Below are 56515 nucleotides of genomic sequence, written 5' to 3' on the forward strand. Positions count from 1 at the left end.
CGATGACAACATTCCCGGCAACAGCTACGCGTACTACATGCAGATGACCAAGCCCTGGATCATGTCCAAGGGCGCCATGATCGCCTACTACGGGCAGATGCAGTTCCAGGCCCTCATCCAGGGCATGCAGACCTCGATGATGCAGCAACTCGCAGGCACCATCAGCGCACCGCTGTACATGGGCGACTTCATCATTGCCCAGGGACAGGGCACGCTCATCATCGGCGACCGTGGATACGACATCAACTCCTACGACCTCGAAGACGGCAACCTGACGGTGCGTGCCGCGAACCTCCTGGCATTCGAGCCGGGACTGCAGCTCAACCAGTCGATCGTCCCCGGATACCTCACGCTCATCGGAAGCGGTAAGTTCCTGGCGTCGTCGAATGGACCGGTCATGTTCGCCGAACCACCGCTTCGCGTCGACCCCGAAGCCCTTGTCGGATGGGCCGACTGCCCCTCCCCCAGTCATCATTACGACCAGAGCTGGGTGACCGGATTCATGGCCGCGGGCGCGGCCATGATGGGTGCGGCCAGTGGAGAAGAGCAGCAGTTCGACTTCACCGGATCCGGCACGGTCCTGATCCAGTCCAGCGAGAAGGTCATCAACGACCACAATCTGGTGCGCAGCCTGGAAAGTCAGATCCCGGGCCTGTCGTCGGTCGGGCTCACGCGGCTCAACCAGAAGATCCAGTCACAAATGGCGCAGCAGCAACAAAGTTACTGAGTCCGGGCAATATTCGGGTACATCCGGTGGACGGTCGGACTACAGCAGGTAGAGCAGTGTGAGTCCGGCCGCACACGCGGCCACAGAGAGAATCAACGAACCGGCGGCGTAGACCATTGCCGCACCACGTCGCTCTTGTTGGATCAGTTGAACGGTCTCGACACTCGCGGTACTGAATGTGGTGTAACCACCGCAGAATCCGGTACCGATGATGGCTTGCAATTCGGTGGCGCCCGCGTGATACATCACAGATCCGGCCACCGCGCCGATGATCAGGGAGCCGGTCACGTTGATGACACCGGTGCCCCACGGGAACGTCACCGAGATCCTGCGCTTGGCCTCCGAATCGATGACAAACCGGAGGACGGCACCCAGTGCCCCTGCCAGCGCCACCCAGAAGATCATCGGTGCCGCACCGATCTACCGTGAACCGCTGCTGCCGCCGATATCCCGGCCCAGGCCATCAGGCCTCCCACGACAACAGTCGTCGCCATATATCCCACCGCCGTACCGAGATTGCCGTCACGAAAGAGCAGCGTCGACTCCAGGGAAAACGCGCTGTAGGTCGTGAAGGTGCCACAGAATCCGGTCCCCAGGAACAACCGCGCGCGCTGACGCCACCCGATATCGGAGCCCATGCGAACCAGCGCCTCCAGCACCACGCCCAACACGAAGGCTCCGACCAGGTTGATCAGAAATGTGGTCCAGGGCCACCCGGATGGTTCAAAGGGGTAGGCCTTCTCCAGGAGATAGCGGGCTCCGGTACCCAACAGGCCGCCGACGAAGATCGGGACCAGCGCACTCAGGCGCAGATGCAACGGGCGGTCGGACATCTGTACGAATCTACTGCCCGCAAGCGGTACAGGCGATTTCACACGCAAAAGCCCCCCGCGGCCGGGGGGATGGCCGTGGGGGGCTTTACGCCAGGCGATGCGGGCTGCGCATCACCTGCGGTCTCGGGTCAGGCGACCTGCGCCTGCCACATCCAGTGCAGCTGCTCGAGCCGCGCAGCAAAGCCGATCAGCAGATCCTGGGTGACCGGATCAGCCTTTTCGGTGGCCTCGATACGGGACCGCAGTCCGTCGACAACGGTCTTGATGTTGGCGACGATCTCCTTCACCACATCGACGTCCTTGGTCCAGCCATCGCCGAAACCCTTGGTGCCTGCCGTCTTTGCCACGGTCTCAGCCCGACCGTCCGGGCTGACACCGATCGCGGTGGCACGCTCTGCCGCGGCGTCGGTGAAGTCACGCGCAGCCGCGACCAGTTCATCCAGTTCGAGGTGAACCGAACGGAACTGCTGGCCGACGACGTTCCAATGCGCCTGCTTGGCGATCAGCGACAGGTCGATCATGTCGACAACGGTCTCCTGCAGCGCCTTACCTGCCACAGCCTGCTGGTCTTTGCTCAGTGTGCTGGTGATGGGATTGGTCATTCCGCTACCTCCTGTGCGCGCAAAAATGCGATTGAGTCTGTTGGGTTCAACCCTGGCCGACAGACGCCTATTCCCCGTTTCGGACGCCCTCTTCGACCCGCTTGCCCAGGTCTGCATCCACGTTCTTCCAGTACTCGAACACACGCGAGAGAACCGGCTCCCGAACGCCACCGAGCACGTGTCCAACGATGTTGCCCACCAGTCGTTCCCGGGCCTCATCGTCGAGCACCTCGCGATACAGGATTCCCGCCTGCGTGAAGTCACCGTCTTCGGCATGTTCGATGTAGCCGGCACGAATTGCCCGCCCATCGAACTCCCACAGCCCTTCGTCGCCGGCCGCTTCTGGATCGGCATGCGGTCCGCCGAACGAATTCGGTGCATACACAGGGGTGTTCGGGTCACTGAAGGTGTAGGCCATCGCGCCTTCCTTCGAGTACGTGTTGACCGTGGCGGCCTTCGCCGCGTTCACCGGCAGTTGCGCAAAATTGGTCCCGATGCGGTGCCGATGGGCGTCGGCGTAGCTGAAGACCCGGCCGAGCAGCATCTTGTCGGGCGAAAAGCCGATTCCCGGAACCACATTCGACGGCCCGAACGACGCCAGCTCGATCTCGGAGAAGAAGTTCTCCGGATTCCGGTTCAGCGTCCACTTGCCGACCTCGATCAGCGGGTAGTCCTTCTGCGACCAGACCTTGGTCAGGTCAAACGGATTGAACCGGTATGCCTCGGCCTCTGCGACCGGCATGACCTGGACCTTCATCGTCCACGTCGGGAACTCGCCACGCTCGATGGCCTCATAGAGATCCTGGCGGTGGTAGTCGGGATCGGTACCGGCAAGTGTGTCGGCTTCGGCCTGGGTCAGGAACTCGATCCCCTGATCGGTCTTGAAGTGGTACTTCACCCAGAAGCGCTCACCTGCGGCGTTCACCCACTGGTAGGTGTGCGAACCGAAGCCGTCCATGTTCCGCCAGCTCTTCGGGATGCCCCGGTCACCCATCAGCCAGGTCACCTGATGCGCAGTCTCCGGACGCAGCGTCCAGAAGTCCCACTGCATGTTGTGGTCACGCAAACCCGAACCGGGCAAGCGCTTTTGACTGCGGATGAAGTCAGGGAACTTGATGGGGTCCTTGATGAAGAAGATCGGCGTGTTGTTGCCGACGAGGTCGTAGTTGCCGTCCTCGGTGTAGAACTTCATCGCGAAGCCGCGGGGGTCGCGCCAGGTGTCAGGGCTGCCCTGCTCGCCGGCCACCGTTGAGAAGCGGACCAGCGATTCGGTCTTCTTGCCCGGCTGCAGGAACTTGGCCTTGGTGTACTTCGACACGTCTCCGGTGATCGTCAATTCGCCAAATGCGCCGCCGCCCTTGGCATGTACAACCCGCTCCGGGACCCGCTCGCGGTTGAACTGGGCGAGCTTCTCGATCAGGTAGTGATCGTGGAGCAGGATCGGCCCCTGGGTTCCTGCGGTCAGCGACTCGTTGTCGCTCGACACCGGGATCCCAGCGTTGGTGGTGGTCCGTGGGGTCATTTATTTACCTCCTGTTGAGTTCGCGCCGAGCGCTGCTCAATGCGTATTGAAAGGTGTTGCACTTCAAGAAGATATAAAGATACTGGCGCCGACCCCAATGGCCGGCGGCAGAGCTTCGGGGATCTAACCCTGCTCAGGCTTCACCTGGCATTGCGAGCAAAGTCCCCAGAACGTCACTTCGGCCTCGTCGATCATGAAGCCGTGATCGACATTTGGCTGCAGGCAGGGTGCCATGCCCACCACACAATCGACGTCACGGACCTCGCCGCAACTCCGACACACGAGGTGATGATGGTTGTCGCCGGTCCGACTCTCGTACCGAACGGAAGACCCGGCCGGTTCGATGCGGCGCAACAGTCCCCGCTCCGAGCAGACCCGCAGGACGTCGTACACGGTCTGCGTGGACACGCCCCCGAGCTGCTCGCGGACGCGGGCAGCAACGAAGTCGGCCGTGGAATGCGGATGGGTCTCCAGCAAGCCGAGAACAGCCAGGCGTGGCGCTGTCACCCGAAGACCCACCGCACGCAGCTGCTGCTGCGGGTCGCTGGGAGGCTGCTGGAAACTCATGAGACCGACCATACCGCCTTTTCTGGAATGAGTCCAGATAATACTTGGAATCTTTCCAGAAAACTCGAAATGGCAGGTAGCCGCCCTGATCGTGGCCATGAGGGTGATTGGAAGAACGGTAAACGGGGAACAACTCCGTGGTGACCACCTCATCGAACGACCCCATCGAAAACCCACCGAGCGAGACAGAAGACCGCGGGCAACCGGACAGCATCGTCTCGCTGACCGATGCCAGACGGCCGGATGGGCCCCGCCCGATCGCCCGCGCATTGCTGGCAGTCGAGAATGTGAAAGCAGTCGACGGACCGGCCAACGCACTTGCCGGCCTCCTGCACACCAAGTTTCCTCCGGCAGCCCTGACATTCCTGCGCGGGCAGTGGCTGGGGCATCCGCTTCATCCCATCCTCGTGACCGTCCCCATCGGGGCCTGGATGGCCGTGCCGCTGCTCGATGCGACAGGCCAACGCGCCGCCGCCCAGCGTCTGGTCGCATTCGGGCTCATGGCCGCAGTTCCCGCCGGCGTCACCGGCCTCGTCGAATACACCACGCTCGACACACCTCAACGCCGTGTCGCGGTATTCCACATGGCGACGAACACGATCGGCATCGCCTGCTTCGCCCGATCCTGGCGAAAGCGTCGGCGTGGGAACGCAGTACGCGGATCGATCTGGTCGCTGGCAGGACTTGCCGTCTCCGGTGTCTCGGGTGCGCTGGGTGGACATCTCTCGTACGCCCAGAGCGCAGGGGTGTTGCGGGAACGGTAGGGCGAACGACCACCCCTGGCAATCAGCGCAGAAGTGCTTCGCCCGAATCGGACTGGACAGACGCACCGACGAGTTTCTCGAGCATTCGCGTCAACTTGGCGGCATCTCTGTCACCGACGGAATCCGAGAACTCCTTGATTGTGGGTTCGGTCAAGCTGTTCCAGTCGGCGAGGGCAGCGGTGCCCCGAGCCGACACGAGGATCAAAACCTTCCGTCGGTCGTTCGCGTCCGCGCGGCGCAATACCAGGTTGGACGACACGAGCTTGTCGATGATCTTGGTCAACGTCGGAGCAGGCATACCCACGTGATCTGCGATGGCAGTCATCGGCGAACCGGCGGTATCGGCAACAAAGTTCAGGATCCGCCATTGATCCACGGTCGAACCGCACTGTGCAAGGGCAACTTCGAGCCGCCGGGCCAACTCACGTTCGGCGAGCGTCAGCAAGCGGAAGAACCCCAGGGTTCCACCGGTTCCGCCCAGGGATGACTCCGCCATGCATAGAGACTCTAGACCAGTTCATTCGAAACGCCGATGTAGCAATCAGCGCCTACAGTGCACTCGTGAACATTGGCGATGCGAGCCACCCCACCCCTATCCAGGAGGAGCGGCTCCATCTGATCGCGCGTCGCGAGGGTGTGCTCAACATTGCATTGGTGATCCCGTTACAGGGACCGGCGGGGCTGTTCGGCCCGTCCTGTGAGGCGTGCGCCCAACTCGCGGTGGAGGAGGCCAACGCCACCGACGGGGTGATGGGCCGTGAAGTTCGACTGATCGCTGTCGACGGCGGCCAGGCACCGCGCCGTGTCGCCGATGAGGTCGGCGCCTTGATCAACGCTTCGGCCATCGACGCCGTCACCGGGTGGCACATCTCTGCCGTCAGGGAGGTGCTCGCACCGCGGATCGGGGCACGCATTCCCTATGTTTACACCGCACTCTATGAAGGCGGCGAGCACCGGCCCGGCGTATTCCTGACCGGGGAAACTCCGGATCGCCAGCTCTGGCCTTCCTTGCGATGGTTCGACCGCAACGCCGGCATCCGACGTTGGGCCATCGTGGGCAACGACTACATCTGGCCCCGAATGTCATCACGATCGGCCACCAAGTTCCTACGGGCCGAGGGTGGCATCGTCTGCGACGAGATGTTTGTTCCGCTGGGAACCACCGAGTTCGGGTCGGTACTCCGTCGACTCGAGAGCAGCGGGTGCGAAGGGGTCCTGATGCTGCTGATCGGCGACGACGCGGTTGCGTTCAACCGACAGTTCGCGGCCGCGGGATTCGACCGAGACCTGATCCGCTTCAGCTCGCTGATAGACGAGAATGTCCTACTCGCTTCCGGTCCCGAGAACTCCCGCGGACTGATGACCGCCGCAGGATTTTTCGACGATCTGTCCACCGCTTCGAGCCTGGACTTCTCTGCCCAGTACTTCCATCGCTTCGGGTCTGGCGCACCGGTGCTCAACAGTCTCGGCGAATCGTGTTACGAAGGCATCCGATTGATCGTCGAACTCATGAGACGGTCCGGATCGACCCAGGTGAACCCGATGCGCGCGATCGCGGAGGGACTGACCTACGAAAGTCCCCGTGGCAAGGTGGAGATCCGTGACGGACATCTGAACCATTCCGTGTTCCTGGCTGCCGCAGACGGACTACAGTGGGATGTCTTGCACGAGTTGCAATCCTGACGTCCCGGGAGTCCCGTTCGTCACCTCGCCCAATGGGTTAACCGATCATTTACACAAAGACCCACTATTGTCACGTTCACTTTGAAATAGTTTCTATAGAAAGTATTTCAAGAGAAAGTGAATCCGTTGGCGACCTACACCTACCGCTGCCCCGAGTGCGGGGAGTTCGATCTAGCACTCCCAATAGGCTCTGCGAACCGAACCACCGAGTGCCTCACGTGCTGCCAGACGTCCACGCGCGTCTACTCCGGGCCGGCACTCCACGGGAGTGCGTCACCGCTGCGCCTGGTTCGCGAACTCAGCGAAGCCAGCTCCTCCGAACCCACCATCACCCGTCACGTCCCGGAAGCCGCACGCGCCCGGCCGGCCGGGACCACAAACCCCCGCCACGCCCTCCTTCCACGCCCCTGACCAACCCCGGTCGTACCGAGCAACATCCCACGAATCAGGAGAATCACGTGCCCGAAGTCCTCTTCGATGTCGACCAGGCCAAACTCATGAAAGATCAAATGGTGCCAGGCCATAACCGCTGGCACCCCGACATCCCGGCCGTCGCGACCGTCCGGCCTGGTGCAGAGTTCCGCCTCGAGTGCCGCGACTGGACCGACAATCAGATCGGCAACAACGATTCGGCCGATGACGTCCGCGATGTCGACCTGAGCAAGGTCCACATGCTCAGCGGTCCGATCGCGGTCGAAGGCGCTGAGCCGGGCGACCTCCTCGTGGTCGACATCCTCGACATCGGACCTGTGCCACAGGCTGCGGGTCCCGGATCGGGTGAAGGATGGGGCTACACAGGCGTCTTCGCGAAGAAGAACGGCGGCGGCTTTCTGACCGACCACTATCCGGATGCCCTCAAGGCGGTGTGGGATTTCCACGGCCAGAAGGCGACATCCCGACACATACCTGGTGTCGAATACACGGGTATCACCCATCCCGGACTATTCGGCACCGCACCATCGGCAAAGATGCTATCGCGCTGGAATATCCGCGAACAGGCCTTGATCGACACCGACCCTCACCGGGTGCCGGCGCTGGCGCTGCCACCCCTGGCGAAGAACGCGGTCACCGGACTGGCCACCGGAGAGGTTGCCACCCGAATTGCAGAGGAGGGCGCGCGGACCGTTCCCCCACGCGAAAACGGCGGCAACCAGGACATCAAGAACTTCAGTCGCGGTTCACGGGTGTTCTATCCGGTCCACGTAGAGGGTGCCTTGTTCTCGGGCGGCGACCTCCACTTCAGTCAGGGCGACGGTGAGATCACATTCTGTGGCGCCGTGGAGATGGGTGGGTTCGTCGATGTACGGGTCGATCTGATCAAGGGCGGCATGGAGACCTACGGGGTGACCACCAACCCGATCTTCCTGCCCGGCAACGTCGAACCGCGTTACAGCGAGTTCCTCTCCTTTGTCGGAATCTCGGTTGACCATGAAACCGACACCAACTATTACCTCGACAGCACCCTGGCATATCGCAATGCATGCCTCAACGCCATCGAGTACCTCAAGAAGTTCGGATACACCGGTGAGCAGGCATATCTGCTCCTCGGTTCTGCACCGATCGAGGGGCGTCTGAGCGGCGTCGTCGACACCCCCAACTCGTGCTGCACGCTCTACCTGCCGACCGCCATCTTCGATTTCGAAATCAGGCCGTCGGCGGCCGGGCCAGTGAGTGTAGACAGGGGTCAATGCGCGACGAGTTCCGCTGCCATGTAACCGTTTTCAACAACCCATCCAACCTTCCAAGCAGAGAGAACCAATGATGAGCGAAACCGAAGTGCACATCTTCGAACTCGGAGATTTCACCACCCAGCACGGCGCCACCCTGCGTGGCGCACAACTGGCGTACACCACCTACGGTGAGCTCAACGCCGACAAGTCGAATGCCATCGTCTATCCGACGTGGTACTCCGGCCGACACTGGGACAACGAGTGGTTGCTCGGCCCAGGCCGTGCGCTCGACCCTGCGAACTACTTCATCATCATCCCGAATATGATCGGCAACGGCCTCTCGACGTCCCCGAGCAACACCGAGGGGGCCTATGCCGGACCACGGTTCCCCGACATCACCTTCTACGATCAGGTCCGTGCTCAGCACGCGCTCGTCACCGAGCAGTTCGGTATCGAGAAACTCGCGCTGGTCACCGGGTGGTCGATGGGTGCGGGACAGACCTACCAGTGGGGCGTGAGTTATCCCGAGATGGTCGAACGCATCGCACCGTTCTGTGGATCCCCGCGGACGGCCCCCCATAACCAGGTATTCCTCGACAGTATCGCCGCCGCACTGAAGGCGGACGCCAAGTTTGCGAACGGATGGTACGGCGATGACCTTCCGATCGTCGGACTCCGTGCGTTCGCGAGAGTCTATGCGGGGTGGGGTTTCTCGCAGGCGTTCTATTGGCACAAAGAGTACGAGAAACTCGGCTACACGTCACTGGAAGACTTCGTGGTCGGCTTCTGGGAGGGCTTCTTCCTCGATGGACGTGACCCGAACAACCTGTTGACGATGATCTGGACTTGGCGCAACGGAGATGTCGGTCTCACACCCGGATTCAACGGTGACACCGAGGCGGCGCTTGGGTCCATCCGGGCGACGTCCATCGTTATCCCCGCCGAAAAGGATCTCTACTTCCCGCCGGAGGACGAGGCCTGGGCCGTGAGTCACATGAGCAATGTGGAACTCCGCATCATGCCCGGGATCTGGGGTCACTTCGCCGGTGGTGGCAAGAATCCCGAAGACATCGATTTCATCGATGCCGCACTCCTTGAGTTGCTCGCCAAACCGGGTGGCCTGAGCTGACTTTCATCCATCGGTCGGGTGGGTTTTCCCGAACCCACCCGACTGTCTCGGTCACACCCACTCCACCTCTATGTCAGGACCTCCATGAAATTCACACTCCCCCATGAGATCAGCGCATCGATAGTGGCTTTTGCGACGGTCTTTCTCACGATGAGTCCGCTATTCATGCCCACCTGGGCCATCTTCATCACCTGGGCGGGGATCTTTCTGCTCGGCGGTCCGTCGCGTGAGAACGCGACGAAGATGGTCATCGCCACCACGGCGGGCACCGCGTTCGGCGTTGTCGCCCTCTACGTGAACAACACCATCAGCCCACATATCGGTGGCGGGACATTCGGTAAGACACTTGCGCTCGCCATCATCATCTTCGTGGTGAACGCATCGCTACTCACGCTCGGACGCCTTCCGCTCTTCAGCCTGATTCCAGGCATGTTCTTCGGATTCGCGTCGGTGACCGCAACCTACCTCGGCGGTTTCGGCTTCGACGCCGGAAATCTGGGTGCTGCTGCCGTCAGCTCCGCCGCGATGAGCGCGCTCGGTCCGCTCGCGGCATACCTCGGTGTGCGACTCATGAATGTGAAAGCCACACGTCTCGACGCTGCCGAACCCAGCCCGGCGACCTGACGATCTCGGTTCCCGTCACCCGCTGCCGGCTCCCGGGTGGCGGGATGTCGGGCCGCTGATCCGGACATTGATCTGAAGTCGGACATCGCCACCAACGGTGTCGGTGAGCACCTAAGCTGGAAACATCCGACTGGGCTGGGAGGCCACTATGTCGAACTTCTCACTGCGTGCTGCAGTACGTCTGATTGCGAGCGCCGCCCTGATCACGGCGACGATATCCGTGATGGGAGCCCCGGCGGCACAAGCCGCAGCGACCTGTCCAGGTGCCGGGCAAGCGCCGGTACTGGTCGCCCGGGTCCCCGGTGCCGCGCTCGAGGGTCTCACCGTCGATCCCGCCGGTCGCCTCTACACCACAGATCTGATCAGCGGCCGCCTGTTCCGGATCGATCGCCCCGGAGCCGGTGCCGTACCGGTGGCGACCGTCCCCAACGGCGGCGGCGGAGCCCTGGCCTGGACCCCGGACGGCACGCTTCTGGTCGGCTATGGCGCCGACGTACGGGTTCTCGTCGGCGATGTGGTGCGCGCCGCCTCCATCGCGAAGTTCTCGCCGTCCACCGGACAATTGACCCCGTTTGTCACCGGGCTGAGCGCGGCGAACGGGTTGGCGGTGGCGGGCAACGGGACCATCTACGCCACCAACGATTTCGGCGCACTGGTCGGACGGGTGTTCCCCAACGGGGCCGTGCAGCCGGATTGGGCCAACCTGCCGAGCGCCAACGGCGCGGTACTCGGCAACAATGACGGATACCTCTACGTCTCACGCACATTCGTCAATCCGGGTGTCAGCCGGATCCCGGTCAACAACCCCGGCGCACCACAGTCTCTGGTCACATTCGGTGGCGGCGACGTGATCGCGGCGGCCGATGGTCTGACGCTGGACTCCCAGAACCGGCCGATCGTCCCCACCGACATCAGTGGCGAGATCTTGCGGGTCGACGGACCGAACAGGTTCTGCGCCCTGGCATCCGGACTACCGGCGTCGAGCGTGGTCTCCTACGGCCGCAGCGACTCCGGGTTCTCGAAAGGACGTCTGTTCCGAGCCGGCTTCGACGGCAACATCTATGAGATCCCCGGTGCCTTCGATCCGAACGCGACCACCGCAGCACCGTAGCCAGTAGCCCGGTTGGGCACGGTCAATGGAGTTGTTGGTCGATGGCGGCTCGGGCTGATTCCAGCAGAGACGTTCGGTCCGGAACAACGATGCGCGGGGCCGATGGGCGATCGATCACGGGTGCATCGGGTGCCTGGTCCGCGGCGGTGTGCAGCAACATCGCGCATCGGTGGTCGCCGAGTTCGTCGAGCAGGTCGGCGAGATTGCGCAACGCGGCCCAGAGGTGCGTCCAATTGCCGGTGCCCGCAAAATAATCGATCACGTCGCGGTATCCATCAAGTGCTTCTCGAATGCGACCGCTGCGCGACCGCACGGTCAGCAACCCGACGGTGGCCACGCCGATCAGGAACGTGGCACCGGTGGTCCTGGCCAGTTCGATCGCGCGGACATAGTGCCCTTCGGCGATCAGGCCGTTGCCTGCGAAGTTCTCGATCTCGCCGCTCACATACTCGTTCCACGCAATCATCGAGGGGAAGTTCGCGCCGGCCCTGCCTCGACTGATGAAGGTCCGGGCCGCCTCGATGTCTCCTGAATAAGTCGCGGCCAGCGCCGCGACCCCCAGCGGCTCAGCGGGCCGCGGCGTCACCTTTTCCGCGGCCAGGCAGTATTCCAGAACCTCCGGGTAGTCGCCGCGGGCCAGGGCCGTCACGGACAGGGTGGCCAGGCACGTCCAGGTGTCGGATGGGTGTGTGGCACAGTCCAGCCCGATGCGCGAAAGCGACTCGGCGCGTGTGTGATCCCCGCTGTGGTACGCCGCCTCCGCCGCCACGCCGAATGTGAACGCCGCACCCGGGTGCGCGAGCAGGTCGACGTCTGCGGCCAATTCCTGAGCCCACCCGCGCAACTCGATGAGGTCGCGATACGAGATCGCGTCGAAGAGTGAGTTGATCATCGATACCGCCGCGTCCATCGACCCGCGACTCCGGGCCAGTCGCCACGCGGCACGCAAATTGCCCAACTCGCGGCGCAGATCCGCATCCGCTTCGGGTTCGCGATCGGTCATCATGGCCGCACCGATGTCGTGAGACCGTTCGATTGCCCAGTCCAGCAACAACTCCTCGGCCGACTCCTTCTCGTTCGCAGCGACCAGCCGATCACTGCCAAAGGTACGAATCGTCTCCAGGATTCGGTATCGGGCGGTGCCTCCGGAGACGTCGACGATGATCATCGACGCATCGACCAGCCGAGCCAGTATCGCACCGGGGTCGCCGGGTATGTCCAGGTCAGCCGAGAGTCGTTCCGCTGCCGTCAGATCGATGCCGTCGGCGAAGACTGTCAGGTGCCGGAACAGTTGTCGTTCATCGGGATCCAGCAGGTCATACGACCACTCGATCGTCGAGCGCAGAGTGCGATGCCGGAGGTCTCCGGTCGGGCGTCCACCACCGAGCAAGTCCAGCGAGCGGTCCAGCCGGTCACGCAGGTCCGTCAGCGTAAAGGTCGACAATCGTCCCGCGGCCAACTCGATGGCCAGTGGTATCCCGTCGAGTCGGCTGACGATCTCACCGACGGTGTCCAGTTGCAGGGCTGTCGGTGCAAGATCCGGGCGGACACGGCGACCGCGATCGAAGAACAACTCCACCGACGGCGCCATCGAACCGTCACGATCCCCGGAAGGCAGGGGCAAGGGCAGCAGGCGCCACGCGAGTTCTGTTGGAAGTCCCAATGATTCACGGGACGTCGCGAAGATCGTCAGCCGCGGGCAGGCATCGAGGAGGCTGACGATCACGTCGCGAGCCGCGTCGAGCAGGTGTTCACAGTTGTCCACCAACACCATCTGCTCGCGGTCGCCGAGCACTGCGGCACATGCACTGACCACATCACCTCGAATCACGTTGACGTTCAACGCCGCCGCCAGCGCATGCGGTACGGCTGCAGGGTCGGTCAGCGGCGCAAGCAGCAGGACCGTCACCTCCGATGCACTGCGAGCGATCTCCATCGCGATACTCGTCTTCCCCACACCCCCGGGACCGACCAGTGTGACAAGCCGTTCCTTTTTGAGCAGTTCCCGCAACTCGGCCACCTGCTGATCACGGCCGATCAGTCGCGTCCGCAGCAATCGGGGACTCGCCGACATCACGGCGGACGGTCCCGTGGCGCCACCGGCGATCTCACGTTCGAGCGTCGACAACGCCGGGGACGGATCCAGACCCATCTCGTCGGCCAACCGGGCCCGGAATCGTCGTCCGACCGACAGTGCCTCCGACGACTCGCCGGTCGCCGCCAGGACTCGCATCGCCAGCAACACCGCAGGCTCCCGCAGCGGGTCGGTTGCCAGCCAGGACGTGGCCAGTCCTACGGTCTGGCCCGCGACTCCGGCTTCGATCGCGCAGTGGATCAGGGTGTCGGTCACCTCACGGTGCAACTGCCGACATTCCTCGACCGCGACTGCGATATCCGTGATGTCGGTCAGGTCGGCGAGCAGTGGTCCACGCCAGAGTTCGTCTGCCTTCCGCAGCAGATCCAGAGCCGTGGCCGGGTCACGATCCAATCGACTTCTGGCCTGCGACAACAACTGCCGCGCCTGCAAGAAATCCAGCTCCTCCGGTGACAGATCGAGGCGATAGCCGGCAGCGATCGCCTGTAGTCGCGCCGACGCCGGACCGAGATGTCCCCGTAGGCGCGAAATATGCGCCTGGAGCGCCGATCGTCCCGACGCCGGTGCCTCCGATGCCCACAACGCGTCCACCAACTGACCAACCGGCACCGTCCTACCCGCCGCAAACGCGAGCATCGCGAGAACCGCCCGGCGTTTCGGACCTTTCACATCCACAGCGACGCCATCGACAACGAGTCGGAGCGGCCCGAGGACCTCCACCCGGACCGGCGGCGACAGCGCAACGTCAACCATCGCCCACCTCCTGTCAGCGCCGTGCCTGCCGATGTCAGCGACGTGTCTGCCACTGCATCGACGCTGTTCAGTGTGACCGGTTGGACCGGTTCACCGCATCAGTTACTCACTTGAAGGAGCAGTCAGATGGATGAAAACAAGGTCATGGAGTTCCTCGGCCGGGTCGTCACCGACATGGGCGCCGCCGGTGCCGCCGGTTCGATCGCCGTCGGCAACCGTCTCGGCCTCTACCGCGCTCTGGCGCAGGGGCCGGCCACACCGGAGGCATTCGCACAGCGAACCGATTGCGATGAGCGGTACCTGACGGAGTGGTTACGGGGGCAGGCCGCGGGCGGATACGTGTCATATGAGTCGTCCACCGGAGAGTTCTCGTTGACCGACGAACAGGCGTTCGCTCTGGCCGACCCGAACGGCCCGAATGTGTCGGCAGCGTTCGTGGGCATCCTCGGCTACCTGCGATCGGAACCCGCGATCACCGAGGCATTCCGTACGGGCACCGGCGTCGGCTGGCACGAACACGACCACAGCGTGTTCACCGGCACCGACGCCTTCTATCGTCCCGGTTATGCCGCCGAGCTGATCCCGAATTGGATTCCCGCCCTCGACGGGGTGGAAGCGAAACTCAGTGCGGGAGCATCGATCGCCGATATCGGTTGCGGTCTCGGTTCGTCATCGGTCTTGATGGCGCAGTCATTTCCGCACAGCATATTCGTCGGTGTGGACTACCACGACGAGTCCATCGATCTCGCGCGCAAGCACGCCGCCAATGCCGGGGTCGGAGATCGTGCCACGTTTGAAGTCGGTACGGCACAAGCATTTTCGGGTCACGACTACGACCTGATCACCATGTTCGACTGCCTGCACGACATGGGCGATCCACTTGGTGCGGCCCGGCAGGTTCGCAAGGCCATCGCAGCCGACGGCACGTGGCTCCTGGTCGAACCAGCCACGGCCGAGAAGGTCGAGGACACATTCAATCCGGTTGGGCGCCTTTACTACAGCGGATCGACGTTCCTCTGCGTCCCCAACGCCCTGTCCCAGTCGGGTGGCTACGCACTCGGCGCGCAGGCACCCGAATCGGCACTACGTCAGATCGTGGACGAGGCCGGATTCACCAGGTTCCGGTTGGCCGCGCAGACCGCGTTCAACAACGTCTACGAAATCCGTCCCTGACTCGTTTCATCACCGAGAACACCCCACCCACCCAGAGAGGCCGACATGGACATCCCGGTTGTCGCAGGCGGTGTCGCCACCGCGGTGTTCGCCTTCAGCACACTGCCGATGTTGACCAAGGCATGGCGCACCAAGGACGTGAACTCCTACAGTCCCGGCAACATCGCCCTGGCCAACATCGGCAATCTGATCTATCTCATCTACGTCCTGCATCTACCGCTCGGACCGGTTCTCGTGCTGCACCTGTTCCACACGTTGAGCACCGGACTCATGCTGTTCTGGTACGTGCGGTACGTGGTGCTGTCACCGGAAGCTTCCGGCCATACCCACGACACCGTGCCGCCAACCGTGCGACCGCGGTGAAAGGTCTCGCGGAATCATCCGAAAGCGTGAGAGATTGCTGGTCTGACGGATATAGGGTGACCTCAACCAGTCGAGAAGGGGCACCTGCGGTGGCGGCAAAAACAGGCTCTGGGTTGGTCCTGGCGGTACTGGCATCAGGGCAGTTCCTGATGACACTCGACAGTTCGGTCATGAACGTCTCGATGGCAACGGTGGCCGACGACATCGGTACCACGATCACCGGGATCCAGACCGCGATCACGATGTACACGCTCGTGATGGCGAGCCTGATGATCACCGGCAGCAAGATCGGGACCATGCTCGGACGGCGCCGCGCTTTCGCGATCGGGCTGATCATCTACGGCGTCGGCTCGACGATCACCGCCCTGGCCCCGAATCTGACGGTGCTGCTCATCGGGTGGTCTCTGCTCGAGGGCATCGGGGCGGCGCTCATCATGCCCGCGATCGTCGCCTTGGTGGCCGCGAACTTCCCGGCCGACCGTCGCGCAGGCGCATACGGGTTGGTGGCGGCGGCCGGGGCGATGGCCGTCGCGGTGGGTCCGCTGCTCGGCGGTGCGGTCACGACATTCGCCTCATGGCGTTACGTTTTCGTTGGCGAGGTTGTGATCGTCGTCGCAATCCTGTTGGTACTGCGCAAGATCAACGACGTACCACCGGTCCGCATCCGGCTCGACGTCGTCGGGTCCGTCCTGTCCGTCGCGGGTCTGGGCATGTTCGTCTACGGCGTCCTGCGCTCGAGCGAATGGGGTTGGGTGCAGGCCAAGCCGGGCGGCACCGAACTCGTCGGCCTCTCGCCAGTGATCTGGCTACTCCTCGGCGGTCTGCTCGTCCTCTACGGCTTCTTGCGCTGGGAGACACATCTCGCCGAGACCGATGGCGATCCACTGATCGATCCGGCGATGCTCCGCAATCGGCAACTCACCGGCGGATTGTCGATGTTCTTCGCGCAGTTCCTCGTCCAGGCAGGCGTCTTCTTCGCGGTCCCACTGTTCCTGTCGGTGGTTCTCGAATTGAGCGCCCTGCAAACCGGTGTCCGCATCCTGCCGCTGTCGATCGCTTTGATAGTCGCTGCCATCGGGATACCGAAGATCTGGCCGAAGGCGAATCCACGCCGGGTCATCCGGATCGGACTGACGTCGATGATCATCGGCATCGGAATCCTCGTCGCCGGAATGGATCCCGGGGCCAATGCCGGCGTCGTCATGATCCCGATGCTCTTCATGGGATTCGGGTTGGGCTCACTGTCCTCGCAGTTGGGCGCGGTGACGGTATCCGCGGTTCCCGATTCGCAGAGTGCCGAGGTCGGCGGGCTGCAGAACACCGCGACCAATCTCGGTGCATCGCTCGGTACCGCATTGATCGGCTCGATCCTCATCGCCACGCTCACCACGTCCGCCATCTCGGGCCTCGAGGACAACCCCGACGTCCCCGCGTCCGTCGCGCAACAGGCGTCAACCGAACTCGCGTCCGGAGTGCCGTTCGTGTCCAACACCCAACTCCAGGAATCGTTGACGAAGGCAGGCGTGCCTGCAGACACGGCCTCGGCGGTGATCGACGTGAACTCCGATGCCCGTCTGGAGGCGTTGCAGGCGGCGTTTGCACTCGCAGCCCTACTCGCCGTCGCCGCGCTCTTCGCGACCGGCCGGATCCCGCGAGCGCCGGCAGGCACGCAGGCGGCAGCAGTCCAGACGACGGACTAGCTGCCCTTCGCGGCGGCTAGATCAGCAGGCCGAGCAGCAGGACCATGATCAGGCCGGAGACCGAGAGAACGGTTTCCATGATCGACCAGGTCTTGATCGTCTGGCCGACGGACATCCCGAAGTACTCCTTGACCAGCCAGAAGCCGGCGTCGTTGACGTGGGAGAAGAACACCGAACCGGCGCCGATGGCCAGCACCACCAGGGAGAGTTCGCCGCTGCTGAGTCCGTCGATGAGTCCGAGGATCAGTGAAGACGCGGTGATGGTCGCGATGGTCGCCGAGCCGGTCGCCAGCCTGATCAGTGCGGCAAGGACCCACGCCAACAGGATGACCGAGATATTGGCTTCTTTGGCCCAGTCGGCCAGAAGTGTGCCGATACCACTGTCGACGAGCACCTGCTTGAACCCGCCACCCGCGGAGACGATCAGCAGGATGCCGGCGATGGCCGGAAGTGCTGCGCCCGTGCACTTTGCGATGGTGTCGCGATCCATGCCGGAACCCCGGCCGAGGGTGAACATCGCAACGACAACGGCGATCAGCAACGCGATGACCGGTGTGCCCATCACGTCGAGGACCTGCCGAACGATCTGATCATCGTTGTCGATGAAGATCTCGGCAATCGCCTTGCCCAGCATCAGGACAACCGGGAGCAGCACGCTGAAGATGGTGATGGCGAAGGACGGCCGCTTGGTGGTTTCACCATCGGCCGGGTCGGAGTCAAATGTGGTCGGGACCGGCAGCACAACCCAACGGCCCGCGAGCTTTCCGAAGAGCGGTCCCGCGACGATGATCGTCGGGACCGCGACCGCAACACCCAGGGCAAGCGTGGTGCCCAGGTCGGCACCGATGACATCGATGGCGACCAGCGGACCCGGATGCGGGGGCACAAAACCGTGCATCGCCGACAGGCCGGCCAATGCCGGGATACCGACGGTGACCAGCGACAGTCCGGAACGTCGCGCGACGAGGTAGATGACCGGCATCAGCAGCACCAGGCCGATCTCGAAGAACATCGGCAGGCCGATGATCGCGCCGACCAGTGCCATCGCCCACGGCAGCATGCGCGGTGAGGCATGTCCGACGATCGTGTCCACGATCTCGTCCGCGCCACCGGAATCGGCGAGCAGCTTGGCGAACATCGCGCCGAGCGCGATCAGGATTCCGACGCCGGCGGCGGTGGATCCGAATCCTTTGGTGAATGAGTCGAGTACGTCCGGAATCGCTTCACCGGCAACAATTCCCACGGTGAGGCCACCGCCGACCAGCGCGAGGAAGGGATGAAACTTCGCGACGGTGATGAGAACGACGATCACCGCGATACCGGCAAGCGCCGCCAGGATCAGCTGCCATCCGGGTGCTACGGGTTCAGGCAACTCCGTATCGGCTGCCAGCACAGCCATGGATCCGGCGTTCATCAGTTCTCCTCGGAGATGCTCGGGTCGACGCCGGCGGCGGCGACATAGGCCTCGACGATCTCGTCGATGGTTTGGTCGATGTTGATCTCGTAACCGTGCTCATCGGCCCCGAGAGGTTCGAGGGTCTCGAACTGTGAGGCGAGCAGCGACGGCGGCATGAAATGTCCGGGCCGGCTGGCCTGGCGTCGTCCGATCACCTCTGGCGTGCCGGACAGGTGCACAAATCGCACCGTCGGGCAGTGCGCACGGAGTTGGTCACGGTATTTGTGTTTGAGCGCCGAACAGCTCATCACGCCACCGTCGCCGTGCTCTGCGAGCCATCCGCCGATCGTCTCGAGCCAGGGATACCTATCGGCATCGTCGAGCGGATGGCCCGCCGACATCTTCGCGATGTTGGCAGCAGGGTGAAAGTCGTCGGCGTCAGCAAACGGGACGCGGAGCCGTTGCGCGAGCGCAGCGCCGACCGTCGACTTGCCCGAACCCGACACCCCCATCACAACCAGAGCTGATCGCATGCTTTCTCCTCGCCACGTCTGCTGACCCACCGCAGATCCCACTTCAATAGTCATACTTTTGTAAGGTTGTCCGTCATAAAACCAGTTCTTTGGTACACGAGCAAGCGAATGAGAAGATAATTGCGTGGCATCTGACACAACCGTGGGTGAATTGCATGGCAGTGTTGTGACCGATCTCGGAACTCGGATCGTGTCCGACGACCACTCCGCCGGGGATGTGCTGACACTCGATGGCGTCGGCAAGCACTACGGGGTGTCGAGGACGGTCGCACGCGAGGCCATCCGCGTACTGGAATCCATGGGCATGGTGGCCTCCCGCCGCAGGGTGGGGATCACCGTTCAGCCCAAGGAGATGTGGAACGTCTTCGACCCACGGCTGATCCGTTGGCGCCTCGACGCCGGCGAGCGAACAGAGTTCCTGTTGACGCTCTCAGAGTTACGTCGCGGATTCGAGCCGATCGCCGCGGCGCTCGCCGCCGAGCGCGCCGACGAGCATCAGTGCCGCATCCTGGCGGCCGCGGTCTCGGACATGGTGATGCACGGACGCTCCGGCGACCTCGACCAATACCTGCTCGCGGACAAGATCTTTCATCGCACCCTGCTCGAGGCAAGCGGCAACGAGATGTTCCGGGCGCTCAGCGATGTGGTCGGTGAGGTCCTCGCGGGACGGACCCATCACGGCATGATGCCCACCCGCCCGAATCCCGCAGCGATCGACCTCCACGATCAGGTCGCAAGGGCCATCAGGCTCCGGGATCCGGAAGACGCGGAGCGGGCGATGCGCGAGATCATCGTCGAGGCCGCGGCCGCCGTTTCCGACCCGGGCAGCGCTCAGTAGCGGCTCCCGGGACGGAAGATCTGCGTCGGCTTCATCCGCTGCGACGACGGCAACCACTGATTGACGCCGCGGCGCAATGTGAACAGCGCAGAGAACAGCAGCAGCACAAATTGCAGCCATCCGATGATCCGAATCGCCGCAGGCACCGACGGGTAATCGAAGAGCAGGTCGATGCCCATCGGGATGCACAGCAGCATCACCAGAGCCATCGTCACGTAGATGTTGCGTGCACCGCGACTGCGGCGACGACCGACCGCGACGAGCAGCGGGTACTGGACGGCCAGCAGGACAAGTGTGGTGATCAACATCGCCGGCGGGAAGAACCCGGCAATCGAATCGATCTGGTCAGCCGGTGCCGCGTTGCTCGGGTCGTCCCGGACACCCTCGTGAAGACGATCTCTCAACAAGTCGGTGACCGAACCCAGATTCGCGAACCCGTAGACCACACCGATCAACGCGGCTCCTGCGGCACCGAGCCACAACAACCAGGCGTGGTACAACGACGCCGGCGGCGGGGTGTCCACTTCGAGGTCGGCGTGGTCCTTGTCCTTGGACGTCCGGCCCTGCGCGATCCTGGCCATGTCGGCCGCGTCGAGTTCGGCCAGCGACGGCATCCCTTCCAGATCCGGCGGCACGATCACCGAGTCGTCCGGCCCGGCCTCTGATTTCTCGAGGTTCGGGCGGTCGCGCTTCGGTTCAGTCGGCTGATCCCCTGGGTCCTGCGTCACACTGTCGATTGTTGCATTCGCGAAACCCTCTCCTCCCGCAGGCCATGGCGACAAAATGAAGCGAGTTTGGTTTCACGGGAAACCGCGAGGCCAGGCGGCGATCAGCCGATCTTCAACATCCGGCCGATCGTTGCCTGCCACAGGGCGCCGTCGGCGCTGATCGTCCCGGTGAGCTGCATGGGTTCATCGACGGGTGCGACCCCAACCTGGGTACGCGCCCGACGCTGCCCGGTGTGGAAGTCGACGGCCGTGTAGTAGACCGGGCCGACCTGCTGCACTCCGCCACCAGGTGCAAGCGGGCCATAGCTCAGCGCGTAGATCAGACCATCGGCGCGGGAGAGTTTGGGCAGGGTGGCCATGCGGTCATCGCTTTCCCACACCCGATGGCATCCGTTGTCGGACACATCGATACGTGTCATCCCACCGGTAAATGCCGCTGCCGGTGGGTCACTCGGTCCTGAGGTGGCAAACGGTGGATATTGGAAGCCGTAGGTGCTCGGTATGACGATGGAGTTGCCCCATGCCATCGGCGAGTTCTCGGTTCCCTGCCCGGATGTTCCGAACGCGTCGGTGCTGCAGACCGGCGAACCGTCGTCGGAGCGATAGACAAGCAGCTTGGGCCGCGGCGCATTGTCGACAATTGCCACCCATTCGTCGCTGTTCGGACCGAAATAGGTTGGCGTGGTGCCCGATCCCGGTGCCAGCTGGCCTGGTCGGCGAACGCCTCCGGTCTCGTACGCGGCCCGCCAGATGATCAGCGGTACCCCTTGCTGATCAGCCCGCATCTCGTACAGCGCCCGGCTGGTCAGGATCGACGCCCCGTTCCGGCGGATGGTGAGACCGTTGGTGAGCTTCTCACCGTCCGGCAATTGTGTGGACCCGATATGGCCACTCGCATCGACGGTGCCGATCACACCGCCGGTGGTTGCAAACCAGATACGCCCGTCGAAGTCCGGCGCGAGTCCGGTGATGGCGTCGCCGGAGGGGATCTCGTCACTGACGTCCAGGCGCTCATCGATGAACAGCTGCCAGCGACCGTCGGGATTCTTACGGTGGGCGATCTTGAGGATCGAACCCGAACCGTCCGCCATCACGACGCGGTCGCGGCTGTCGAGATAGCCGTACACACCGCCGAGCAGTCCACCTTTGGTCAGTTGCAATGACGCGATCGGCGCAGCGGTCGCGGGGTCGAAGAGCGCCACGGTCGGGACGGCAAATCCTGGTGGATCGATTCCGACATAGCCGGTGCAGAGCGCGACCGGCAGGCCGTCGCTCCCGATGAACGTTGCCGCACAGGCACCACCGGGCAGCGACGACGCGATCAGCGTTCCATCGCCCCCAGGTCCGGCATTGGGCGTCGAATCGGTCGATGCCAGATCTCCGTGGATGAGTGCGGTTCCGGCCGGGCCGACGTCAGGGGCACCCGGATCAGCCTGCGCGGCTGGTGCTGTCATCACCAACGACACGATCACCGCGAGAAACAACACCGTCCAACTCCCAGAGCGCGTCACCCGCATATCCAAGCACGAACCGGATAACTCGCCCTGGAAACTGGCAAATACCGGGACGCCGAGGGCTATTTGCCCTCGGAGTGCTGTTATTTGACAGTCTTCAGGGTGATTGAAGCCGGAGCCACGTCCAATACGTCTGATCTCCATGGATTTCGGTGTCTATTCGACAAAGGAACTGCACCGGCACGGGCTGGACGATTGGAAGATCCGGCGCGAAGCCGAGTCCGGCTCGCTCGTCGGACTGCGGCGCGGTTGGTATGCGACGCCGACTGCTGATCCCGACGTGGTCGAAGCGGTCCGGGCCGGCGGGGTGCTCGGCTGCGTGTCCGCGCTACGCAAACATGAGCTGTGGGTGCCGCCCGGATATCGGCGGGTCCACACCCGACCGACCCGGCACGGCGAACTGACGAGCAGTCGAGCGTGCAGAGGATTCGGGCGCCCTCCCCCAGCTCTGACCGCCGTAGATCCGGTCCCCACCGCTTTGCTCACCGCCGCAAAATGCATGAGTTCCGAGCACTGGATCGCCACCTGCGATTCGGCCATGAACACCGCCGACCTATCGGTGTCACAGATGGTCACGGAGATGGGCCCGGCGGCCAGGCGAGTGGCCGCGCTCCTGAAGAAATGTGATCCGACGTCCCAGTCGGGCACGGAATCCATTGCCCGGGTACGACTGCGGGCGATCGGATTCACGGTGGTCGTTCAGCCGCAGATCTCCGGTGTCGGCCGGGTGGACCTAGGAGTCGGGCGGCTACTTCTCGAGTGCGACAGCATGACCCATCACACCAGCTTGGAGAACTACCACAACGATCGTCGTCGCGACCGTCGCGCATTGGTCGACGGCTGGATGACCATGCGCATCACCTACGACGACGTGCTCTACGGCTGGGACGGCGTGCTCGCCGATATCCGGGCGATCGCCCGGTCCGATCGCCACCGCACGCGACCGCGGCCCTGAAGTCTGGCAAATACAGGAACTCCGAGGGCTATTTGCCCTCGGAGCCCTGCTATTTGACAGTTTTCAGGGTGTCAGACCCGACTAGACCAGGAGTTCGGCAATCTGGATGGTGTTGAGCGCCGCACCTTTACGGAGGTTGTCACCCGAGACGAACAGTGCCAACCCACGGCCTTCCGGAGCACCCGGATCCTGACGAATACGTCCGACCAGGGAGTTGTCTTTACCGGCAGCCTCGAGCGGGGTCGGAACCTCGGTCACTGTGACACCGGGCGCACCCTCGAGGAGCTTGGTGGCTTCCTCGACAGACAGCGGGCGCTCGAACTCGGCATTGATCGACAGCGAGTGGCCGGTGAACACCGGAACCCGCACGCAGGTTCCGCTGACCAGCAAATCGGGGAGTCCGAGGATCTTGCGCGATTCGTTGCGCAGCTTCTGATCCTCGTCCGTCTCACCGGAGCCGTCGTCGACCAGCGCGCCGGCCAACGGCAACACATTGAAGGCAATGGGCGCAACGTATTTCACCGGATCAGGCAACGAGACCGCGGATCCGTCGTGGACCAGCTTCTCGGCGTCATCGATACCGGCACGCAACTGCGACACCAGCTCTTCGACGCCGGCCAGGCCGCTTCCGGACACCGCCTGGTACGACGAAATGATCAGGCGCTGCAGCCCGGCTGCATCATGCAGAGGCTTGAGGACCGGCATCGCGGCCATCGTGGTGCAGTTCGGGTTGGCGATGATGCCCTTCTTGGGATTGCGCGCTTCCTCACCGTTGACCTCTGAAACCACCAGCGGCACATCGGGATCCTTGCGCCACGCCGACGAGTTGTCGATCACCGTGACACCGGCGGCGGCAAAACGAGGTGCCTGCTCGCGGGACATGGTGGCACCGGCCGAGAACAGCGCGATGTCGAGTCCGGCGGGATCTGCCGTTGCGGCATCTTCCACCACGATCTCACCGCCACGCCACGGGAGCTTCTTGCCTGCCGACCGCGGCGATGCAAAGAACCGGATCTCGTCGGCGGGAAAATTACGCTCTTCCAGCAGCTTTCGCATGACGGTGCCAACCTGACCGGTGGCACCGACTACGCCTACACGTACACCCATGGTTATCGCCCCGTTCCGCCGTAGACAGTGGCTTCTTCTTCGCCACCGAGGTCGAAGGCGGCGTGCAGCGCGCGCACGGCGTCGTCGAGTTCAGTGTCGCGGCACAGCACCGAGATGCGGATCTCCGAAGTCGAGATGAGTTCGATGTTGATCCCGGCCTCCGACAACGCTTCGCAGAATGTCGCGGTGACGCCCGGGTGCGACTTCATTCCGGCACCGACCAGCGAGACCTTGCCGATGAGATCGTCGTAAAGGATGGAGCTGAAGCCGATTTCGTCTTTGAGCTTCGTCAGTTTCTCGACGGCCAGCGGCCCGACTTCCTTCGGACACGTAAAGGTGATGTCCGTCTTTCCGGTCGCGACCTCGGACACGTTCTGCAGAACCATGTCGATGTTGATCTCGGCATCGGCGACTGCGCGGAACACCTTGGCGGCATAGCCGGGCTTGTCGTCGAGCCCGACGATGGTCACCTTGGCCTCGCTGCGGTCGTGGGCAACGCCGGTGAGGATGGCTTCTTCCACGGGAATGTCCTCCATCGATCCGGACACCATGGTGCCGGGCTTGTTTGAGTACGACGAGCGCACATGAACGGGAACGTTGTAGCGGCGGGCATATTCCACACACCGCAGCATCAGGACCTTTGCGCCACAGGCCGCCATCTCGAGCATCTCCTCGAAGGAGACGGTGGCCAGATGCTTGGCGTTCGGGACGATCCGGGGATCGGCGGTGTAGATGCCGTCGACGTCGGTGTAGATCTCGCAGACGTCGGCATTGAGCGCGGCCGCGAGAGCAACTGCGGTGGTGTCCGAACCACCGCGTCCGAGCGTGGTGATGTCTTTGGTGTCTTGCGAGACACCTTGGAAACCGGCGACCAGGACGATCTTGCCTTCGTCGAGCGCCGACCGGACGCGGCCGGGCGTGACGTCGATGATCTTCGCCTTGCCGTGACTGCTGGTGGTGATCACGCCTGCTTGAGACCCGGTGAACGACTGCGCCTCGGCGCCAAGGGAGCTGATCGCCATCGCCACCAGGGCATTGGAGATCCGCTCACCAGAGGTGAGCAGCATGTCCATTTCCCGCGGTGGGGGTGATGGACAAACCTGCTCCGCCAGGTCGAGGAGTTCATCGGTGGTGTCACCCATCGCGGACACGACGACCACAACGTCATTGCCGGCTTTGCGCGTCGCGACAATGCGCTCCGCTACCCGGCGAATGCGTTCGGCGTCGCCCACTGACGAGCCACCGTACTTCTGCACGACCAGAGCCACGCAGTTTCCTTTCTCTCTCTTGCATCGAGCTGCCAGAAATCAGACAGCAGGAAAAACCCAGGGCCGCTACTGCCCCGTGCAAGGATAGCCACCTGCATCTTCACGTGCGCCGACGCATCGGACGCAGCCACTCGGTCGATGTCCGCGGCCGGTCCACACTAGGATCCGTGAGGTGCTGAGCCGAGCGACAATCGAAACCGTCAGCGATCGGCTGTACAAGCACCGCAGCTGGATCGAACCGATAGCGGCCTTCCTGGTGATCCGCCTCATCGGACTGCTGACCTTGCAGCGGTTCGATCAGCTCCGTAGCGGCGGCGGCCTCGGGTCGGTGCTGTCGGCCTGGGACGGCAAATGGATGTTGGCCATCGCAGAGCACGGCTATGGTGGCGTTCCTCTCACCCAGACCGACGCGCAGGGAATGCGCGACTCCGATACGCCCTACGCCTTCTTTCCCGGGTATCCGATGCTCGCAGGCGCGGTCGACAAGATCCCCGGGTTCACCCCGCTCGGTGCTGCTCTCACCGTCAACGTATTTCTCGGCGCACTCGCCGCGGTGGGTGTGGCGCGGATCGGTGCCATCTGTTGCGAGCAGATGCAGAATCGGCCGAATCCGCCCCGCTGGATCCCGGCGCGTATCACCAGCTGGTTCACCGAGGAACGCGACGCGTCCGGTGAATCCCGCCTCTCGAAGGCTGATCCGGCACGTGCGGGCCTACTGCTCTCGGTGTTCTTTGCCGCGGCCCCGATGGGCATCGTGCTGTCGATGGCCTACACCGAGGCACTCTTCTGCGCGCTGGCCGCGTGGACGCTGGTCGGTGTCTTGCAGCAGCGTTGGTTGCTGGCCGGGACCTGCGCGATGCTCGCCGGGCTGAGTCGTCCGACCGCGGTCGTCCTTATCGGTGTTGTCATCCTGGCCGCGGCACTGCGGCATCGCGACGGCTGGCGTGCCTGGGTCGCGATCGCGATCAGCCCACTGGGCTATCTGGGTTATCTCGCAGTGGTGTGGCACAAGACCGGTGAGCCGCTGGGCTGGTTCCGGATCCAGACGCAGGGATGGAACACCGAGATCGACTACGGCAAAGCGGCCTTCGACTTCGTGAACTACGCCCTGGTGAACTCACCAGAAATCGCGCCGGTGGCAACCGCGTGGATCATCGTCATCACCATCGCGTTGGCCGTCTACAACTTTGTGGATCGGGTGCCCTGGCCCGTGTCGGTGTACGGCGCATTGGTTGTCGTCTCGATCGTGGCCTCCAGCGGATTGATGATGAGTCGGCCCCGACTGCTTCTGCCCGCCTTTGTCCTGCTGATCCCGTTCGCCATCGGACTCGCCAAACGCCGGACATCAACCCAGGTGATCGTCGCCATCATCGTGATCACCTTCAGTTCCTGGTTCGGCGCACACATGCTGACGGTGTATCCGCACGCCATGTGACGTCCGTCGAGAACCCACGAGTTCGCGCCACTTGCCTACATCCGCGCCAGTTGCAACCGGCGCGGACGCCTGAAGATGGCGCGAATTCGTCAGGTCGGCACGCGCGACGGTTCAGCGGAGGCGACGGGCCCTGGCTTCGAATCCGTCGCACAGTGCATCGATCCCCTGATCGAGGAGATACCGCGGATCGTTCAGCTGCGGATTACCGGTCCCGACGAGTTCGGCAAGATGCGGAGGTGGTGTCCCGTCGGGCCTGCCCGCCAGCAGCCGCATGAATCCGCTTTGACCTTCGCCGTCCTCGTCGGCCCGGTCGTGCAGCAGGCGCTCGGCGACGGTACTGAGAACCGTGCCCGCGATGTGATTCCAGAGCGACAACGCCATCTCCGTCGCCTGCGCGGTGGTGATCCCCAACTCCAGGAATGCGTCCACCAGCCAGTCGAGACAGTTCAGGCTCTGCGGCCCCATGCTGCTGCGCGGTGAGGCAAACGCCAACAGGACCCAGGGATGCAGTTGGTAAAGGTTCCAGTCGACGTCGGCCGCGATCAACGCCCGCTGCCGCCAGTTCGCATCACCGGCAGGCGGATAGGGAAAGCGGACACCGATCTCGTCGGACATGGCCATGAGCAGGGAGTCCTTGTCGGACACATGCCGGTAGAGAGACATCGTTCCGACGCCGAGCCGGTCGGCGATCTTGCGCATCGTGACCGCGCCGAACCCGTCCGCGTCCGCGAGTTCGATGGCAGCATTGACTACTGCGACACGGGTCAGTTTGACCCCATCGGAGCCCTGTTCGGCATCAGCAACACTCATCGGGCAGACCTCCTTCGATTGATCATTCTCCCGAAATTTCCGGAACCCTGGAATAAACGCTTTGCGTACAACGTACCCATATGCGTACGTTGTACCCAACCCTATCGACCAGGAGTAGTGCAGTGAGCATCACGGACCGCCCAGCCAACAGCGGAGCCGAGGCGAAAGATCATCGCCCCGACCGCCGCGCGTGGTTCGGGCTCGCCGTTCTCACGCTGCCCGTGTTCCTGGTCTCCATGGACTTCTCGGTCCTGTACCTCGCCATCCCCACCCTGAGCGCCGAACTGGCCCCCTCGGCGACCCAGCAACTCTGGATCGTCGACATCTACGGCTTCCTGATCGCGGGCCTGCTCATCACGATGGGCAACCTCGGTGACCGTTTCGGTCGGCGGCGACTACTCCTGGTCGGTGCGACGCTCTTCGGCGTCGCGTCGGCGGTCGCCGCGTTCGCGCCGGACGCCTCATCGTTGATCGCCGCCCGCGCCATCATGGGTATCGGCGGTGCAACGCTGCTCCCGTCGAGCCTGTCGCTGATCGGCAACATGTTCCCGAATGCCGTGACCCGCGCCAAGGCGATCGGTGTCTGGACCGCAGCCTTTGCCGGCGGATCCGCACTGGGCCCGGTCATCGGCGGCGTTCTGCTGCATCACTTCTGGTGGGGCTCGGTGTTCCTCATCAACGTGCCGGTCTTGCTGATCCTCCTCGCACTCGCACCACGTCTGGTCCCGGAATACCGCTCGGGCAGTACCGACCCGTTCGACGTGCTCGGCATCGCACTGTCGATGCTCGGCATCCTGCCGCTGGTGTACGCGATCAAACATGGTGCGGCAGAAGGTCTCGACACCACCACGCTGGTCTTTGCGGCGATCGGAATCGCCGGTATGTGGCTGTTCATCCGTCATGAACGCCGCACCCCGTTCCCGCTGCTGGAGTTGAAGCTGTTCCGCAACGCGCGGTTCTCGGCAGCGATCGGCAGTGCGCTGACCGGCATGATGACGCTCGGCGCATTGAGTTACCTCACCGGCATCTACCTCCAGTCGGTGCTCGGACGAGACGTGATGACCGCAGCCCTCCTCGGGCTTCCGATGGCCATCGCGGTCGCGGTCTTCTCGATGAGCGCCTCTCGGATCGCCACATTCGTCTCGGTCCGCTGGGCTTTTGTGATCGGCATCGTGTTCGCCGCCATCGGCAACGCGGGGATGATCTGGCTGGGCGTCTCCGAAGGCGTCGGGGTCTATCTGGTCAGTTCGGCGATCGCGGGTATCGGCTACGGCATGATCTTCTCGCTGGTCTCCAACGTCGCGGTGTCGTCGGTCCCGACCGAGCGCAGTGGCGCCGCCGTGGGCATCTCCGAGACGAGCTTCGAGCTGGGCACCGCGTTCGGCCTGGCCATCCTGGGTTCGGTGGCCACCATGGTGTTCCGCAGCAACACCGAGAACACCGGGGCCAAGGACACCTTGTCGGAAACCCTCGATCATGCGCAGGACCTCGACCCGTCCGCCCAGACTGCGCTCGCAGACACCGCACGCAGCGCTTTTGTCGACGGCCTGCACGTCACAGCAGTGGTCAACGTGGCACTCTTGGCTGCGATGGCCGTCATCGTCGCGGTCTTGCTGCGCACCCGGACACCAGCCGTAGAACCGGCCAAGTAGGAGTCGAACCGGCTCCACCACAAGGAGTTACAACCGTGCCCCTACATCCGATCCTGGCCGGACGGTGGAGCGCCCGCGGCTACGACAGCGCCGCGGTGATCTCCGACGAGCAGCTCGAAGAAATCCTCGAGGCCGGTCGATGGGCGCCAACCGGCGGCGACAACCAGCCCGTTCGTTTCTTGGTCGGAGTGCGCGGCGACAGCACCTTCGCGGGTCTTGTCGACGGACTCAAGCGCGGCAATCAGTCCTGGGCACCGGCCGCGGCCGCGTTGATCCTGTTGTGTACGACCGACATTCCGGACGAACCGAAGATGCAGGACTACGCAACCATGGACGTCGGCCTGGCCGCCTCGCAGATGATCACGCAAGCGCAGGCAGGCGAATGGAATGCCCATCCGATGGGCGGGTTCCGCGCCGAGAAGATGACAGAGAGGTTTGCCATACCGCCGGGCCATCGACCACTGCTCATTGTGGCCATCGGCAAGCTCGCCGCCCCAAACGCACTTGCACCCGAAGTCGCAGAACGTGACCGGCGCGAGCGCACGAGGTTGCCGCTGCGCGATGTCGTCTTTCGCGACTCCTGGGGCAATTCGTACACGTCAGAGCCCTGACAGGACCCCCTTTGGAGTTCGAGAACGACGAGAGTAGAGTCGCCACCATGCAGCGCGTGCTCCTTCTCCTTTGCCGCGGCGGGGTCTGATCCAGACCGGCTTCCCGTCGCGGGCTTTGTGACGCGCCGGTCTTACCCCCCACCACCCCCGGAGATTGACCCAATGCCTGCCGCAGATGCTTTCACTTCCAATGCCAGCCGAATTGTTGAACCGGCCGGCCCCATCCCCGCCGATCAGCCCTCCTGGAATCCCCAGCGCAATTCGGCTATGCCCGCGCACCGATACCGTCCGTTCGCTGACGAGGTCGAGCCGGTAACGCTCCCCGACCGCACCTGGCCCGACAAGGTCATCGACCGCGCACCCATGTGGTGTGCGGTGGATCTGCGCGACGGCAACCAGGCCCTGATCGACCCGATGAGCCCGGCCCGCAAGCGCCGCATGTTCGACCTGCTGGTGCGGATGGGCTACAAGGAGATCGAGGTCGGTTTCCCCTCGGCCAGCCAGACCGACTACGACTTCGTCCGCGAGATCATCGAAGACGGCGCCATCCCGGACGACGTCACGATCCAGGTACTGACGCAGAGCCGCGGTGAACTGATCGAGCGCACCTTCGACGCCTGCCGTGGCGCCGCGAACGTGATTGTGCACTTCTACAATTCGACGTCCATCCTGCAGCGCCGCGTGGTCTTCCGCGCCGACAAGGACGCGATCAAGAAGATCGCCACCGACGCCGCCCACAAGGCCAAGGCCGAAGAGCGCAAGTACCCGGATACCAACTGGCGCTACGAGTACTCACCGGAGTCGTACACCGGCACCGAACTCTCGTTCGCCAAAGAGGTCTGCGACGCGGTCACCGAGGTCATCGACCCCACACCGCAGAAGCCGATCATCCTCAACCTGCCTGCCACGGTCGAGATGGCAACACCCAACGTGTACGCCGACTCGATCGAGTGGATGCACCGCAACCTGGCCCGCCGCGATTCGGTGATCCTGAGTCTGCACCCGCACAACGACCGCGGAACCGGCGTCGCCGCAGCAGAATTGGGCTACCAGGCCGGCGCCGACCGGATCGAGGGCTGCCTGTTCGGCAACGGTGAGCGCACCGGCAACGTCTGCCTGGTGACCCTGGGCATGAACATGTTCAGCCGGGGTGTCGACCCACAGATCAACTTCTCCGACATCGACGAGATCCGCCGGACCGTCGAGTACTGCAACCAGCTCGGCGTGCACGAGCGGCACCCGTACGGTGGCGATCTGGTCTACACGGCCTTCTCCGGAAGCCATCAGGACGCCATCAACAAGGGCCTGGATCAGATGAAAATCGATGCGGACACCGCAGATTCCGATATCGACGACATCACGTGGGCAGTCCCCTACCTGCCGATCGACCCGAAGGACGTCGGCCGCAACTACGAAGCGGTCATCCGGGTCAACAGCCAGTCGGGCAAGGGCGGCGTCGCCTACATCATGAAGGCCGACCACGGACTGCAGCTGCCCCGGCGCCTGCAGATCGAGTTCAGTCGCGAGATCCAGAAGATCACCGACGGCGAAGGTGGCGAGGTGTCGCCCAAGGAGATGTGGGACGTCTTCGCCGAGGAGTACCTGCAGCCGGTCCGACCGCTCGAGCGCATCAAGCAGCGTGTCGACGCAGCCGAGATCGACGGCGGCGAAGACCAGATCACCGCCACGGTCAAGATCGACGGCAAAGAGAAAGAGATCTCCGGTGCCGGCAACGGTCCGCTGGCCGCCTTTGTCGATGCGCTGTCGACCGTCGGTTATCAGATCCAGGTCCTGGACTACTCGGAGCACGCGCTCACCTCGGGTGACGATTCGAACGCCGCCGCCTACGTCGAGGTCGAGATCAACGGTGAGACCGTGTGGGGCTGCGGCATCGCGCCGTCGATCACCACCGCATCGCTGCGGGCCGTTGTCTCCGCCGTGAACCGCTCGGTGCGCGCCGCCGGTGGTGCGGATGTCCCCGAGGACGCCGAGCAGGCGCCTCGGACCTGGGCCCCGTAACCGCGGACCAACCACCCACTCGAACTTGTGCCGTCCAGCAGTGATCACTGCTGGACGGCACAAATTCAGGTGGCGGGGATCTAATCGAGTTCGCGCGCCTCGGCGACCAGGGCACTGACCAGTTGACGCACGGCGCCGCGGTCCTGTGCCCCCGGACGACTGAGCGCCTCGTACACCCGCGCCGCCCGGACGCCGGTGAGCACCAGCCGGACGACGTTGGGGTCGAAGACGGAATACCGAGGCATCAGGGCAATCCCATGGCCCCGCGCCACCAACGCCTCGATCGCCCGAAAGTCGTTGATACGGTGCATCACCCGGGGTTGCACTCCGGTGATCGCGGCCAGCGACAGCAGCACGTCGTCGACGGGGAACCCATCACGCACACTGATCCAGTCCTCGTCGGCGAGTTCACCGAGCGTGACCTCGCTGCGTCCGGCATGACGATGGTCGGGACCGACCACCAGGTCGATGGGTTCACGCATCACAAACGTGGTCGCAACGCGGGCCGAGACCACCTGCGGCGCCCGCTCGTCACGGTGCGTGAGAACCACATCCGAATCGGACAGCAACGCAGGCGCTTCCTGATACCGCACATCCTCATCGCGGGCGATCAAGGCAATACCGGCCTCATCCATCCGCTCCATGAGTCCGGGCAGGAGTAAGGCGGCACCCGACGGGAACATCGAAATCCGCACGGAACCGACCGCATCGTCGCGATACGACGCCATCTCTTCGGCCGCACGATCGACCGCCAAGACGACCTCGTCCGCCCGCAGGACCAAGGCCCGACCGGCCTCGGTCAGTCTCACTCGCCGGCCATCTTGCTCGAGCAACGCGATGCCGGCCTCCCGGCCAAGGACCTTGAGCTGCTGCGAGACCGCCGACGGTGTCATGTTCAACGCGTGTGCGACGGCGCCGACCGTGCCGCGGTCGGCAAACTCTCGCAGTATCCGTAAGCGCTGCAGGTCCATACCCGCAACGCTAGCCGCGGTACCGGTACTAGCGCCGACGGACCGCCATACGCCCCCCGCGGCGCGGTGCGTAGGCCACTCCGCGTCCGTGCCAGCGCTCTGGACGGGCGTCGGTGCCGACGATCTCGAAGTCGCGCAGGACATCGCGCAGCACCACGTCCATCTCCATGTTCGCGAACGCCGCACCGATGCAACGCCTGGTGCCGCCCCCGAACGGCAACCACGCCGCCGACGGCCGGTTGCCGACGAACCGCTGCGGATCGAAGATCTCCGGATTCCGGAACTGTTCACTGTCGTCGTGCATCAGTGAGATGCCCACGAGAATGGTGCTGCCCTTGGGGATTCGCCATTGCCCCAGTTCATACATCGGAGCCAGCACGTGCCTGCCGGCGAAATCGATCACGGGTCTGCTGCGTTGCACCTCGAGGATGGTCGCCTGGCGCAGTTCCGAGCCGCCCTCGTCGACCTCGGTGGTCAAGCGCGACAACAACTCCGGGTGCCGGCTGAGCCGTTCAAATGCCCACGCGAGAGTGTTGGCAGTGGTCTCGTGGCCGGCCGCCAACAGTGTCGCCAGTTCGTCCGCCATTTCCTTGGTGGACATCACCGAACCGTCGTCGTAGGTGCTCCGCAGCATCAGTGCCATTATGTCGGTGCGGGTTTCGAGATCGGGGTCGTGACGGGCGGTCTCGACCATCCCCTCGATGATCGCGTCATACTCGACCCGCAGCGCCCTGAATCGCACCCACGGCCCGACCTTGCCTTTCTGTAGCGAGTCGGGGATGGTGGCGCACCGCGACCCCTTTTCGACCATCGGCGGGATGACCTCACGCAGCGAGTCGAAGTGCTCGCCCTGCGCGCCGAACACCGCCCGCAGGATCGCATTCAGCGTGACCCGCATCATCGGATCAACTGTTGCGAACTCCTCACCCTCGGTCCAGGTTTCGGTCTCTTTTGCCAGTTCCTCCGCCACGATCTGCTCATAGACCTTGATCGCCTTGCCATGCAGGGGCGGTGTCAACAATTTGCGCCGGTCACGATGCTCATCGCCTTCCAGGGCAAACATCGAACCCTCGCCCAGGATCCGGCTGAGGTTCGGCTGGACATTGCACAGAACGTCTGAGGGTGTGGTGAACACCTGCTTCGCCAACTGCGGATCGGCGACCACAACAGATTTCCCGAAGACCGGCGTGTCGATGGTGAAGACCGGACCAAATCGCTTGGCCGCCATTGCCATCGACTGGCGTCGGGCGATCACGAACGGCAGGGCCTGCAGTATCCGAGGTATGCGAAGCCCGGGCGGGAGGTGTGCGGCACCGGCACGACCTTCGTCGATGGTCGCCCCATGTCGAACTGCACTCATGCCGAACCACTCCCCGCCAGTGTCCTGAGTCACGTTTCACACCGACGGTACGCCGACGTACCAGACGTCGCAAGGTTTCGGAGCGCCGTATCGTGGCAATGTGCCAAACCCCGCCGCAACCCCGGCCCGGACGAGCCCAGCGGGCAACAGCGAGTTCCGACTCCGATTGCTCGAAGGCCTCGGCGAGTCCATCACCGAACGCGGTTACCGCGCGACCACGGTCGCCGACATCGTGCGCCACGCAAAAACGTCGCGGCGCACCTTCTACCAGGAGTTCACGTCAAAGGAGAGCTGCTTCGTCGAGCTCCTGCACGTGACCAACAGTCAGAACATCGACGCGATCGTGGCCTCGGTCGACCCCGATGCCGATTGGACCGATCAGATCCGGCAGGCCATCGGCGCCTACATCCGATCGATGGATTCACATCCGGCGATGACCCTGTGCTGGATCCGCGAGCTGCCGGCATTGGGAGTGGACGCACGCCCGATCCAGCAGCAAGCCATCAATGATTTCGTCCACACCATCATCGCCCTCACCGACACCCCGCAGATGCGCGCCGCCGGAGTCGAGCCGGTGACCCCAGAGATGGCCATCATGCTGCTCGGCGGACTCCACGAGCTGACCGCCAACGCCGTCGAGAGCGGCCGCACCGTCGCCACCATCGAAGACACCGCATTGCGGGCCTGCTTTGCACTGTTGGGGCCGGCCAGCTGACAAACCAACAACCGACGTCCGCGTCAGCCCGTCGCGCGCCGAGGGCGCCGAGGGCGCGGAGAGAGCTCACCGGCACAGTTGGGGCAGGCGTCGAGGCGGGAACGACAGTCCGCACAATACGTGCATTCGAACGAGCAGATCCACGCCGCTGCATCCAAACCCAGTGCTGCTGAACAAAGTTCACACTGACTCTTCATCTCGAGCATGGTTCAGCCTACCTCGTAGCAATCGGTACCGGGAGGTCAGAATTTGCCGAAATGGCAAGATACTTTGCCGTGCGATGCACCATCAGGAACACTGGGAACCATGGATGAAGCCTACTGGGACGCCCGATACACCAACACCGATCGCGTCTGGAGCAACAACCCGAACCACGCACTCGAGGGCGAACTCGCCGACCTCACACCAGGCACCGCACTTGACGTCGGATGCGGAGAAGGCGCCGACGCGCGGTGGCTGGCCGACCACGGCTGGACGGTGACCGCCGTCGACATCTCATCCGCCGCGCTCGCGCGGGCAAAAGAACTGAACGATCATCCGTCCATCACCTGGACGCATGCCGATCCGGTGCAAAATCCCCCCGAAGCATCGGCTTTCGACCTGGTGTCATTGCACTACTTCCCACTGCTTCGTGCGCCGGGCGATGTTGCCGCCCGCAAATTTGTCGATGCGGTCGCCCCCGGGGGAACACTGTTCGTCGTCAGCCACGATTTCTCCGAGGACCACGTCAGGCAGCACGTGCAATCACATTCGGGCGACGCGGATTTCAACCCGCTCGACTACTACACCTCCCACGAGTTCGCCGCATTCCTCGATGACAACTGGAAGATCCTTGTCGACCGAACACAACCGCGTCATGTCGACCCGTCGTCTGCCGGGGCCGGCCACATCAACGACACCGTGCTCCGGGCAGTGCGCATCGCCTAAACGGTGAAGTTCTTCTACATTATTCGTCCACAATAATTAGATTGAACTGAACTGTTCCGCCCACTAAACATTGACGGGTGACTACTCGCGACCGCATGCTGGGCCTGACCGTTGTGCTGCTGTGGGGACTGAACTTTCTGGCGATCCACGTCGGCCTCGAACATTTCCCTCCGCTGTTTTTCGCGGCCCTGCGTTTTGCCGTGATGGCGGTGCCGGTGATCCTGTTCGTCCCGCGGCCGAACGTGCCACTGCGGTGGCTGCTGCTCTACGGAATCGGTTTCGGCACAGTCCAGTTCGCATTCCTGTTCCTCGCAATGGACCAGGGTATGCCCACCGGCCTCGCCTCTCTGGTCCTGCAGTCGTCGGCACCGTTCACCGTGTTGCTCTGCGTACTGCTGCTCGGCGAACGAATGAGCAGGCGTCAGATCCTGGGCATCAGTGTTGCGGTCGCCGGCATGGCGATCATCGGCGTCGACCGGACCACCCACGGCGCCGGCGCCGCCCTACTGCCGGTCCTCCTGACCTTGGTCGCCGGTCTGGGGTGGGCGTTTGGCAACATCGGGTCGCGCCTGGCCCGCCCGGACAACGCGCTGCATCTGACCCTGTGGATGTGCGTCATCCCACCGATTCCGCTGTACGCGCTCAGCCTGGCGGTCGAGGGACCGCAGGCCGGTTTCGACGCGATCACCACGGTGGGTTCGCACACCGGACTCGTTGCCCTCGCTGGTCTCGCCTATGTGGTGGTGCTCGGAACCGCGGCCGGTTCGGGTCTGTGGACCTACCTGATGTCGCGGTACCCGGCGTCACGAGTCGCGCCATTTTCATTGCTGGTCCCGGTGGTCGGCATCACCGCCGCCTGGATCTTCCTCGACGAGACGCCGAGACCCTGGGAAATCATCGGTGCCGCCGTCGTGATCATCGGCTGCTTTGCCGGGTTGAGCGCGCGGCGCGCACCAGAGCCGACAACCGAGACTCGGCCGGCGGCGGAGACCCCGATCCCCGCATAGCGCGAAGCTCACCGAAGAACCCCGGTCGGCCTGGTTGAATCTGGGAAATGACCGGGTCGGCGGAACACGATGGGCAGCAGGTCGGCCGCCCACGCGACGACTCGATCGACGAGCGGGTATTTTCCGCGTGTCTCGAACTGCTCCTCGAGTCCGGCTGGGACGGACTGAGTCTGCGCCAGGTCGCCGCTCGAGCGGGGGTGAGCCGCACCAGCGTCCAACTGCGGTGGTCATCCAAGGCCGAGTTGGTGTTGCATGCGATTCTCGGCCAGGCACCCGACCTCGCACCGTTCACCGGTACCGATCAGAGCGGCTGGATCGCGTGGGTGGTGGAAGGCAGCCACCTCTTGTTCGCACGGGACGAGGTTCAGGCAGCCTTGCCGGGGTTGCTCGTGGCATTGCAGAGTGACCCCGACCTGCGTGCGTCACTCTGGCGCCACTTCAGCGATCCGGCGATCGACCTGTTCACCGAAGGCGATCAAGCTGCCCGCGACGACGCCCGGGCCATCTTGATCATGGCCGCCGGCGCCGCACTCTTCTCCACAACCATTGCCGCCCAAGATGACACGGCGGCGCTGCGTTCGCGGATCACCGAATTACTGACCCTGGCCGCCGCTCCCAAACCCCGATGATGTGCTGTTTTGGCGGGCGCGACCTGGGCGTTTGTTCGCCAGAACCGCACATCATCGAGGTTACGGTCGGAAGGTGGCGACGATCGCGTCCGACGGAGAACGCCACTTCATTCCGAGATCGTTCAACGTGACGGTGTCGTCGGTTGGGACGGCAGCGGTCAGGAACTCGGCCGCTTCACCACTGAAGCCGCCGCTGACCGGAATCCATCGGCCGATGACATCGACCATCTTGCCAAGTCGACGAAAGATGTTCGGCTGCAGCGGTATCCGTCGCACCTTACGACCCATACCCGCCTCGACCGCATCCACCATGCCGTCAAACGTCAGCATTTGGCCACCACAGAGGTAGCGGCGCGGCCCTTGTCCGGGTCCGGCATCGATGATGCCGGCATGCACATCGGCGACATCTCGGACGTCGATCATCTGCATGCCACCGCGCACCCGCGGTGCCCAGCGGGAACGCACGATGGTGCCCCAGCCCTGCTCGGTCACGCCCGGAGCAGTGTGCAGCGCAGGCCCGACCACACTGCTCGGATAAGTGACCACCACCGGAGCACCGCTTTCCTGCAGCACCCGGGCAGCACGTTCGGCATATCCCTTGCTCTTGCCGTAAGCACTGCGCGCCTGCGCTGTCGGGGTATCGAGGGTGACGATCGGATCAGTGGTCGGTGTCAGCACCGCGTAGCTGCTCACCAGCACCACCGGATCAAGCCCCCGCTCGACGGCCGACCGCATCACCGCCTCGGCGGCATACGCATTGACCTCCCACATCAGCTCTGCGCGCCGGTCATCGGTTCCGACCACCCCGGCGGCATGGATGACGGCGTCCGTCCCGGACAACAGCGCGTCCACCGTGTCGGCGCTGCGCACGTCGCCGACCAGGGTCTCGACGGACCCGGCCGCAGTCAGCACCGCGAGCAACTCATCGATCTTCTCGTCAGGCGTGACCAGCAGACGGACCTGATGCCCGGCCTCCAGAACCGCACGGACAAGGTGGGCCCCGAGGTAGCCGGTTCCCCCGGTGACAGCGACCAGCATGTAACCACTCCTTTCACGCCGAACAGCCTCCCCGACGGCGTACACCGCGTACATTACTGTTCCGCTGGACCACTAATGCGAGAATCCCAACCCCCGACCGTCGAGGAAGTAGTGCCATGGGCATATATGCCGTAACTGGAGCCGCATCGGGAATGGGCCGCGAAGTGGCGGCCAAGCTTGCCGCAGCCGACCACACCGTCATCGGGGTCGACCTCAAGGACGCCGACGTGATCGCCGATCTGTCAACGGCAGCGGGTCGCCAGAACGCCATCAAGGAGGTTCTCGCGAGGTCGGAGGGCAAACTCAACGGCGCGGTGCTCGCCGCCGGGCTCGGACCCGGCCCGGGTAAGGACCGCCCGCGCTTGATAGCCGAGGTCAACTACTTCGGCGTTGTGGACCTACTGCAGGGCTGGCGAGAGGCATTGGCGGCCACCGACGCCGCGAAAGTGGTTGTCTTCTCCAGTAATTCCACAACCACAGTGCCGGCGGTACCTCGTCGTGCCATCCGAGCCTTCCTGGCGGGCGACAGCGACAAGGCCGTGCGGTCGGTTCAGATGTTCGGAAAGGCCGCTTCGGTGATGGCCTATGCCGCGTCGAAGATCGCGGTGAGCCGCTGGGTGCGACAACAGGCGGTCTCCCCGCAATGGGCAGGTGCGGGCATCCGGCTCAATGCGCTGGCCCCGGGCGCGATCATGACACCCCTACTCGAAGCCCAGCTCGCCTCGCCCACGGAATCCAAGGCGGTCAAGAAGTTCCCGGTCCCCGTCGGCGGGTTCGGCGATCCCGGCAAGCTCGCCGACTGGGTCATCTTCATGCTGTCGGACGCCGCCGACTTCCTTTGCGGCAGTGTCATATTCGTCGACGGCGGCACCGACGCGTACTTCCGGACCAACGAATGGCCGCGCGCGGTCCCCCTCTACCGCATCGCGCCCTACCTCTACCGCTTCCAAACATTCGGGCGCCGTAAGAAGCAGACGCCTGCGCACTGAGTCAGGCGTTTGCGAGGTTGACGAGGCGTTGCAGATCGAGTCGGATCTGCCGCGCGACGGCGGCGGGACGCGCTTTCGATTCCAGTTCTGTGGGAGTTCCCATGACCACCAAAGGCTTTCGGTTGCCCGCCCCCTTGTAGGACAACCCCATGTTGACCAGCACGACTCGGCAACCGGCGTTTCTTGCCCGTACCGCGATGTGGGCGACTCCGCTACCGATCGGCGCCACCGTGGCGGGGTCGTCGAGATTGCACGTGCCCTCCGGAAACACCGCAATGCTGTCCCCACGGGACATCCGCTCGACGCAGGTGTCGATCATCTTCAGGCCCGCCTCGGCTGCGACCCGGGTTCCATGGCTCTTCGCCCGGAACACCGGAATGCCTCCCATGGAATCGATCTTCCGACGGAGTTCTTCGTCGACAAACAACTCATCCTTCGCCAGGATGCGCGTGCGGCCGATCAGCGAACGCAATGGAGACCGAAATGCCGCAGCCGCAACCGTGTACGGATCAACCTCGCTGATGTGATTGATGGAGATCACCAACCGCACGCCGGACTCGATCAGGCCAGTCAGCGTTGCTTTCCCACCGGCTTCATCAAATCGAACCCGTGGACGGTACTTCAGCGCCAGGAAGCCGTATTTCATCAACGCATTGCGGCGGTCCTGTTGATGGTCCAGGTAGTGGGCATACACCTGGTCGGCCTCTGAAATATCGATGTTCACCGAACCTACGGTACCGTAAGTTACGCCACCGTAGGTTAAGGGTCGGCCGACCCGTGTATCTCGCTCCCCAGATCGGACATGAGTCTGTTACCAGCAGATAAGTCTCGGGTGCGATACTGCTTCGATGCCACGCCCTGGCGCACCCCTGCCCCGATTGTTCGAGCGAGCCGCCATCGCGGCCATATCCGACACACCCGCCGATTCCGCTGATGACGACGTGTTCGATGCCGCCTTGAGCGTGCTCGCCGAGTTCGGAACCCGGGCGGCAACGATGGACGACGTGGCGGCGCGGTCCGGTGTCAGCCGCGCGACCCTGTTCCGGCGGTTCGGCAGCAAGGACGCGGTGTTCGAGGCAGCCATCGCACACCTGCTCCGCACCTTCCTCACCGAGATCACCGCCACCTTCCTGCAGGTCACCGATCCCACCGAGCGCATCGTGGAAGCCTTCGTGGCCTGCCTACAGATGCGCAAGCGGTTCCTCGGCGACAACCCGAAGCCGGGACACGGCGGCGAGGTCCTGGCGGTCCTGTCCAGCGGCGATCCCTCGCCCATCGAGCTGGGCCGACAGTTCATCGCCGCGCGCATCGCGATGGCGCAGGCAGACTGCCTGCTCCCGCCCTCCGATCCCGCCATCCAGGCAGACGCCATCGTCCGGTTGACCCTGGGGTATCTCGTGGTCCCGGACGGTCGCTTCGACCTCAACGACAAAGCCGTCGCGCGCGACATCGCACGCCGGACGATCGCACCGCTGGTGACCGGCACCCTGTATTAGTCGACTTTCCCCGGTGTCTCTGCGGACAGAGGTCCGCACAGCGTGAATGACTCACGCAATGACCTGCCCCACAAGCAGAACCAGCATGGACTGGGTCACAAATCACGCTCATGGTGGGAATTCATCCACGATTGAGGTATACCCGTGGGGGGTAAAATAGTCGTGGAAGTACGGCAGAATGGGAGGTGCGCATGTCGACGGCCGTGGACGCGGACTCGCGACCTCTCGTCGCCGCACCTTTCCGGTGGCGCGATCAAAGCCGCGGCTTGATGACGGCCGGTGCGGCGCTCGCCGTACTCGTCGGTGTGCTGTTGATGCACTCGGTACCGATGGTGCATCCCCCCGGTGGACACCTGGTGACGGCCGGATCGATGACCGAGCATTCGACGCCGACCGCGTCGGGCATATCGCAGATTGTGGAGAGCTGCACCGCCAATTGCTCCGGACATACCGGGATGGCGATGTGCATGGCTGTCATCACCATCGCCTCGGCGTTGATTCTCATTCGACGACTGTTGAAACACCGTTTCGGAGCACGTGCCCGCCAGTCGGGCATCGGCCTGTTCGGCAGGCATGCTTCCCGGGCACCACCCTGGGCAACAACAACTTTGGAGAAATTGTCGATTTTGCGGATCTGATGGGCATCTCACCGCCCTGCTGCGGTGACCGTCCTTCGGCGTGCCGTCAGGTACGCGTCAGTCCATCCGATTTCGTGAACAATTTTCCTGAGGAGATCCCCGATGTCTTTGACCCATTCCATCCTGTCCAAAAACCGTTCCACCCGTATCAAACTCGCCGTTTCCGGTCTCGGTGTCGCCGCACTTGTGCTGGCCGGCTGTGGCGACAACAACGACGACGACGATCACCATGACATGGATTCGATGTCGCAATCGTCGATGTCCAACGCTCCGGGTAGCGCCGGGTCAACAGCGACCACGGCCCAGTTCAACCACGCGGACGTGATGTTCGCGCAGATGATGTATCCCCATCACGCGCAGGCTGTGGAGATGGCCGGGCTCGTCGACGGCCGCAGCACCAACACGCAGCTGATCGAGCTGGCCACGGCCATCGAGAATGCGCAGGGTCCGGAGATGACGCAGCTGCAGCAATGGCTGGAGCAGTGGGGTCAGCCGGCCCCCGGCACCGACATGGACCACGGCGCCAGCGGGATGAGCGGAATGATGACCGATCAGGACATGACCGACCTGGCCGCCAAAAACGGTGTCGACTTCGATCGGACCTGGCTGTCGATGATGATCGAGCACCACGTCGGTGCGATCGAAATGGCCGACACCGTGATCGCCGACGGACTCAGCCCGCAGGTCGAACAGATGGCGAACACCATCGCGGCAACCCAGCAAGCCGAGATCGACACCATGAAGGCAATGCAGACGCAGCCCTGAACACAACCGCACTTCCATTCCCCCACGCCGCGTTCCGTGAACGCTGGCGTGCCGTCCTTCTACTATCTGGAGGTCTCATGCATATCCGTTACCTACTCCGGGTGTTGTTGCTGCCGCTCATCGTTGTGATGCTCGCGGCCTGCTCCTCATCCACCTCGCCCTCGGAATCAACCGGCGAGCCGTCTTCCGAAGCGGCAGCCGCCGCTCCCGTCATCACCTTCACTCCCGGTGACGGCGAAGTCTCGTTCAACCCCACCGACCCCGTCACAGTGGAATCCTCACTCGGCACCTTGGAATCGGTGGTCATGACCAACGAGGACGGGTCCGTCATCGACGGCATCTTCACTCCCGATCGGGTTGCCTGGAAACCCGCTGAGCCACTGGGATACAGCCGCGACTACACCATCGTGGCCAGCGCGATCAACGACGGTCAGCGCACCGAAGAGACCGCCTCGTTCGCGACGATCACGCCGGGCAACCAGACCAAACCGACGTTCGTGACCACCGGAGGCAATCTGCTCGCCGACGGCGCCACCTACGGCGTGGGCACGGTGATCGTCGCGCATTTCGACGAACCCATCACCGACCTCGCCGCCGCTGAACGCACGCTGTCAGTGCGCACCGACCCGTCGGTCACCGGCGCCTGGAACTGGGTCGACGACCAGAACGCGCACTGGCGACCCCAGGAGTACTACACCCCGGGGACCACTGTCACCGTCAGCGCTGATGTCTACGGAATCCAGCTCGGGGACAACCTGTTCGGTCAGGAAGACGTGAGCACCTCGTTCACGATCGGGGACGCTCACGTATCGATCGCCGACGACACCACCAAGCAGGTCAGCGTCTACAACAACGGTGAGCTGGTGCGCACCATGCCGACCTCGATGGGCCGCGGCGGTACCGAAACGGTGAACGGTCAAACCATCCACTTCTGGACCCAATCGGGCACCTATACGGTGCTGGACAAGGCCAGCCCGGTCATCATGGACTCGTCGACCTACGGCCTGCCGGTCAACTCCCGCCTCGGTTACCGCGAAACCATCTACAACGCCACCCGGATCAGCAACGACGGCATCTACCTGCACGAGCTCGCCGACACCATCGCGCAGCAGGGCAACACCAACGTGTCGTCCGGTTGCCTCAACCTCAACCCCGACAATGCCAAGTGGTTCTACGACTTCTCGGTACCCGGGGACATCGTCGAGGTCCGCAACACCGGCGGGCCACCGCTGGAGCTGTGGCAGAACGGCGACTGGAGCGTGCCGTGGGATCAATGGGTTGCAGGCAGCGCACTGGCCTGATCCACCGGCCTTGCGCACCTACACTCCCAACCGCCCGCGAACCCTAGGATCTTCACCATGACTGCCATCCCGACCACTGACGCCGACCACTCGGCCCCACACGGGTACATCAACGACAAGAAGAAGTACCTCGCCCGCCTCAAGCGCATCGAGGGTCAGGCCCGGGGTATCCACCGCATGGTCGACGAAGAGCAGTACTGCATCGACATCCTCACCCAGATCTCCGCACTGACCAAGGCAGTCGAAAGCGTCGCCCTGGGTTTGCTCGATGACCACCTGCGGCACTGTGTGGTCGACGCCGCCAAGGCCGGGGGTGAGGAAGCCGAGCTGAAACTCGCAGAAGCATCCGCCGCCATCGCCCGATTGGTCCGATCCTGATCTCCTCGGAGTTCCGCACCCGGCCGTGACCACTCTCGACACGGGTCACACCGGGACCTGTGACAAACTCGCTGCCATGCTCGACGATGACCGCCCACGCCCTTCCACCCGGCTCCGCCCTCGCGCCAAGCTGGCCCTGCGCGCCGCCGCTGCCGCCCGCTGGGCCTCGCAGAAGACCGGCCGCGGCAAAGGCTCCATGATCGGCGGCCTGGTCGCCTTGAAGATCGATCCGGACCTGCTCGGCGAGCTGGGTCGCGGCAAGCGCACCGTGATCATCACCGGGACCAACGGCAAGTCCACAACCACCCGGATGACGGCCGCAGCGCTCGCGTCACTCGGGGAGGTCGCATCGCAGGCCGACGGCGCCAACATGGACGCCGGCATCGTGGCAGCGCTCTCGCTGCACCCGAACGCGAAGCTCGCGGCCCTCGAGGTCGACGAACTGCACGTGCCCCATGTCAGCGACGCCGTCGAACCCGAGGTGATCGTCCTGCTGAACCTCTCCCGGGATCAGCTCGATCGGGTCGGCGAGATCAACATGATCGAACGGCGACTGCGCGAGGGCATCGCCCGGCATCCACAGGCGACGGTCATCGCCAACTGCGACGACGTGCTCGTCTCGTCCGCCGCCTACGACGCCCCGAATGTGGTGTGGGTCGCCGCGGGTGCGGGCTGGGCCAACGACTCGGTCAGCTGCCCACGCTCCGGAGAGCCGATCGTGCGCGAAGGCGATCACTGGTACTCCCCCGGCATCGATTTCAAACGGCCCCAACCTGATTGGTGGTTCGACGAGACGCACGTGTACGGGCCCAACGGCTTCTCCCACCCGATGGAACTCGCCGTGCCCGGCAAGGCGAACCGCGGAAACGCCACACAGGCGATCGCCGCGGCCACGGCGATGGGCGCCGACCCCGCATCGGCCACCGCAGCGGCGGGCACGGTCGGCGAGGTGGCAGGCCGGTATGGCGTGCATCAGATCGGACCGCATCGCGTGCGTGTGCTGCTGGCCAAGAACCCCGCCGGCTGGCAAGAAGCCATGTCGATGATCGACCAGGACGCCGAAGGGCTGGTCATCGCGGTCAACGGTCAGGTGCCCGACGGTGAGGACCTGAGCTGGCTCTGGGATGTGCGTTTCGAGGAGTTCGAGAACATTCAGGTGGTTGCCGCCGGGGAACGGGCCACCGACCTCGGTGTGCGACTTCTCTACGCGGGCGCCGAACACACCACGATCACCGACCCGATGGCAGCGATCGCCTCCTGCCCACCGGGGCGGGTCGAGGTGCTCGCGAACTACACCGCATTCCGCGACCTCGGGATCGCAATGGACCGCGCGGAGAAGGGAATCCGCTGACATGAGCGAATCGACATTGCGCATCGGCCTGGTACTGCCCGACGTGATGGGCACGTACGGCGACGGCGGAAACGCCCTGATCCTGCGGCAGCGCGCCCGGATGCGCGGCATCGAAGCCGAGATCATCCAGATCACGCTTGCCGATCCGGTTCCCGAGTCCCTCGACGTCTACACCCTCGGCGGTGCCGAGGACTACGCACAGCGTCTGGCGACCCGGCATCTGACGAAATACCCAGGCCTGCAACGAGCCGCCGAAGCCGGACGGCCGGTGCTGGCGATCTGCGCCGCCATCCAGGTGCTCGGGCACTGGTACGAGACGTCGGCCGGTGAACGGGTGGACGGCATCTCGATGCTCGACCTGACCACCACACCGCAAAAGACCCGCAGCATTGGTGAACTCATCACCGATCCGCTTCCGGAGTCCGGCTTGACCGCGCCACTCACCGGTTTCGAGAACCACCGCGGCGGCACCACCCTGGGCCCGGACGCCCGCCCGCTGGCCCGCGTCAAACACGGTGTCGGCAACGGTGCAGGCGAAAGAATCGAAGGCGCCGTACAGGGTTCGGTGATCAGCACCTATCTGCACGGTCCGGCGCTGGCCCGCAATCCGGAGCTCGCCGACCTACTGCTGTCTCGGGCGCTCGGCGTGGACAAGCTCGCGCCACTGGACCTACCCGAGGTCGAGCGCCTGCGTCGTGAGCGTCTGGCGGCCGGCCGCCGAGGCTGACACCGATGACGAAACCGACTGTGCCACAACGGGGTGGCACAACTCCACAGAACCGCCTCCCCACAAAGGCCCCGCTGGTGTTCGCGCTGGGACTCGTTGTTCTCGCCGTGGTCGTGACCGCCACCTGGGCGATCACCTGGTCGGTGACCGGCAATGACGATGCCGCGTCGGCGCCGCCAACCACGACCGAGTCCGTCCCTGCGACCTCAGTGGTCGACACCGTCCGGGCAACCACCGAATCGCTGTACAACTTCACGCCGGACACCATCAACGCGACGGTGAAATCAGCTCAGGCATCACTCTGCGGAGATGCCCTCGATCAGTGGAACGAGACCGCAAAGACGTTGCCCCGCATCGTCGCCGACACCAATCGCAGTGTGGCGACCTCCAATGCCCACTACGGGATCGCCTCGCAAGATGAGACCACCGCAACGGTGCTCGCCTTCTTCACCCTCGACACCACCGAGAACAACACCCCTGCCGCGCCTGCCACCACAGCCATTGAGTTCACCGTCGACCGCACCGCCGTCCCGACGTGCATCAGCGCGATGGAGGTGTTGTGATGACCGTCGAATCACCCACACCCCAGCGCCCTGCGGGTTCCGGCCGTCACGTCCGCACTGCGATCATCGTGGCGGTGGTTCTTGTTGCCGTCGTGGCCCTGACCATCGCGCTGGCCACCCTGACCGCACCGGATGACGACGCCGACGCCGCACCGCCCACCACACCTGTCCCGGTGATCGACGATCAGCAGGCCCGCGACATCGCCGATGTGGTCACCCGCAGCATGTTCGAGATCAGCCCGGCGACCAGTGACACCCAAATCGCAACGTTCAAGGACAACACCTGCGGCGAGTTCGCAGACTCGGCGCTGCCCAATCTGATCTCGTTCACCGACGAGCTCAAGACCCAGAACCGCACCAGCACAGTCACATTCGAGTCGGTCGCCGTAACACCTCACATCCCGAGCTCGCCATCGGCACAGGTCCTGGTCGCAGCCTCCTGGCAATCCGGTGACGCGGTCAACCAATCCCGCATCGTGTACGACGTGATCGTGCAGAATGGAAAGACCTGCATCACGAAGGCACAGTTCCTGTAATAGCCGGCGGAGGTGACCGGTCACGCGACAACCATGGGGCGACCGGGGTCATACGTTGCGAGATCGCAGCGAGGCCGGTCAGATGCTGGCCAAAGCGCTGATCGCCCGCGATGCCGATCTCGTCGACAATCCTGCGGTCACCGTCTTCGGCCTCGCCCGTGGTGGGGTGCCGGTCGCGTGGGAGGTCGCTGCCGCACTGCACTCGCCCCTCGACGCCTGCATCATCCGCAAGCTCGGTGTCCCCAGCAATCCGGAGCTGGCGTTGGGCGCGGTGGCCTTCGGCGGGGCTCCGGCCATCAGCCGGCGCGTGGTCTCCGAGTTCGGCGTCACCGACCAGCAACTTCGCGACATCGTCGATGCCGAGACCCACGAGCTCGTGAGACGCGAACAGAAGTATCGGGCCGGCAGGCCGCCGGTCGTTATGGCCGGCCGGATCGCCATCCTGGTCGACGACGGACTCGCCACCGGAGCGAGCATGCGGGCCGCGATCGAGGCCGCCCGATTGCTGGAGCCCACACGATTGATCGTCGCGGTGGGTGTCGCGCCGCAATCGGCCATCTCCGAGATCACACCGCTGGTCGACGACCTCGTCTGCGTGAGCACGCCTGCCGATTTCCGGGCTGTCGGTCAGTGGTACGAGCGATTCGAGCAGGTCTCCGACGCCACCGTGTGCAAGCTTCTGGCCCATCCGATCACGTGACCAACAGTGCGGTCGACGTCCGAGGCACGCTGCGGGGCCTCGTTTTCAGCAAAGAGAATCTAGAGTTCACCGGTGGCAAATTGCGCATCGTGAATATCCCTGTGGCGCTGCGCATTTTCCGGAATCCTGCGATCCTTAGTCTCGGTCTACTCCTGCCCTGCGAAGCCAAGGCCCGCGGCGCCTGCCCACTCGTGGGCAATCAACAGATCGGGGATCGTCTTGTCGGCTCGGCCGCGCAAGCCTTTACGGCACCTGCTCCATGGCGGTATCGCTGCGATGGTCTTGAGCCTGACACTCGTGACCTTCGGCAGCAGCGGTGTGATCGGCCAGGTGGGTTCGGCGGCCGCCACGCCGGTGCAACCGTCGACGTCCCCTCCGAGCACCGCCCCGACAGAGTGTGTCGGCTCGAATTTTGCGACCCTCGGCGGCATCTACGATGCCGTCTTCGACTCGCTGCTACCCCAGATGCCCGAGCAGGTGAAGCGGGACGCCGCCTCGATCAAAGCCGACGCCCACCGTGACATGGACGGCCTGCGCGTGTCGTCGCTGGCGATCTCGAACCACCCGGTCGGGCTCGGCGCGTCCGAGGATTCCCCGAGTCTCCAATACCGGGACCCGCTGTCGCAGTACATCCTGACGCAGCTGATGAACATCCGGAACGGCACCGAGTACGAAGCGATCACCCTCGAGAACATGACCTTGTCGCAGGCCGTCGAGACCGTGTACCTCTACCTCTACATCACCGTCATCATCCCGATGACACTGGTGGCAGGGACCATTCCGCCGATCATGCCGATCGGCCCCGTCAGCCTCGGACTGTTGATCTCTCTGCCGCTGAGCCTTGGTTCGATGGCGATCAACATGATCAAAGAAGCGTTGAGCGCCGCGCTCCTCGATGCCTGCATCGTCTCGGTCACCCAGGACCAGAAGGACCGGGCCGGTCAGCCCGTGAAAGACCTCCGCTTTCCGAATCGAGTGCCACAGATACTCACCGACATCGCCGGACAGGTACTGATCGCCGAAGACAAGACCTGCCCCTCGGTGGGATCGCTGCCGCTGTCCCGGATCGTCGACCGCACCTCCCACTATCTGCAGGCCACCACGGATGCAAAGACAGGAGCGCAGGTTACCGACCAGACCGCGCGGCTCCGCGACTTCATGAGCCGGGCCCAGGTCCCGCACAACCTCATCCCGGAAGATCCTGCGGACTTCGGAACCATCGAGACACTAATGGCCCTCGGACTCGGGTTTGTTCCCTACGTCGGCGGAGCGCCGACCGAGGCCATCACCGGCCTGGTGGGCAACCACCTCAAGGGCGCGGACATGTTCGAGACCGTCCCGCTATCGGAGTTGACGGTCACCAAGTCGATGACCGCGGGCTATTACGCCTACGCCCTGAGCACCCACGTGTTCAACCTGGCCTTCACCCAGAGCAAGCCGGCTACGGCCTCGGTGTTGCAGCTACTGCTTCCCACGCTGACCCCGGAGCAGTTGACGCAGCTGATACCGAACCCCGGAAGCCTGATCAACGCACCGAACACCTACGGACTCATCGTGTACCACAACGTACTTCGATCAGTGTGTCTGGCCGAGGACAACACCGGACCTGCGCGCTGACCGATGTGGGCGCCCAAGCCACAGCGGTGAGGGCCGTCTGAACCGATCAGCTCGTCGCGGGCCCGAGAACGTACTCGGGCACGATTTCGCAGAAGTCACGGGTCTGATCGACGGCAAACCAGCCGCGCTCGAAATCCTGCCAGCGGCGCAGGTTTTCACGTTGCGCCTCACCGTCCCGCGCAACCCCACGCTCCAGTCGCTGTTCCTCGGTGCCACCGTCGAGCCAGAGCGCACGTTTGAGATGGCTGCGCACCGGCACGCGAGCACTCGACACGCCCTCGATGATCAGCAACGGTTCCCACCGCAGCCAGACCCGTGGACCGAGTTCCGGTTTGCCATCACGCCACACCCTGGGGTGAAAACGAAAATCGTGCCCTCGCCAATACGACCGCAGCACTTCTTCTTCCAGCTCCGGCCACCATCCCACCGGGTCGTCCCAGGTGGCGAAGTCGTCGGTACGGATCAGCACAACCCGGGTCCGCAGCTCTCGGAGCCTGGCCACCAGCGCATCGGCAAACGTCGATTTCCCGGCACCCGACGGACCGTCGATCGCGACGATGCCCGATTTCAGTTGCCGGGCAAGGCTATCCGTCCAGGTTTGGTCGACCATCGCCGGAGCCTAGGTCAGCACACGACGACCGGACAGCGCCCGGCCCAGTGTCAGTTCGTCGGCAAACTCCAGGTCGCCGCCCATCGGGAGGCCCGAGGCCAGCCTGGTCACCGACAGCCCGGGGAAATCACGGAGCATGCGTTGCAGGTAGGTGGCGGTGGCCTCACCCTCCGTATTCGGATCGGTGGCCACGATCACCTCGCTGACGTCGACGCCGTCTTCCTGATTTCCCAAGCGGCGCAGTAGTTCCCGAATCCGAAGTTGATCCGGACCGATACCGCCCAGCGGATCGAGTGCGCCGCCGAGCACGTGGTAGCGACCGGAGAATTCTTTCGTCCTCTCGATGGCCTGCACATCTTTGGGTTCTTCGACCACGCAGATCTTGCTCGCATCCCGTCGCGCGTCACGACAGATGCGGCAGCGCGCCTGGGCGGATACGTTGCCGCAGACCTCGCAGAACACCACATCGTCACGGACATGGACCAGCGACGCGGTCAGGCGATCGATGTCGCCTGCCGGAACAGCCATCAGGTGAAAGGCGATGCGTTGAGCACCCTTCGGACCGAGTCCCGGCAGCTTGGCCAGCTCGTCGATCAAGTCCTGGATCGGGCCTTCATACACCGGTGGTTACCCGCCCAGGCCGGGGAAACCGCCGCCGAGACCGCCGAGGCCTCCGGCCAGCGGACCCATCTTCTGCTGCGTCAGCGCATCACGCTTGTCCGCAAGGTCGGCGAGAGCTCCCACGATCAGGTCCTGCAGTGTCTCCACGTCATCGGCGTCGACAACCTTGGGATCGATCGTCACCGAGGTCACCTCACCGGTGCCGCTACCGGTGATGGTCACCAGGCCGCCACCAGCGGTGCCGGTCACCTCGGCCGCAGAGATCTCGGCTTGAGCGGCCAGTAGTTGCTGCTGCATCTCCTGAGCCTGTTGGAGGAGTCCGGCCATCGGGTTGTCTGGTTGCACTTGAATCTTGTCCTTGCGTCGAATCGTCTGTTGTCGAACCTGCTGCGTCAGCGCCCACGGGCACTCACCGGCGCGTCATGCGTTCCAGATGAGCGGCGATGTCATCGATGGTATCGCCGTCGGCGGGCTTGGCCTCGAATCGCAGTCGCGCGTTGCCCCCGAACATCCGCGACGCCAGGGGCGAGAGCGCGAATTCGAACTCACCACCGTCGCGTTGCCAGGCCACGATCCCCTGCTCCACCGCAGGCCCGGCACCGGTGCTGATCTGGTAGATCGCAGATTCCGAGGTACTCGACGCCGGCGTCTGAGGCAGGTCACGCTGCACCTGAAAGCAGTCGCCCGACTCGTCGTCGAGAAAGACGACAACCTCACAGGCGAGGTCCTCGTAGCGGTCATAGGAAACGACGATGGCCATGGGTCCTCCTTCAGTGCAGGTTGCGGACGCTCTCGAAACGACGGCGCCGCCCGGTCAGGGGGTCGTCGAACTCCACAGCGTAGGCCAGCAGTTGCAGCGGGCTGGAGAAGTCACCGTGATCGGGTGCGGCCGCCACATCCGGCCGGACCTCGGGATACAGGGGATCACCGTCGATCGGGATTCCGAGGCCGGACATGTGCAGCCGTAGCTGATGGGTGCGGCCGGTCTGCGGGAGTAAACGGTAGACACCGTGGTCACCGGCGGTGTCGGTGAGCTCGATGCGCGAGATCGCGTTCACCTCACCGGGAACCACCCGGGCCCGCAGGTCACCGGAGTCCTTCAAGATGCGGTTCCGAACGGTCACGGGCAACTCGAGGTCGCCTGCAAGAGGTGCCCGGGCGCGATACTCCTTGTCGACCCGGCGATCGGCGAACAACAACTGGTACGGCGCCCGAGCCTGCGGCCGCAGACTGAACATCAGGACACCCGCAGTGAGCCGATCCAGCCGGTGCACCGGGCTGATCTGCGGATTGTCGAGCTCTCTCCGCAACCGCACCAGCGCGGTCTGCACCACGTGCGCGCCGCGCGGCATGGTCGCCAAGAAGTGCGGCTTGTCGACCACCACGAGGTTGTCGTCGAGGTGGATGATCGGCATCTCGAACGGGATCTGCGTCTCGTCCGGCAGGTCGCGATAGAAGTAGATCGGACGTCCCACCTCGGCAGGTGCGGCCAGATCGACCCGATCGCCTGCGATGTCGAGCACCTCACCCTGCGCGGCCCGCACCGACAGGTCGGCCACCGAGAGTCCGGCGCAGGCCGGTGCCGCCAGCATGGCCTCGGCGACGGTGACATCCGAGCGCCGCAGCACCACCCGGGTCGGGTCAACACCGTCCCGCAATGGCAGCGGCGACGGTCTACGGTTCCTCAACAGGGATTCTTCAGCGCGCCCGGACGTTACCGATCAGCCGCGTTCGACGTGCGACTTCAGGTTCCCGAGTACCTCGGCCTGGATCTTGCCCAGGCCCTTGGGCGCAAAGGTCTTCTCGAAGAAGCCACCGATACCGCCTGCACCCTGCCAGGTGGTGACGGTGGTGACCTTCGAACCCGTACCCAGCGGTTGCACCTGGTAGGTGGTGATCATCGATGAGTTGGCGTCGGTCTCGGTGATCGTCGAACCCACCTGGTCAACAGAGGCCTGAACATTGCGCGAGCGCTTCGACGTCGCCTGCAGAGTCCACTTGGCGACGGTCCCGGCACCGACCCCACCGGCGACCACGGCGTAGTCGCGATACTGCGCGGGAAGGATGGCCGGCCTGACGGTCTGGTAGTCGGACAGCGCCGCCAGAACCTGCTCGGGCGCGGCATTGATTTCAATCGACTGTGATGCGGTTACCTGTGCCACGAAAAAATCACCTTCCGGTTTGTGATGCTTTAGACCCCTGAGCCTGCCAGAACAACATGCGGACCCTCCGAAGTGGCATGCACTGGACGGTAGTCCTAGGCTCTAATGCGTGCCGAGGGTTATGGGTTCCGTGTCCGGTCGCGCCGCCTTCGATGAAGGAGTCGCGACGCTGCTGGCGAGTTATCGGGCAATTCCGGCTTCCGGTAGGGTCCGTCTGGCCAAAAAGACATCCAACCTTTTCCGCAAACGAGCCAAGAATCCGTACCCCGGCCTCGACGTCTCCGGACTCGGCCGGGTGATCTCCGTCGATGTGGCCGCGCGCACCGCGGATGTCGCCGGGATGTGCACCTACGAGGAACTCGTCGCCACCACGCTCAAATATGGACTTGCCCCGAAGGTCGTTCCGCAGCTCAAGACGATCACCCTCGGTGGCGCCGTGACCGGCCTCGGTATCGAGTCGACGTCGTTTCGCAACGGGTTGCCGCACGAGTCGGTCCTCGAAATCGACATCCTCACCGGCGCCGGTGAGATCGTCACCACCTCACCAACCAGTGAGAACTCGGATCTGTTCTTCGGATTCCCCAATTCCTACGGCACCCTTGGTTATTCGACACGGCTGCGGATCGAGCTCGAAGAGGTTGCACCGTTTGTGGACCTGCGCCACGTCCGGTTCACCACGGTCGAGGCACTCCAATCCGCGATGGCACAGATCGTAGACGACGGCGAGTTCGACGGTGAACGCGTGGATTACCTTGACGGAGTGGTCTTCTCGGCCGCCGAGAGCTACCTGATCCTCGGTCGGCAGACCACCGCAGGCGGCCCGGTGAGCGACTACACCGGCGAACAGATCTTCTACCGCTCCATCCAGCACTCCGCGGACTCGACACCCATCCGCGACCGCCTCACCATCTCGGACTACCTCTGGCGGTGGGATACCGACTGGTTCTGGTGTTCCCGCGCATTCGGTGCGCAGAGCCCTCGCATCCGGCGGCTGTGGCCCAAGAAACTGTTGCGCAGCAGCTTCTACTGGAAGCTGATCGGCCTCGATCATCGATTCAACGTCGGGGACAAGCTCAATGCCCGCAAAGGCGAGCCCCCGAATGAACGCGTGGTCCAGGACATCGAGGTGCCGATCGAGCGGACCGCCGAGTTCATCGCGTGGTTTCTCGAGAACATCCCCATCGAACCGATCTGGCTCTGCCCCCTACGACTTCGCGAACCGGCACTGCCCGGCGCCGACACCCACCGGCCGTGGCCGTTGTACCCCCTCGAACCTGCCAGGACCTACGTCAACGTGGGTTTCTGGTCGGCGGTACCCAAGCGCGACCATCAGCCCGAGGGCTACGCAAATCGTCTGATCGAGATCAAGGTGTCCGAACTCGGTGGTCACAAGTCGCTGTATTCCGAGTCTTTTTACGGCAAAGAAGAGTTCGATGAACTGTACGGCGGGGAGCCCTACCGCCTGTTGAAGAAACACTATGACTCAGGGTCGCGGCTCCTCGACCTCTATGCAAAGGCGGTGCAACGTCAGTGACGACATTCAAAGAAAATGACCTCACTTCCGGATCGGTGGTAGGTCCCAAGCTCAGCTTGGCCGAAGTCGTCGAAGCGTTTGCGGGTGGAGATCTGAACGTGCGGGTGACCGCGTACGACGGCAGCTCGGCAGGTCCCGAAGACGCCGAGTACGGCGTGGAGTTGGTGACACCCCGGGGAACCACGTATCTGGCAACAGCTCCCGGAGACCTCGGACTGGCCCGCGCCTACATCGCCGGCGACCTCAAGCTGCACGGTGCGCCCGGCGGTGATCCGTACGACGCACTTCGGGCACTGGCCGAGGACCTCCATTTCGAACGGCCCTCCGCACGTGTGATGGCACAGATCACGCGCTCGATCGGTCTGGAACACTTCAAGCTGATCGCACCGCCACCACAGGAACAGTTGCCGCGGTGGCGCCGGATCGCAGAGGGTTTGCGGCACAGCCGGACCCGCGACGCAGAGGCCATCCACTACCACTACGACGTTTCCAACGCCTTCTACGAGCTGGTCCTCGGACCATCGATGACCTACACGTGCGCCTGCTACCCCGAGCGGGAAGCGAGCCTCGAGGAGGCCCAGGAAAACAAATATCGCCTGGTGTTCGAGAAGTTGAAACTCAAGGCCGGTGACCGGCTGCTCGACATCGGTTGCGGCTGGGGCTCGATGGTCCGGTACGCCGCACGACAGGGCGTCCACGTCATCGGCGTGACCCTGTCAGCCGAGCAGGCGCAGTACGCACAGCAGGCCATCATCGACGAAGGCCTCAGCGACTTCGCCGAGGTCCGGCACAGCGACTACCGCGATATCACCGAAGAAGGTTTCGACGCCGTCTCGTCGATCGGACTGACCGAGCACATCGGGATCGCGAACTACCCGTCGTACTTCAAGTTCATCCGGGCCAAGTTGCGTGATGGCGGAATTCTGTTGAATCACTGCATCACACGCCCCAACAACAGATCAAAGGGCAAGGCGGGCGCATTCATCGACCGCTACGTGTTCCCCGACGGTGAACTCACCGGTTCGGGCACGATCATCTCCGCGATCCAGGACGTCGGTTCGATGGAGGTTCTCCACGAGGAGAACCTGCGCGAGCACTACGCGATGACACTGCGGGACTGGAACAAGAACCTCGTCGAGAACTGGGATGCCGCCGTCGAGGAAGTCGGCGAAGGTACCGCCCGGCTCTGGGGTCTCTACATGGCCGGTTGCCGACTCGGATTCGACCGCAACATCATTCAGCTCCACCAGGTCCTGGCAGTCAAGCTCGACAAGGACGGCGGCAACGGCGGACTTCCGCTCCGCCCGTGGTGGCAGGCCTAACCTCCGCAAACGCACCCGTTCCAGTCAAAAGCACACGTTGCAGCGTGTGCTTTTGACTGGAACGGGTGTATCTGTCGCTTACCTAGTTGATCGGCGTGGCGCCGAGCTCACTCCTCAGCAGCGCGATCGCGATCTGCTCAGGGTCCTGACGCGGATCCGGTGTGGAATTGCGTGCGGTGGCGACCATTTCGTTGCGCTCGTCATCGGTGAGGTCTTCATCTTTGACGGGCTCCGGAGCCGGTTCCGGTTCAGGCTCCGGTTCGGGTGACTCTTCGTCGCCTGCGCTCGGGGTGGCCGGAGCGCCGCGGCTCGGCCTCGTGTAGGTGGCCTGTTTCGCCTCGGGCTTGCGAGTATCGGTTTGTGCGGTCTGGGTTTT

Annotated in this window: 60 protein-coding genes (2 of these 60 running past the window's edge); 34 read left to right on the top strand and 26 right to left on the bottom strand. The window is 63.9% G+C overall.

Annotated features, from left to right (window positions below):
* Window positions 1–727: the 3' portion of an AIM24 family protein gene (locus AC1TPF_RS00870; protein WP_482137048.1), read on the top strand. Its footprint begins 35 nt before the window's first position; only the last 727 of its 762 coding nucleotides appear in the window; its start codon lies off the left edge, out of view; the stop codon is at window positions 725–727.
* 39 nt (window positions 728–766) lie between these two features.
* Here AC1TPF_RS00870 and crcB read toward each other — a convergent pair whose 3' ends face one another.
* The 5 genes from crcB to AC1TPF_RS00895 form a co-directional block, all read right to left on the bottom strand.
* Window positions 767–1132, bottom strand: a complete 366-nt coding sequence (gene crcB / locus AC1TPF_RS00875) for a fluoride efflux transporter CrcB (protein ID WP_482137047.1) — start codon at window positions 1130–1132, stop codon at window positions 767–769.
* Window positions 1129–1560, bottom strand: a complete 432-nt coding sequence (locus tag AC1TPF_RS00880; RefSeq protein WP_482142232.1) for a fluoride efflux transporter FluC — start codon at window positions 1558–1560, stop codon at window positions 1129–1131. The genes crcB and AC1TPF_RS00880 overlap by 4 nt, the downstream gene beginning before the upstream one ends.
* A 128-nt stretch (window positions 1561–1688) precedes the next feature.
* Complete coding sequence (locus AC1TPF_RS00885; RefSeq protein ID WP_482142234.1) at window positions 1689–2162, bottom strand: Dps family protein; 474 nt, start codon at window positions 2160–2162, stop codon at window positions 1689–1691.
* A 67-nt stretch (window positions 2163–2229) separates the two neighbouring features.
* A complete protein-coding gene (locus AC1TPF_RS00890; RefSeq protein ID WP_482142235.1) occupies window positions 2230–3684 on the bottom strand; it encodes a catalase in 1455 nt (484 codons plus the stop codon).
* Window positions 3685–3807: 123 nt separating this feature from the next.
* Window positions 3808–4251 (bottom strand): Fur family transcriptional regulator, encoded by a 444-nt coding sequence (locus tag AC1TPF_RS00895; RefSeq protein WP_482137043.1) that lies wholly within the window; start codon window positions 4249–4251, stop codon window positions 3808–3810.
* A 140-nt stretch (window positions 4252–4391) separates the two neighbouring features.
* On the opposite strand from AC1TPF_RS00895, the gene AC1TPF_RS00900 reads away from it, so the two are divergent.
* Window positions 4392–5015: a DUF2231 domain-containing protein gene (locus tag AC1TPF_RS00900; protein ID WP_482142236.1), complete on the top strand. Its 624-nt coding sequence runs from the start codon at window positions 4392–4394 to the stop codon at window positions 5013–5015.
* A gap of 22 nt (window positions 5016–5037) precedes the next feature.
* Here AC1TPF_RS00900 and AC1TPF_RS00905 read toward each other — a convergent pair whose 3' ends face one another.
* A complete protein-coding gene (locus AC1TPF_RS00905; protein WP_482137041.1) occupies window positions 5038–5511 on the bottom strand; it encodes a MarR family winged helix-turn-helix transcriptional regulator in 474 nt (157 codons plus the stop codon).
* 65 nt (window positions 5512–5576) lie between these two features.
* On the opposite strand from AC1TPF_RS00905, the gene AC1TPF_RS00910 reads away from it, so the two are divergent.
* The 5 genes from AC1TPF_RS00910 to AC1TPF_RS00930 all read left to right on the top strand — a co-directional run bounded on the left by AC1TPF_RS00910 (window position 5577) and on the right by AC1TPF_RS00930 (window position 11232).
* Window positions 5577–6698 carry a substrate-binding domain-containing protein gene (locus tag AC1TPF_RS00910; RefSeq protein WP_482142238.1) on the top strand — a complete coding sequence of 374 codons (1122 nt, stop codon included), beginning with the start codon at window positions 5577–5579 and terminating at the stop codon, window positions 6696–6698.
* A gap of 458 nt (window positions 6699–7156) precedes the next feature.
* Window positions 7157–8413 carry a formamidase gene (gene fmdA, locus AC1TPF_RS00915; RefSeq protein ID WP_482137039.1) on the top strand — a complete coding sequence of 419 codons (1257 nt, stop codon included), beginning with the start codon at window positions 7157–7159 and terminating at the stop codon, window positions 8411–8413.
* 43 nt (window positions 8414–8456) lie between these two features.
* Window positions 8457–9497 (top strand): alpha/beta fold hydrolase, encoded by a 1041-nt coding sequence (locus tag AC1TPF_RS00920; protein WP_482137038.1) that lies wholly within the window; start codon window positions 8457–8459, stop codon window positions 9495–9497.
* An 84-nt stretch (window positions 9498–9581) separates the two neighbouring features.
* Entirely contained in the window at window positions 9582–10121 is a 540-nt protein-coding gene (locus tag AC1TPF_RS00925; protein WP_482137037.1) for a DUF1097 domain-containing protein, read from the top strand.
* A 148-nt stretch (window positions 10122–10269) separates the two neighbouring features.
* Window positions 10270–11232, top strand: coding sequence for an SMP-30/gluconolactonase/LRE family protein (locus AC1TPF_RS00930; protein WP_482142240.1), 963 nt, complete (start codon window positions 10270–10272; stop codon window positions 11230–11232).
* A gap of 22 nt (window positions 11233–11254) precedes the next feature.
* Here AC1TPF_RS00930 and AC1TPF_RS00935 read toward each other — a convergent pair whose 3' ends face one another.
* Window positions 11255–14080: an AfsR/SARP family transcriptional regulator gene (locus tag AC1TPF_RS00935; RefSeq protein WP_482142242.1), complete on the bottom strand. Its 2826-nt coding sequence runs from the start codon at window positions 14078–14080 to the stop codon at window positions 11255–11257.
* A gap of 126 nt (window positions 14081–14206) precedes the next feature.
* On the opposite strand from AC1TPF_RS00935, the gene AC1TPF_RS00940 reads away from it, so the two are divergent.
* From AC1TPF_RS00940 to AC1TPF_RS00950, 3 genes are read left to right on the top strand one after another with little or no spacing between them, the layout of a single operon-like run.
* Window positions 14207–15253 (top strand): class I SAM-dependent methyltransferase, encoded by a 1047-nt coding sequence (locus AC1TPF_RS00940; protein WP_482142244.1) that lies wholly within the window; start codon window positions 14207–14209, stop codon window positions 15251–15253.
* A 45-nt stretch (window positions 15254–15298) separates the two neighbouring features.
* Window positions 15299–15616 (top strand): PQ-loop domain-containing transporter, encoded by a 318-nt coding sequence (locus AC1TPF_RS00945; RefSeq protein WP_482142246.1) that lies wholly within the window; start codon window positions 15299–15301, stop codon window positions 15614–15616.
* Window positions 15617–15672: 56 nt separating this feature from the next.
* Window positions 15673–17316 carry an MFS transporter gene (locus tag AC1TPF_RS00950; RefSeq protein ID WP_482142248.1) on the top strand — a complete coding sequence of 548 codons (1644 nt, stop codon included), beginning with the start codon at window positions 15673–15675 and terminating at the stop codon, window positions 17314–17316.
* A 16-nt stretch (window positions 17317–17332) separates the two neighbouring features.
* On the opposite strand, the gene AC1TPF_RS00955 is transcribed toward AC1TPF_RS00950, so the two are convergent.
* Both AC1TPF_RS00955 and AC1TPF_RS00960 read right to left on the bottom strand, forming a co-directional pair.
* Window positions 17333–18730 (bottom strand): GntT/GntP/DsdX family permease, encoded by a 1398-nt coding sequence (locus AC1TPF_RS00955; protein WP_482137034.1) that lies wholly within the window; start codon window positions 18728–18730, stop codon window positions 17333–17335.
* Window positions 18730–19245: a gluconokinase gene (locus AC1TPF_RS00960; protein WP_482142249.1), complete on the bottom strand. Its 516-nt coding sequence runs from the start codon at window positions 19243–19245 to the stop codon at window positions 18730–18732. The genes AC1TPF_RS00955 and AC1TPF_RS00960 overlap by 1 nt, the downstream gene beginning before the upstream one ends.
* A gap of 124 nt (window positions 19246–19369) precedes the next feature.
* Between AC1TPF_RS00960 and AC1TPF_RS00965 the strand changes: the two genes are divergently transcribed.
* Entirely contained in the window at window positions 19370–20083 is a 714-nt protein-coding gene (locus AC1TPF_RS00965) for a FadR/GntR family transcriptional regulator (RefSeq protein WP_482137032.1), read from the top strand.
* Here AC1TPF_RS00965 and AC1TPF_RS00970 read toward each other — a convergent pair.
* Window positions 20077–20811, bottom strand: coding sequence for a hypothetical protein (locus AC1TPF_RS00970; RefSeq protein ID WP_482142251.1), 735 nt, complete (start codon window positions 20809–20811; stop codon window positions 20077–20079). The two genes, AC1TPF_RS00965 and AC1TPF_RS00970, sit on opposite strands and share 7 nt — an antisense overlap.
* 101 nt (window positions 20812–20912) lie before the next feature.
* Window positions 20913–22328, bottom strand: coding sequence for a hypothetical protein (locus AC1TPF_RS00975; protein ID WP_482143976.1), 1416 nt, complete (start codon window positions 22326–22328; stop codon window positions 20913–20915).
* 139 nt (window positions 22329–22467) lie between these two features.
* On the opposite strand from AC1TPF_RS00975, the gene AC1TPF_RS00980 reads away from it, so the two are divergent.
* Complete coding sequence (locus tag AC1TPF_RS00980; protein WP_482137030.1) at window positions 22468–23280, top strand: endonuclease domain-containing protein; 813 nt, start codon at window positions 22468–22470, stop codon at window positions 23278–23280.
* An 81-nt stretch (window positions 23281–23361) separates the two neighbouring features.
* Here AC1TPF_RS00980 and AC1TPF_RS00985 read toward each other — a convergent pair whose 3' ends face one another.
* Complete coding sequence (locus AC1TPF_RS00985) at window positions 23362–24387, bottom strand: aspartate-semialdehyde dehydrogenase (RefSeq protein ID WP_482137029.1); 1026 nt, start codon at window positions 24385–24387, stop codon at window positions 23362–23364.
* Window positions 24388–24389: 2 nt separating this feature from the next.
* The gene (locus AC1TPF_RS00990; RefSeq protein WP_482137028.1) at window positions 24390–25655 is read right to left on the bottom strand and encodes an aspartate kinase; all 1266 of its coding nucleotides are present in this window, start codon (window positions 25653–25655) and stop codon (window positions 24390–24392) included.
* A gap of 172 nt (window positions 25656–25827) precedes the next feature.
* Between AC1TPF_RS00990 and AC1TPF_RS00995 the strand changes: the two genes are divergently transcribed.
* The gene (locus tag AC1TPF_RS00995; protein ID WP_482137027.1) at window positions 25828–27090 is read left to right on the top strand and encodes a hypothetical protein; all 1263 of its coding nucleotides are present in this window, start codon (window positions 25828–25830) and stop codon (window positions 27088–27090) included.
* Between the two features lie 111 nt (window positions 27091–27201).
* Here the strand turns inward: AC1TPF_RS00995 and AC1TPF_RS01000 are convergent, their stop codons facing one another.
* Window positions 27202–27900: a TetR/AcrR family transcriptional regulator gene (locus AC1TPF_RS01000; RefSeq protein WP_482142253.1), complete on the bottom strand. Its 699-nt coding sequence runs from the start codon at window positions 27898–27900 to the stop codon at window positions 27202–27204.
* Window positions 27901–28022: 122 nt separating this feature from the next.
* Here AC1TPF_RS01000 and AC1TPF_RS01005 point away from each other — a divergent pair, with 122 nt between their 5' ends.
* The 3 genes from AC1TPF_RS01005 (at window position 28023) to leuA (ending at window position 32182) form a co-directional block, all read left to right on the top strand.
* Window positions 28023–29552, top strand: coding sequence for an MFS transporter (locus AC1TPF_RS01005; protein ID WP_482142255.1), 1530 nt, complete (start codon window positions 28023–28025; stop codon window positions 29550–29552).
* A 35-nt stretch (window positions 29553–29587) separates the two neighbouring features.
* Window positions 29588–30163 carry a nitroreductase family protein gene (locus tag AC1TPF_RS01010; protein WP_482142257.1) on the top strand — a complete coding sequence of 192 codons (576 nt, stop codon included), beginning with the start codon at window positions 29588–29590 and terminating at the stop codon, window positions 30161–30163.
* A gap of 162 nt (window positions 30164–30325) precedes the next feature.
* On the top strand, window positions 30326–32182 hold the full coding sequence (gene leuA, locus AC1TPF_RS01015) for a 2-isopropylmalate synthase (RefSeq protein WP_482137023.1): 1857 nt from the start codon (window positions 30326–30328) through the stop codon (window positions 32180–32182).
* A gap of 80 nt (window positions 32183–32262) precedes the next feature.
* On the opposite strand, the gene AC1TPF_RS01020 is transcribed toward leuA, so the two are convergent.
* Both AC1TPF_RS01020 and AC1TPF_RS01025 read right to left on the bottom strand, forming a co-directional pair.
* Window positions 32263–33153 (bottom strand): LysR family transcriptional regulator, encoded by an 891-nt coding sequence (locus AC1TPF_RS01020; RefSeq protein WP_482142259.1) that lies wholly within the window; start codon window positions 33151–33153, stop codon window positions 32263–32265.
* Window positions 33154–33181: 28 nt separating this feature from the next.
* On the bottom strand, window positions 33182–34513 hold the full coding sequence (locus AC1TPF_RS01025; protein ID WP_482142261.1) for a cytochrome P450: 1332 nt from the start codon (window positions 34511–34513) through the stop codon (window positions 33182–33184).
* Window positions 34514–34613: 100 nt separating this feature from the next.
* On the opposite strand from AC1TPF_RS01025, the gene AC1TPF_RS01030 reads away from it, so the two are divergent.
* On the top strand, window positions 34614–35228 hold the full coding sequence (locus AC1TPF_RS01030) for a TetR/AcrR family transcriptional regulator (RefSeq protein WP_482137020.1): 615 nt from the start codon (window positions 34614–34616) through the stop codon (window positions 35226–35228).
* 23 nt (window positions 35229–35251) lie between these two features.
* On the opposite strand, the gene AC1TPF_RS01035 is transcribed toward AC1TPF_RS01030, so the two are convergent.
* The gene (locus AC1TPF_RS01035) at window positions 35252–35434 is read right to left on the bottom strand and encodes a DUF1272 domain-containing protein (protein WP_482142262.1); all 183 of its coding nucleotides are present in this window, start codon (window positions 35432–35434) and stop codon (window positions 35252–35254) included.
* Between the two features lie 100 nt (window positions 35435–35534).
* Between AC1TPF_RS01035 and AC1TPF_RS01040 the strand changes: the two genes are divergently transcribed.
* From AC1TPF_RS01040 to AC1TPF_RS01050, 3 genes are all read left to right on the top strand, one after another.
* Window positions 35535–36155: a class I SAM-dependent methyltransferase gene (locus AC1TPF_RS01040; RefSeq protein ID WP_482142264.1), complete on the top strand. Its 621-nt coding sequence runs from the start codon at window positions 35535–35537 to the stop codon at window positions 36153–36155.
* 77 nt (window positions 36156–36232) lie between these two features.
* The gene (locus tag AC1TPF_RS01045; protein WP_482142265.1) at window positions 36233–37162 is read left to right on the top strand and encodes an EamA family transporter; all 930 of its coding nucleotides are present in this window, start codon (window positions 36233–36235) and stop codon (window positions 37160–37162) included.
* 47 nt (window positions 37163–37209) lie between these two features.
* Window positions 37210–37791 carry a TetR/AcrR family transcriptional regulator gene (locus AC1TPF_RS01050; protein ID WP_482142267.1) on the top strand — a complete coding sequence of 194 codons (582 nt, stop codon included), beginning with the start codon at window positions 37210–37212 and terminating at the stop codon, window positions 37789–37791.
* Window positions 37792–37851: 60 nt separating this feature from the next.
* Here the strand turns inward: AC1TPF_RS01050 and AC1TPF_RS01055 are convergent, their stop codons facing one another.
* Window positions 37852–38829 carry an NAD-dependent epimerase/dehydratase family protein gene (locus AC1TPF_RS01055; protein ID WP_482142268.1) on the bottom strand — a complete coding sequence of 326 codons (978 nt, stop codon included), beginning with the start codon at window positions 38827–38829 and terminating at the stop codon, window positions 37852–37854.
* Between the two features lie 116 nt (window positions 38830–38945).
* Between AC1TPF_RS01055 and AC1TPF_RS01060 the strand changes: the two genes are divergently transcribed.
* A complete protein-coding gene (locus AC1TPF_RS01060) occupies window positions 38946–39818 on the top strand; it encodes an SDR family oxidoreductase (protein WP_482142270.1) in 873 nt (290 codons plus the stop codon).
* A gap of 1 nt (window position 39819) precedes the next feature.
* On the opposite strand, the gene AC1TPF_RS01065 is transcribed toward AC1TPF_RS01060, so the two are convergent.
* A complete protein-coding gene (locus AC1TPF_RS01065) occupies window positions 39820–40542 on the bottom strand; it encodes a lysophospholipid acyltransferase family protein (RefSeq protein ID WP_482142272.1) in 723 nt (240 codons plus the stop codon).
* A gap of 124 nt (window positions 40543–40666) precedes the next feature.
* Between AC1TPF_RS01065 and AC1TPF_RS01070 the strand changes: the two genes are divergently transcribed.
* The 11 genes from AC1TPF_RS01070 (at window position 40667) to AC1TPF_RS01120 (ending at window position 49890) form a co-directional block, all read left to right on the top strand.
* Window positions 40667–41314, top strand: coding sequence for a TetR/AcrR family transcriptional regulator (locus tag AC1TPF_RS01070; RefSeq protein ID WP_482142274.1), 648 nt, complete (start codon window positions 40667–40669; stop codon window positions 41312–41314).
* A 191-nt stretch (window positions 41315–41505) separates the two neighbouring features.
* On the top strand, window positions 41506–41952 hold the full coding sequence (locus AC1TPF_RS01075) for a DUF6153 family protein (protein ID WP_482142276.1): 447 nt from the start codon (window positions 41506–41508) through the stop codon (window positions 41950–41952).
* Window positions 41953–42054: 102 nt separating this feature from the next.
* Window positions 42055–42717: a DUF305 domain-containing protein gene (locus AC1TPF_RS01080; protein WP_482142277.1), complete on the top strand. Its 663-nt coding sequence runs from the start codon at window positions 42055–42057 to the stop codon at window positions 42715–42717.
* 77 nt (window positions 42718–42794) lie between these two features.
* Window positions 42795–44018, top strand: coding sequence for a L,D-transpeptidase (locus AC1TPF_RS01085; protein WP_482142278.1), 1224 nt, complete (start codon window positions 42795–42797; stop codon window positions 44016–44018).
* A 57-nt stretch (window positions 44019–44075) separates the two neighbouring features.
* On the top strand, window positions 44076–44396 hold the full coding sequence (locus tag AC1TPF_RS01090; RefSeq protein WP_482137008.1) for a metal-sensitive transcriptional regulator: 321 nt from the start codon (window positions 44076–44078) through the stop codon (window positions 44394–44396).
* A 76-nt stretch (window positions 44397–44472) separates the two neighbouring features.
* Window positions 44473–45747: a MurT ligase domain-containing protein gene (locus AC1TPF_RS01095; RefSeq protein ID WP_482143978.1), complete on the top strand. Its 1275-nt coding sequence runs from the start codon at window positions 44473–44475 to the stop codon at window positions 45745–45747.
* 1 nt (window position 45748) lies between these two features.
* Window positions 45749–46474: a type 1 glutamine amidotransferase gene (locus AC1TPF_RS01100; protein ID WP_482137007.1), complete on the top strand. Its 726-nt coding sequence runs from the start codon at window positions 45749–45751 to the stop codon at window positions 46472–46474.
* A 5-nt stretch (window positions 46475–46479) separates the two neighbouring features.
* On the top strand, window positions 46480–47037 hold the full coding sequence (locus AC1TPF_RS01105) for a hypothetical protein (RefSeq protein WP_482142280.1): 558 nt from the start codon (window positions 46480–46482) through the stop codon (window positions 47035–47037).
* On the top strand, window positions 47037–47573 hold the full coding sequence (locus AC1TPF_RS01110) for a hypothetical protein (RefSeq protein WP_482142282.1): 537 nt from the start codon (window positions 47037–47039) through the stop codon (window positions 47571–47573). Before AC1TPF_RS01105 ends, AC1TPF_RS01110 begins: the two co-directional genes overlap by 1 nt.
* A gap of 55 nt (window positions 47574–47628) precedes the next feature.
* On the top strand, window positions 47629–48273 hold the full coding sequence (locus AC1TPF_RS01115; protein ID WP_482142284.1) for a phosphoribosyltransferase: 645 nt from the start codon (window positions 47629–47631) through the stop codon (window positions 48271–48273).
* A gap of 219 nt (window positions 48274–48492) precedes the next feature.
* A complete protein-coding gene (locus AC1TPF_RS01120) occupies window positions 48493–49890 on the top strand; it encodes a hypothetical protein (RefSeq protein ID WP_482142285.1) in 1398 nt (465 codons plus the stop codon).
* Window positions 49891–49936: 46 nt separating this feature from the next.
* Here the strand turns inward: AC1TPF_RS01120 and AC1TPF_RS01125 are convergent, their stop codons facing one another.
* From AC1TPF_RS01125 to AC1TPF_RS01150, 6 genes are all read right to left on the bottom strand, one after another.
* Window positions 49937–50500 carry a uridine kinase family protein gene (locus AC1TPF_RS01125; protein WP_482137002.1) on the bottom strand — a complete coding sequence of 188 codons (564 nt, stop codon included), beginning with the start codon at window positions 50498–50500 and terminating at the stop codon, window positions 49937–49939.
* 9 nt (window positions 50501–50509) lie between these two features.
* Window positions 50510–51121 carry a recombination mediator RecR gene (gene recR / locus AC1TPF_RS01130; protein ID WP_482137001.1) on the bottom strand — a complete coding sequence of 204 codons (612 nt, stop codon included), beginning with the start codon at window positions 51119–51121 and terminating at the stop codon, window positions 50510–50512.
* Between the two features lie 6 nt (window positions 51122–51127).
* A complete protein-coding gene (locus tag AC1TPF_RS01135) occupies window positions 51128–51448 on the bottom strand; it encodes a YbaB/EbfC family nucleoid-associated protein (RefSeq protein WP_482137332.1) in 321 nt (106 codons plus the stop codon).
* 82 nt (window positions 51449–51530) lie between these two features.
* Window positions 51531–51881 (bottom strand): hypothetical protein, encoded by a 351-nt coding sequence (locus AC1TPF_RS01140; RefSeq protein WP_482137000.1) that lies wholly within the window; start codon window positions 51879–51881, stop codon window positions 51531–51533.
* 10 nt (window positions 51882–51891) lie between these two features.
* On the bottom strand, window positions 51892–52752 hold the full coding sequence (locus AC1TPF_RS01145) for a pseudouridine synthase (RefSeq protein ID WP_482143979.1): 861 nt from the start codon (window positions 52750–52752) through the stop codon (window positions 51892–51894).
* Window positions 52753–52842: 90 nt separating this feature from the next.
* Window positions 52843–53283 (bottom strand): SRPBCC family protein, encoded by a 441-nt coding sequence (locus tag AC1TPF_RS01150; RefSeq protein WP_482142287.1) that lies wholly within the window; start codon window positions 53281–53283, stop codon window positions 52843–52845.
* A 121-nt stretch (window positions 53284–53404) separates the two neighbouring features.
* On the opposite strand from AC1TPF_RS01150, the gene AC1TPF_RS01155 reads away from it, so the two are divergent.
* On the top strand, window positions 53405–54817 hold the full coding sequence (locus AC1TPF_RS01155) for an FAD-binding protein (protein ID WP_482143981.1): 1413 nt from the start codon (window positions 53405–53407) through the stop codon (window positions 54815–54817).
* Window positions 54814–56139: a class I SAM-dependent methyltransferase gene (locus AC1TPF_RS01160; protein ID WP_482136998.1), complete on the top strand. Its 1326-nt coding sequence runs from the start codon at window positions 54814–54816 to the stop codon at window positions 56137–56139. The genes AC1TPF_RS01155 and AC1TPF_RS01160 overlap by 4 nt, the downstream gene beginning before the upstream one ends.
* Window positions 56140–56221: 82 nt before the next feature.
* Here AC1TPF_RS01160 and AC1TPF_RS01165 read toward each other — a convergent pair whose 3' ends face one another.
* Window positions 56222–56515, bottom strand: partial view of a DNA polymerase III subunit gamma and tau gene (locus AC1TPF_RS01165; protein WP_482142289.1) — the 3' end only. The gene runs 2193 nt beyond the window's last position; 294 of the gene's 2487 nt are visible here — the last part of the coding sequence; its start codon lies beyond the right edge, outside the window — the gene reads right to left on this strand; the stop codon is at window positions 56222–56224.

It is taken from the genome of Williamsia sp. Y853 (genome assembly GCF_056786495.1).

What these genes read in the sequence shown, in the direction of transcription:
- crcB (WP_482137047.1), bottom strand. Translation starts at nt 1,132, where the DNA reads ATGATCTTCTGGGTGGCGCTGGCAGGGGCACTGGGTGCCGTCCTCCGG.
- AC1TPF_RS00880 (WP_482142232.1), bottom strand. Translation starts at nt 1,560, where the DNA reads ATGTCCGACCGCCCGTTGCATCTGCGCCTGAGTGCGCTGGTCCCGATC.
- AC1TPF_RS00885 (WP_482142234.1), bottom strand. Translation starts at nt 2,162, where the DNA reads ATGACCAATCCCATCACCAGCACACTGAGCAAAGACCAGCAGGCTGTG.
- AC1TPF_RS00890 (WP_482142235.1), bottom strand. Translation starts at nt 3,684, where the DNA reads ATGACCCCACGGACCACCACCAACGCTGGGATCCCGGTGTCGAGCGAC.
- AC1TPF_RS00895 (WP_482137043.1), bottom strand. Translation starts at nt 4,251, where the DNA reads ATGAGTTTCCAGCAGCCTCCCAGCGACCCGCAGCAGCAGCTGCGTGCG.
- AC1TPF_RS00905 (WP_482137041.1), bottom strand. Translation starts at nt 5,511, where the DNA reads ATGGCGGAGTCATCCCTGGGCGGAACCGGTGGAACCCTGGGGTTCTTC.
- AC1TPF_RS00920 (WP_482137038.1), top strand. Translation starts at nt 8,457, where the DNA reads ATGATGAGCGAAACCGAAGTGCACATCTTCGAACTCGGAGATTTCACC.
- AC1TPF_RS00925 (WP_482137037.1), top strand. Translation starts at nt 9,582, where the DNA reads ATGAAATTCACACTCCCCCATGAGATCAGCGCATCGATAGTGGCTTTT.
- AC1TPF_RS00930 (WP_482142240.1), top strand. Translation starts at nt 10,270, where the DNA reads ATGTCGAACTTCTCACTGCGTGCTGCAGTACGTCTGATTGCGAGCGCC.
- AC1TPF_RS00935 (WP_482142242.1), bottom strand. Translation starts at nt 14,080, where the DNA reads ATGGTTGACGTTGCGCTGTCGCCGCCGGTCCGGGTGGAGGTCCTCGGG.
- AC1TPF_RS00940 (WP_482142244.1), top strand. Translation starts at nt 14,207, where the DNA reads ATGGATGAAAACAAGGTCATGGAGTTCCTCGGCCGGGTCGTCACCGAC.
- AC1TPF_RS00945 (WP_482142246.1), top strand. Translation starts at nt 15,299, where the DNA reads ATGGACATCCCGGTTGTCGCAGGCGGTGTCGCCACCGCGGTGTTCGCC.
- AC1TPF_RS00955 (WP_482137034.1), bottom strand. Translation starts at nt 18,730, where the DNA reads ATGAACGCCGGATCCATGGCTGTGCTGGCAGCCGATACGGAGTTGCCT.
- AC1TPF_RS00960 (WP_482142249.1), bottom strand. Translation starts at nt 19,245, where the DNA reads ATGCGATCAGCTCTGGTTGTGATGGGGGTGTCGGGTTCGGGCAAGTCG.
- AC1TPF_RS00975 (WP_482143976.1), bottom strand. Translation starts at nt 22,328, where the DNA reads ATGCGGGTGACGCGCTCTGGGAGTTGGACGGTGTTGTTTCTCGCGGTG.
- AC1TPF_RS00980 (WP_482137030.1), top strand. Translation starts at nt 22,468, where the DNA reads ATGGATTTCGGTGTCTATTCGACAAAGGAACTGCACCGGCACGGGCTG.
- AC1TPF_RS00985 (WP_482137029.1), bottom strand. Translation starts at nt 24,387, where the DNA reads ATGGGTGTACGTGTAGGCGTAGTCGGTGCCACCGGTCAGGTTGGCACC.
- AC1TPF_RS01000 (WP_482142253.1), bottom strand. Translation starts at nt 27,900, where the DNA reads ATGAGTGTTGCTGATGCCGAACAGGGCTCCGATGGGGTCAAACTGACC.
- leuA (WP_482137023.1), top strand. Translation starts at nt 30,326, where the DNA reads ATGCCTGCCGCAGATGCTTTCACTTCCAATGCCAGCCGAATTGTTGAA.
- AC1TPF_RS01020 (WP_482142259.1), bottom strand. Translation starts at nt 33,153, where the DNA reads ATGGACCTGCAGCGCTTACGGATACTGCGAGAGTTTGCCGACCGCGGC.
- AC1TPF_RS01025 (WP_482142261.1), bottom strand. Translation starts at nt 34,513, where the DNA reads ATGAGTGCAGTTCGACATGGGGCGACCATCGACGAAGGTCGTGCCGGT.
- AC1TPF_RS01035 (WP_482142262.1), bottom strand. Translation starts at nt 35,434, where the DNA reads ATGCTCGAGATGAAGAGTCAGTGTGAACTTTGTTCAGCAGCACTGGGT.
- AC1TPF_RS01040 (WP_482142264.1), top strand. Translation starts at nt 35,535, where the DNA reads ATGGATGAAGCCTACTGGGACGCCCGATACACCAACACCGATCGCGTC.
- AC1TPF_RS01050 (WP_482142267.1), top strand. Translation starts at nt 37,210, where the DNA reads ATGACCGGGTCGGCGGAACACGATGGGCAGCAGGTCGGCCGCCCACGC.
- AC1TPF_RS01055 (WP_482142268.1), bottom strand. Translation starts at nt 38,829, where the DNA reads ATGCTGGTCGCTGTCACCGGGGGAACCGGCTACCTCGGGGCCCACCTT.
- AC1TPF_RS01060 (WP_482142270.1), top strand. Translation starts at nt 38,946, where the DNA reads ATGGGCATATATGCCGTAACTGGAGCCGCATCGGGAATGGGCCGCGAA.
- AC1TPF_RS01070 (WP_482142274.1), top strand. Translation starts at nt 40,667, where the DNA reads ATGCCACGCCCTGGCGCACCCCTGCCCCGATTGTTCGAGCGAGCCGCC.
- AC1TPF_RS01075 (WP_482142276.1), top strand. Translation starts at nt 41,506, where the DNA reads ATGTCGACGGCCGTGGACGCGGACTCGCGACCTCTCGTCGCCGCACCT.
- AC1TPF_RS01080 (WP_482142277.1), top strand. Translation starts at nt 42,055, where the DNA reads ATGTCTTTGACCCATTCCATCCTGTCCAAAAACCGTTCCACCCGTATC.
- AC1TPF_RS01085 (WP_482142278.1), top strand. Translation starts at nt 42,795, where the DNA reads ATGCATATCCGTTACCTACTCCGGGTGTTGTTGCTGCCGCTCATCGTT.
- AC1TPF_RS01090 (WP_482137008.1), top strand. Translation starts at nt 44,076, where the DNA reads ATGACTGCCATCCCGACCACTGACGCCGACCACTCGGCCCCACACGGG.
- AC1TPF_RS01095 (WP_482143978.1), top strand. Translation starts at nt 44,473, where the DNA reads ATGCTCGACGATGACCGCCCACGCCCTTCCACCCGGCTCCGCCCTCGC.
- AC1TPF_RS01100 (WP_482137007.1), top strand. Translation starts at nt 45,749, where the DNA reads ATGAGCGAATCGACATTGCGCATCGGCCTGGTACTGCCCGACGTGATG.
- AC1TPF_RS01105 (WP_482142280.1), top strand. Translation starts at nt 46,480, where the DNA reads ATGACGAAACCGACTGTGCCACAACGGGGTGGCACAACTCCACAGAAC.
- AC1TPF_RS01110 (WP_482142282.1), top strand. Translation starts at nt 47,037, where the DNA reads ATGACCGTCGAATCACCCACACCCCAGCGCCCTGCGGGTTCCGGCCGT.
- AC1TPF_RS01125 (WP_482137002.1), bottom strand. Translation starts at nt 50,500, where the DNA reads ATGGTCGACCAAACCTGGACGGATAGCCTTGCCCGGCAACTGAAATCG.
- AC1TPF_RS01135 (WP_482137332.1), bottom strand. Translation starts at nt 51,448, where the DNA reads ATGGCCGGACTCCTCCAACAGGCTCAGGAGATGCAGCAGCAACTACTG.
- AC1TPF_RS01140 (WP_482137000.1), bottom strand. Translation starts at nt 51,881, where the DNA reads ATGGCCATCGTCGTTTCCTATGACCGCTACGAGGACCTCGCCTGTGAG.
- AC1TPF_RS01155 (WP_482143981.1), top strand. Translation starts at nt 53,405, where the DNA reads ATGGGTTCCGTGTCCGGTCGCGCCGCCTTCGATGAAGGAGTCGCGACG.